Genomic DNA, 56744 nt, shown 5'->3' on the forward strand with positions numbered 1-56744 from the left:
ATTGTAAACTATATTGACTATTACAACAACAAACGAATTAAGGTAAAACTAAAAGGACTTAGTCCTGTGCAATACAGGACTAAATCCTTAACTTAAATTATTTGTCTAACTTTTTGGGGTCAGTACATTTTTAGGAGGTCGTTTTTTTTATCTTCAATTGATCATTGAAACTTGAAATTTAAACCCTATTTTTGTATAGTAAGGGAGAAATAAGAAAGGAAAGCGATGAAAGAAGTAACAGGTCTCCTCGTTATGGATGTAGATGGAACTTTGATCCAACAAGAAGGAATTGATTTACTAGCTCAAGAAGCTGGCGTAGGACAAAAAGTAGCAGAGATTACGGCACAAGCAATGAATGGAGAGTTGGATTTTAAAGCATCTTTACAGGCGCGTGTCGCTTTATTGAAGGGATTAGAGGCCTCTATCTTTCCGAAAATTGTAGAGCAGATGGACGTCACACCGGGAGCTAAGGTCTTAATCACGGAACTTCATCAAAGAGGTTACAAGGTTGGCCTTGTTTCAGGGGGATTTCATGAAGTCATCGATCCTATCGCGAAGTCTTTAGGAATTGATCTAGTTCGTGCTAATCGTTTGCAGACTTTTGATGGCCGTCTGACAGGGAAAGTGCTCGGAGAGATTGTGACCCCTGAAAGAAAAAAAGACTTCCTCCTGACATGGGCGAGAGAAAATCATATTCCACGAAGTCAGACGATTGCTATGGGAGATGGTGCCAATGATCTTCCCATGATTGAAACAGCCGTAATCGGGATTGCCTTTATGGCAAAGCCGATCGTTGCCGAACGAGCTCCATACCGTATTAAGACGAGGGATCTAAGCCTTGTTCTTGAAATTCTAGACCAGCATAGAAAGGAAACAGTATGCATATCCTACTAGCACCGGATTCATTTAAAGAATCCTTATCCGCCAAACAAGTAGCAGAAGCCTTAAAAAAAGGATTTCAAGAGGCTCTACCAGATGCAACTTTTGACCTCCTTCCCATAGGGGATGGTGGCGAAGGAACCATGGATACACTCGCTGGCGTTCTGAATTTAACCAAGAAGCATACTCAGGTAACAGGACCATTTGGGAAGCCTGTTTCAATGGCTTATTACCGAAAAGATGAGATGGCATTTTTTGAGATGGCCTCTCTTGTTGGCTTAGGCTCTATCCCAGCTGAAAAACGCAATCCACTAGAACTAGAGACACGAGGAATTGGTGAACTGATTTTGCAATTGGTTGACCAAGGGGTTAAAACGATCTGTGTAGGAATTGGTGGTTCTGCAACGAATGATGGTGGGATTGGGATGGCTGCTGGACTTGGGGTAGCCTTCTATGATGATCAAGGCCATCTGCTTCGTCCTGTCGGGGCTTCGATCGGTCGTGTGGCTAGAATAGATACCAGTGCGGTTCCAAAAGCTTTACAAGACATCGAGCTCCAAGTCTTAACGGATGTAACCAATCCTCTCTGTGGCAGTCAAGGAGCGACCTATATCTTTGGTGGGCAAAAGGGATTGAATCCCCTTCTGTTTCCAGCTGTTGATCAGGCTATGCAGGATTTTTACCAGCTAGCTGATGCACGAATTTTGTCTATGCCTAGCGCCGGAGCTGGAGGTGGCATGGCTGCTGGCTTGGTCGCTTTTGCGGGAGGTCAGATTTCCTCAGGAATTGAAAAAAGTCTCGATTTGATTGACTTTAATCACAAAGTACAAAAAGCTGATCTGGTCGTTGTTGGGGAAGGTAGGATGGATCTCCAATCCCTTTCTGGGAAGGCACCTGTCGGGGTGGCCAAACGAACACCAGAGAAGATCCCAGTGATAGCTATTTGTGGTAGCTTAGCGGAGGATTTGCCTGCTTTTCCTAGTCATCACATTGAAGCTGCCTTCTCTATCGTACCTGTTCCTTGTGAGGTAGCAGATGCACTCGCTCATGCTGAAAGGAATCTGATTTCCTGTGCTCGAAATATTGGGAACCTTTTAAAAATAAAAGCAAACTAAAAAACCAATTGAAAAGGAAATTCCTTTTCAATTGGTTCTTTCTTTAGCCAAAGAGGCGTTTCCAAAATGATTTTTTTTCAGGTGCTGTGCTCTCTTCTTTCTTTTCAAACAAATTTGGATACTGGAGGCTGATATCGGTTGGAGAAATTCCAGATGGATGATCCGTATGGATGATGAGACCAAAGGGAGAGTGGCGACAGTCATCTGAAACAATGCTTGCCACAAGACCAAGATCCTTTGTTTTTTTCAAATATTGAAGTTGGCTGCTTTCATCCAAGGCAGGCGAAATTTTGACCAATACAGGTTCAAAGCGTTCTGAAATGTTCGTAAGAATTGAAGAATAGTGCTCCAAATAGAGATTGTCCCTTGCCTCCTCCAAGGTACATGATGCAATCACACGCTCCTCATATGTCTCCAAAAATCGACGCTGTTCATCAGGATTGAACCGAGTAGGACCAGCAGCTTTTTCTAAAATCGTTTTATTAATATCTGTCATAAGTTTAGTATAGCATAAAGCGTAGCAGAAGAGTAGAGGAATGCTAAAAAATTAAATAAGGAAGGGAAATGGAAGAAAATAAGAAAGTGGAACCGTTTTCTCGTTAAAAACTTCTCAATTTTTGTAGAATTCCTTGTTTTTTCTTGAAAAAATAGCCTAATTACGATATGATAGAGGAGTAAAAAATATAACTCAATAAGGAGAGTAAGAAATGTCAATTATTACTGATGTTTACGCTCGCGAAGTCCTAGACTCACGCGGTAACCCAACACTTGAAGTAGAAGTTTATACTGAATCAGGTGCTTTCGGACGTGGTATGGTTCCATCAGGAGCTTCTACTGGTGAACATGAAGCAGTAGAACTTCGCGACGGTGACAAATCTCGTTACGGTGGTCTTGGAACTCAAAAAGCTGTTGACAATGTAAACAACATCATTGCTGAAGCAATCATCGGCTACGATGTACGTGACCAACAAGCTATTGACCGTGCAATGATCGCTCTTGACGGTACTCCTAACAAAGGTAAATTGGGAGCAAACGCAATCCTTGGTGTGTCTATCGCTGTAGCTCGTGCTGCTGCTGACTACCTTGAAATCCCACTTTACAGCTACCTTGGTGGATTCAACACTAAAGTTCTTCCAACTCCAATGATGAACATCATCAATGGTGGATCTCACTCAGATGCTCCAATCGCTTTCCAAGAATTCATGATCGTACCTGCTGGTGCACCTACATTCAAAGAAGCTCTTCGTTGGGGTGCTGAAATCTTCCACGCACTTAAGAAAATCCTTAAAGGTCGTGGTCTTGAAACAGCCGTTGGTGACGAAGGTGGATTCGCTCCTCGTTTCGACGGAACTGAAGATGGTGTAGAAACTATCATCGCTGCTATTGAAGCTGCTGGTTATGTTCCAGGTAAAGACGTATTTATCGGATTTGACTGTGCCTCATCAGAATTCTACGATAAAGAACGTAAAGTATACGACTACACTAAATTCGAAGGTGAAGGCGCTGCTGTTCGTACTGCTGAAGAACAAATCGCTTACCTTGAAGGATTGGTTGACAAATACCCTATCATCACTATCGAAGATGGTATGGATGAAAACGACTGGGAAGGTTGGAAAGCTCTTACTGAACGTCTTGGCGGTAAAGTTCAATTGGTTGGTGACGACTTCTTCGTAACAAACACTGATTACCTTTCACGTGGTATCAAAGAAGGATGTGCTAACTCAATCCTTATCAAAGTTAACCAAATCGGTACTCTAACTGAAACATTCGACGCTATCGAAATGGCTAAAGAAGCTGGTTACACTGCCGTTGTATCACACCGTTCAGGTGAAACTGAAGATTCAACAATCGCTGACATCGCAGTTGCAACAAACGCAGGACAAATCAAGACTGGTTCACTTTCACGTACAGACCGTATCGCTAAATACAACCAATTGCTTCGCATCGAAGATCAACTTGGTGAAGTAGCTGAATACCGTGGATTGAAATCATTCTACAACCTTAAGAAATAATCTAGTTTACTAGACTAAAAAGATCCTTGAGTTTTCTCAAGGATCTTTTTTTGCTTGGGGTAAACAAAAATGAGGCTGGGACAAAAGTCCTGGCCTCTCAATTATTTTTGGATTGTAGGGCAAGACGCAGTGGTTGAGTGGGCTCTACTACGCTGATTTCATCAGCTTTTACAGCCCTACTCAACTGTGCGGAGGTGGGACGACGAAATCGAATTCTAACGAATTACCGATTTCTGTCCCACTCTCATCGTCTTATTAGAACAAGCCTTTGATTTTGTCCAAGGCACCGCTGACCATTTCATTTCCAGATACAAGCCCTTTGGCTTGTTCAAGGTAGTCACCGAGGTTGTCTTTGTTGTCATCAACAAATTTCTTTGCAGCGTCGAAGTCTTTCTTTTCGATCATTTCTTTAACTTGGTTAAATAAGTCCAATGGATTCATGTTAGGGTCTCCTAAAATATAAGTTGTGAAGTCAGGCTCACGCCTTTTTCTCATCTATTTAATCATTTTTTTAGAGGTTTGACAACTAAAACGACTTAATGAAAAACCGTACAAACGGCCTCTGGAACATAGAAGTCGTCAGATAGAAGGGTCAATTTTCCGCTAGCAGGATCCCTCTTGAAGACGGTGGCATTAGGTGAATCTTGATGGGCTGCGATTAGGTGGTTTTGATCAGGACTAAGCGTGAAATCACGTGGATTGAGCCCTTGACTTGGAACAATTTCAATGAGTTCTAGGCTACCATCAGCCACAACTTTGAAGACAGCAATGGAATTGTGAGCACGGTTAGATGCATAGAGGAATTTTCCATCAGCTGAGAGCTTGATCGCAGAAGCCCATTTTTGACCATCGTAGTCTGATGGAAGTGTGGAAACAGTTTGGAAGTGTTCGAATTCACCCATACCGTCATAAAAGAGCACATCGATCGTAGCATTTAATTCATTGATGAGATAAGCAGTCTTATAGTGAGGATGAAAGACCAAGTGACGAGGTCCTGCCCCTGGAGCTGTTTGATATTGATTGATCAGGGTTAGGTTTCCTTCCTCACTGACATCATAAACATGCAAACTATCTGTTCCTAGGTCACACGTGATCAGGTACTGATCTGGTGTAAGGTCTGCATAGTGGGTATGTGGACTTGCTTGATTGGCGTGAGGACCACTTCCTTGGTGGGTGTCTTGATCGACAAAGGACAAACGCCCATCTGCCTCTAGCTTATATACGAGAACTTGGCCTTTGTGATAGTTGGCTCCATAGACCAGTTGACGCTTGTCATCGACAGAGACATAGCAAAGTGGAGCCCCCTCTTCAACAACGTGATTGAGCGGCTGAAAATCAGCTGTAAAGCTTGCGATTCCTCCTTTTCCCTCTTCAGCTCCGACACTGTAGAGGTTGCCTTTTTCAGAAAAAGCGATATAGGTTGGATTGGGCTCAGCTGCCACTAGTTCAAGATGGCTCAATGTGCCTGTTTCAGGATCAAATTGTGCCTTGTAAATTCCTTTGGATTCTTTTTTGGTATAGGTACCGAAATAAATGGTTTGAGACATAGGTCACCTCGTATGATTTGTTAGGTTTATTATATCAAAGGTCCTATTGGAAGGCAATTGCTAGTTGAAAAGGCGAGGGCCTTTCTTTCTTATTTTGCTAGTTTTTTCGTAACTTCAAGCTCAAAAAATGCTAAAATAGAAACAGATTGAAATGAAAAGGAGTTCTCTGTGGATAATAAAGAAAAACAGTTTAGTTTGTCCTGGTTTTTTAGATGGTTTTTAGACAACAAGGCCATTACCGTATTTTTAGTTACCTTGCTGTTGGGCTTGAACCTTTTGGTTTTGAGTAAAATCACCTTTATTTTTATTCCTATTTTTGAGTTTGCAGGAGCCGTCATGCTGCCTGTTATTATCTCTGGTTTGCTCTATTACCTGCTCAACCCTATTGTTGACTTTCTTGAAAGAAAAGGACTCAAGCGGATTTTTGCGATTTCCTTAGTCTTTTTCTTGATTGCAGTGCTTTTAATTTGGGGTCTAGCTGTAGTGATTCCATCCGTCCAACGACAAGTGGTGAGTTTCTTTCATAACTTGCCAACTTATTTGGAAAAGGCCAATGCAACCATCGATGATTTTCTAGATAATCGCGTCTCCTCTGATATCAAACCCCAGTTAGATGAGATCACTAAGGAACTGTCTGCAAACATTACTTCTTGGGCCAGTTCGATCTCTGGGCGGGCTGTCAATTGGGTCAGCAACTTGATCGGAGTGGCTTCGCAAGTTATTGTTGCCTTGATCATCATGCCTTTTATTGTCTTTTATCTTCTTCGAGATGGAAAAAATTTAAAGGGCCACATTGTTCGCTTTTTACCGACTAAGATTCGTAAATCGGCTGAACAGGTTCTCTCAGATGTCAATACCCAACTCTCCAACTACGTTCGAGGGCAAATTACGGTAGCCATTGTCGTCGCCATTATGTTCATCATCTTCTTTAAGATCATTGGCTTGCGCTATGCGGTGACACTAGGGATCTCTGCAGGGATCTTGAATTTGATCCCATACTTGGGTAGTTTCTTAGCCATGTTACCTGCCTTAGTATTGGGCTTGGTAGCAGGGCCAGAGATGTTTATCAAGGTCTTGATTGTATTTGCAATGGAGCAAACCATTGAAGGACGTTTTGTATCACCCTTGGTTTTGGGGAGCCAGTTAAATATCCATCCAATTACCATTTTATTTGTGCTCTTGACGTCAGGATCTATGTTTGGAATCTGGGGAGTTTTCCTTGGAATTCCAGTCTATGCATCTGCTAAGGTGGTGATCGGAGCTATCTTTGAATGGTATAAGGTCGTCAGTGGTTTGTATGAAGAACATAATGAAGTAGAAGAGGAAACACACAGTGAGTCATAGTCAACAAATGGTAGAGGCTCTCGATCGGCAGGAGCTAGAAGAAGCAGAAGTTCAATTTCAACAGGCTTTGTTAGAAGATAGTGAAGCACAATTATTGGATTTAGGTCAATATCTTGAAAGTATCGGTTTTTACCCTCAGGCAAAGGAGATCTATGAACAGATTGCAGAAACCTATCCAGAAGTGTATCTAAGTTTGGCAACTATACTTGCAGAGGAAGGTCAAATGGAAGAGGCCTTTGCTTATTTAGAAGAAATTGAGCCAGACTCTAACTGGTATGTGGCCAGTCTCTTGGTTAAGGCTGATCTCTATCAGATGGAAGGCCTAGCAGATGTGGCGCGTGAAAAATTAGTTGAAGCAGCCCGTCTGTCTGATGATCCCATCATTCAATTAGGGCTAGCTGAAATTGATCTGGAATTGGAACGCTACCAAGAGGCTATCCAAGAGTATGCCCAGTTGGACAATCGGGAGATTTTGGAAGCAACAGGAATTTCCACCTATCAACGGATTGGTTTTGCCTATGCCAATCTTGGTAAGTTTGAAGCAGCTGTTCCTTTCTTAGAGAAAGCTCTGGAGATTGAGTTTGATGACCAGATTGCTTACGAATTAGCGACCTTATTGTCTGACCAAGAAGAATTCCAAAAAGCCCTGATCTACTACAAACAAATTGATACCTTGTCGCCTGATTTTGAGGGCTATGAGTATGGTTATGCTTTAGCTTTACAGGCTGAAAATGACCGTGAAAAAGCGCTTGAGATTGCTAAACAAGGGATCCAGAAGAATCCCTTTGATGCCCAATTGAAGCTTCTTGCTTCTCGGCTTTCTTATGAACTTCACCAGCCTGAACAGGCAGAAGCTTATCTATTAGAGGCTAAAGAAGTGGCAGATGATCTCGAAGAGATTGCTCTTCGTCTGACTACCCTTTATTTGGAACAGGAACGCTTTGACCAAGTCTTGGCTTGGCAAAATGAAGAAGTCGAAACAGTTGTTACCCGGTGGAACATTGCCCGTGCCTTGGCTGCTTTGGAGAAAACAGAAGAGGCCGTCTCAGCCTACCAAGAGCTTTATGAGGATTTAAAAGACAACCCAGAGTTCCTCGAAGCCTATGTTTATTTGTTGCGTGAGGCTGGAGATGTGACGAAGGCGCGTGAAGTGGCTAACCAGTATTTGGCGATCGTACCAGACGATGTGCAGATGCAAACCCTCTATGATAGCCTCTAATCAAAACCATATCGTGAAGATTCGGAATAGTTTGTGGTATACTGGTAGAAGATAGAATGAGGAGAGAAAAACATGGAACCAGTGAAACTTTTTCAATACAATACCTTAGGTGCCCTAATGGCGGGTCTGTACGGGGGTTCATTTACGATTGGAGAACTCTTGGAACACGGAGATCTAGGAGTTGGGACGCTTGATTCTATTGATGGAGAGTTGATCGTATTAGATGGTAAGGCATATCAGGCCAAGGGATCAGGGGATCATCCTGAAATAGTCGAAGTTTCTCTGGATGCCAAGGTTCCTTATGCAGCAGTCGTCCCTCACCAAGCAGAAGTCATTTTCCGCCAACGCTTTGAAATGACGGACGAGGAATTAGAAGCCCGTATTGAATCGTATTACGATGGGGAAAATCTTTTCCGCTCCATTAAGATTCGTGGTGACTTTGCCAAGATGCATGTCCGTATGATTCCAAAATCCACACCAGAGATGAAGTTTGCAGAGGTTGCAACCCATCAGCCAGAGTATACACGGGAAAATGTCACTGGAACCATCGTCGGTTTTTGGACACCAGAAATTTTCCATGGCGTGAGTGTGGCTGGTTATCATTTGCACTTTATTTCAGATGACCACACCTTTGGTGGCCATGTCATGGATTTTGTCATCACAGAAGGGATTGTAGAGGTGGGGGCCATCGATCAGCTGGATCAACGTTTCCCAGTTCAAGACCGTCAGTACCTCTTTGCCAAATTCAATGTTGATGAGGTCAAAGAAGACATTAATAAAGCAGAATAAAAAGAGGCTGGGACAAAAGTCCTAGCCTCTCAATTATTTTTGGATTGTCGAGCAAGACGCAGTGGTTGAGTGGGCTCTACTACGCTGATTTCATCAGCTTTTACAGCCTTACTCAACTGTGCGGAGGTGGGACGACGAAATCGAATTCTAATGAATTACCGATTTCTGTCCCACTCTCTTTTATTTTTGAAATCAGTCCGTTAGTTTCATGGCTTTGATTTTTTCTTCTTCTGGGGTGACCCGCAGAGTCTTCTGGCCGGTGTAGGTGACAAAGCCTGGTTTTCCACCTGTTGGTTTATTGAGTTTCTTGGCTTCGATCATATCTACTTGGACCAAGTTTGAGAGACGGGCCTTGGAATAGTAGGCGGCCAACTCTGCAGCATCGGTCTTCACTTCATCCGATGGATCGAGATTGCCAGTAATGACGACGTGGCTTCCTGGAATATCTTTGGCATGGAACCAGAGTTCGTCTTTTTTAGCGATCTTAAAGGTCAGTTCATCGTTTTGCAGATTATTGCGACCCACTAAAATGATGGTTTTTCCATCACTAGCCAGGTATTTTTCTGGTTTTTTACGTTTATGAATTTTTTCACGGTTGCGCCGTTTGATAAAGCCGGTCTGGATTAGCTCTTCTCGAATTTCTGCCACCTCAGCTAGACTCGCTTGAGAAAGGGTTGTTTCAACCGTTTCAAGATAAGAAATGGTTTCCTTGGTTTCTTGAATGAGGATGGTCAAATGTTTGACGGCTTCTTTTAACTTCTGGTAGCGTTTAAAGTAGCGTTGGGCATTTTGATTGGGGGTCAGGGCCTTGTTGAGTTGGATGGTGATCGGTTCATTGGTATAGTAATTATCCAAAACAACCTGGTCTTGGTCGTTTGGTACCTGATGGAGGAAGGTTGTCAGCAATTCTCCTTTTTGGCGGAATTCTTCCGCATTGTCGGTCGCCGCTAACTCCGCTTCTTGTTTGGCTAATTTTTTTCGGTTCTTTTCAAGATCGTTTTCGACCTTGCGGATCAATTCACTAGCCTGTTGTTGCACCCGATCGCGCTCAGCCTTGTCTCGGTAATAGTCATCTAGCAGATCGGAAAGTGTCTCAAAGGTTTGACTAGTGGCATCTTCAAAGGGAATAGCCGAGAAGGATTTGGTCGTTAGGCGTGGCTCAGTTGGAGCTTGGAAAAAGGCACGGAAGGTTTTTAATTTTTCATCCGTCTCAAGTCGCTTGGCCAATTCTTGAGACGTATCTCGCCCCAAACCTTGGAAACATTTTTGAAGGTTCTTTGGGCTTAACTCTTCTTTGTGAAGAAGGGCAAAAAGGGCTTCATCTCCAATTGTAAAAGGATTAACCGCGTCTGTTTTCGGAGGCGCTACATGGGTCGATCCAGGGAGAATGGTCCGGTAGCTATTTTGTGAGAAGCCGACATGTTTAATGGCTTCGATGATTTTATTGCTGGTGCGGTCCAGGAGAATAATATTACTGTGCTTGCCCATGATTTCGATCATGAGGCTGACAGAAATGGCATCTCCAATTTCGTTTTTATTGGAGACACGGATTTCAAGAATCCGGTCGTTTTCCATTTGCTCAATCCCTTCAATGACAGCGCCTTGAAGATATTTGCGCATGACCATAATAAAGGTATTGGGAAAGGCAGGATTTTCAAAGTTGGTCTGGGTCCGTTGAATCCGTCCAAAGACAGAATGGGCAGAGAGCAAGAGTTTTTGGTTTTTCCGATTGCCTCGGATTTGGAGCACCAATTCTTGCTCGAAGGGTTGGTTAATTTTTTGAATGCGACCACTCAAGAGTTCGGCCTTCAATTCTTCCACCATATGGTGTAAAAAAAATCCATCAAAAGACATGGGATTCCTCATCATTCTAGCGTTTATTCTAGTAAATTATATCAAAATTAGAGCGGAAATCCCAGAAAGAAGCAAGAGGATGTAAAATAGAAAATGCGAACGTTTCCAAAAAAATACAGAAAAAGTATTGACATTTTTGAAAGAAAACTTTAAAATGTAAGAAATTAGAAAAGTAGTAAATGAAAGTTTCAAGAGAGCCCACGGTTGCTGAGAGTGGGTAGCGGCAGTTTATGAAATTGGACTAATGATGAGATGAATTTGAAACAATAAAAATTCGGTTGGCACACCTTATCGTGCAACTTGTTGCTAGACAAGACAGAGATATGGGGGAGACTATCCTTTTCCCATAAGTGAGGTGGCACCGCGATGACACGTCCTCACATAGCTTTTGCTATGTGTGGGCGTGTTTTTTGTTTTAGATGAGAAGGGAGAAAAGATATGAAGAAACGATGGCGTCGCAGTCTTTAGATGATGGAAAAAAAGAAGAAAATGAAAAATAGAAGAGGTATTAAAAATGAAAAATAAACGTTTAATGGGAATTATTGGTTTGATTGCAGCAGCAGTCATTGGGACAGCGATCTATTCAGCTACAGCAGGCAAAGACAACAAGGCAGCAAGTAGCAATGAAAAGGCTAAAGTTGGGGTCTTGCAGTTGGTCAGCCACCCTTCGCTTGATTTGATTTACAAGGGAATTCAAGATGGTTTGGCTGAAGAAGGTTATGACAAAGATAAAGTGGACATTGATTTCCTTAATGCTGAAGGCGACCAAAACAAAGTTGCAACCATGAGTAAACAATTGGTAGACAAGGATAACCAAGTCTTGATTGGAATTGCAACCCCATCTGCTCAAGGATTGGCTAGTGCAACAAAAGACAAACCCATCGTTATGGGAGCTGTCACTGATCCGGTCGGCGCAAACTTGGTCAAAGATTTGAAAAAACCAGGTGGCAATATCACTGGGGTATCTGACCACAATCCAACTGAGCAACAGTTGAAATTAATCAAAGAATTGACTCCGAACGTGAAAACAATTGGGATCCTGTACTCAACCAGTGAAGATAATTCCAAATCTCAAGTAGAAGAATTTACAAAATTAGCTGAAAAAGCAGGCTACAAGGTGGTTCCTTATTCTGTACCTTCTACAAATGAAATTGCTTCGACCGTGTCTGTAATGTCAGGCAAAGTCGATGCCATCTGGGTTCCAATCGACAATACCATCGCTTCAGCCTTCTCAACAGTTGTCGAAGCAAACAAAACAGCTAAAAAACCAATCTTCCCAAGTGCGACAGCTATGGTAGAAGCTGGCGGTTTAGGCTCAGTCGTTGTCGACCAACATGATCTTGGAGTGGCAACTGGTAAAATGGCTGCGAAAATCTTGAAAGGTCAAAAACCAGCGGATACACCTGTTGAAATCTTTAGCCAAGGAAAATCTGTCATCAATAAAAAAGTCGCAGATGAATTGGGCATTACTATTCCAGAATCTGTCTTGAAAGATGCTGGACAAGTCATTAAATAAAAAGGAAACGAATCACAAGAATAGCAGGGGAATTTGGCTTTGGCAGGTCTTAAAATCGTGACCTTTAAAAATGTCTACTAGTGCTCACAACTAACTATGTTACTCATGGTAGAGGAGAAAGATATGGAAGTTAAGATAACAGATCTTCATCCGACCCAACTATATTTATCAGAAAAGAAGTTACATGATATCCAGATGCTTGATCAGTCGGCAGAAATCATCAATGTGGACCCAATTAGTGTTCTTGCATTTGGAGATCGTTTGTTGATTACAGACGGGCATCACAGGGCTTATCAGGCTTTATTGGCAGGTCGGGATACGATTTCTGCTGAGTTTGATAGAGATGGTGGCGATGCCTTGTATGCTCTCTATGCGCAAGCTTGCGAGGAAAGAAAGATAGACTCTGTTTTGGATTTAAAACATCGTATCTTACCTCAAGATGAGTATGAAGCAAAATGGTATAACTGGTGTGATGGTTTTAACCAAGCAGCAACTCTTCTAATGAAAAGGAAAGCAGATGAAACAGACAATGCAAATAGATAATGCACTGCATCTTCTTTCTTTTTCTAGTGAATTAGTCTCATCTAACTTGTTTTTTAACTAAAAATCTGATAAACTAAATGGTAATTGAATAGAAATCTGCAAGACTAGTACCTCAAGGGAAGTGTGACAGGGAGAAGAGCCGTGACTGAAAGCTCTTTGCATGGAAGTTGGGTGAATTCACTTGCGCAAGGATTTAGAAATTAAGGTCTGGTTTACAGATAAAAAACGGATGGTACCGCGTGTCAACGCTCCGATTAGGAGAAGTCACGCGGTTTTTTCTATGTCTGTAAATGGACCATGATGGAGGAAATATGTCAACGATTGAAGAACAACTAAAAGCGCTTCGAGAAGAAACGCTGTCAGCCTTGAAGCAGATCTCTGCTGAAAATGAAAAAGAGATGCAAGAACTACGGGTCTCTGTTCTTGGTAAAAAAGGATCTCTGACGGAAATTCTTAAAGGGATGAAGGATGTCTCTGCTGAGATGCGTCCGGTTATTGGAAAACACGTCAATGAAGCCCGTGATGTCTTGACGGCTGCCTTCGAAGAAACTGCCAAACTCTTGGAAGAAAAGAAAGTCCAAGCTAAACTAGCGAGCGAAAGCATCGATGTGACCCTTCCAGGTCGTCCAGTTGCTAGTGGTTACCGTCATATTTTGACCCAAACTAGTGAAGAAATCGAAGATATCTTTATCGGGATGGGGTATCAAGTCGTAGACGGCTTTGAAGTAGAGCAAGATTACTATAACTTTGAACGGATGAATCTGCCTAAAGATCACCCAGCGCGGGATATGCAGGATACCTTCTATATCACAGAAGAAATCTTGCTTCGGACCCATACCTCACCTGTACAGGCGCGGGCTATGGATGCGCATGACTTTAGCAAGGGACCATTGAAGATGATCTCTCCAGGGCGGGTTTTCCGTCGGGATACGGATGATGCGACCCACAGCCACCAATTCCATCAAATCGAAGGCTTGGTCGTTGGGAAAAGCATTTCTATGGCAGACCTTCAAGGAACGCTTCAATTGATCGTGCAAAAGATGTTTGGTGCAGAACGTCAAATCCGTTTGCGTCCTTCTTACTTCCCATTCACTGAGCCATCGGTTGAAGTGGACGTTTCTTGCTTCAAGTGTGGTGGAGCGGGATGTAACGTATGTAAGAAAACTGGTTGGATTGAAATCATGGGAGCCGGTATGGTTCACCCACGCGTCCTTGAGATGAGTGGTATTGACCCAACAGTTTATTCAGGATTTGCCTTTGGACTTGGTCAAGAGCGTGTGGCCATGCTTCGTTATGGAATCAATGATATCCGTGGCTTCTATCAAGGAGATGTTCGCTTCTCAGAACAGTTTAAATAATCATGTTAGTTAGAGTAAAAATCGATCAATTAGAGACCTTACGTGACCTAGAAGTGGAAACCTATCGGGATACCTTTGGTCCCTATATTGTTGAGGAAGATTTGGAAGATTACTTCTCTACTGTGCTCTCTTTGGAGCAAATCGAGAAGGATCTGCTAGATCCAGAATCTGAAACCTATTTTGTCCTCAATGAAGATCAAAAAATCTGTGGTTTTCTCAAGATCAACTGGGGTCAGGCGCAGACCGAGCCAGTAGAGATGGATAAGTCCTTTGAGATCCAACGGATCTATGTCAAGAAGGAATGTCAAGGGGCTGGTTTCGGCAAGGAAATGTTTACCTTTGCGCTGGATCAAGCCAAGAGTCGTGGCTTTGAGTGGGCTTGGCTAGGTGTATGGGAACGCAACTTTAAGGCGCAAGATTTTTACTACCGCTTTGGATTTGAACGATTTAGTGAACACCAGTATATCACCGGAGATACCGTGGATACAGACTGGTTGTTGCGCAAGCATTTGAAGGAGAATCCGCAAGCTTAATTGTGGGTCCAAATTGAGAGAAAGGAATTGAGAAGATCTCACCTAGTGGGATCTTACGATCAGAATAATGTTAGTATCATATAAATGGTTAAAACAATTGGTGGACGTGGATGTGCCATCAGAAGAGTTGGCTGAAAAAATGTCAACTACAGGGATCGAAGTAGAAGGTGTGGAATCGCCTGCTGATGGTCTCTCAAAAATTGTCGTCGGAGAAGTCTTGTCTTGTGAAGATGTGCCAGAGACACACCTTCATGTCTGCCAAGTTAATGTGGGTGAAGAAGAAGCGCGTCAAATCGTCTGTGGAGCACCAAATGTGCGAGCAGGCATCAAGGTGATGGTGGCTCTTCCAGGTGCTCGCATCGCAGATAACTACAAGATTAAAAAAGGGAAAATCCGTGGTTTGGAATCCCTTGGGATGATCTGTTCACTTGGTGAGTTGGGCATTTCTGACTCCGTTGTACCGAAAGAATTTGCAGATGGGATCCAAATCTTGCCAGAGGATGCTGTTCCAGGAGAAGAAGTCTTCTCTTACCTAGACTTGGATGATGAAATTATCGAACTTTCCATCACTCCAAACCGTGCAGACGCTCTTTCGATGCGTGGGGTAGCTTACGAAGTAGCAGCTATCTATGACAAGGCAGTCAACTTCAAAGAATTTACCTTGACCGAAACAGACCAAGCTGCAGCAGATGCTCTTTCTGTCAGCATTGACACAGACAAGGCTCCTTATTATGCAGCTCGTATCTTGGACAATGTGACCATCGCACCAAGTCCACAATGGTTGCAAAACCTCCTCATGAATGAAGGCATCCGTCCCATCAATAATGTGGTTGACGTGACCAACTATATCTTGCTTTACTTTGGTCAGCCCATGCATGCCTTTGACTTGGATACCTTTGAAGGAAATGATATCCGAGTACGTGAAGCGCGTGCAGGTGAGAAATTAGTGACCTTGGATGGGGAAGAGCGTGAGTTGGAAACAAGTGACCTCGTGATTACGGTTGCTGACAAACCTGTTGCCCTTGCAGGTGTCATGGGGGGAGAGGCTACAGAAATCTCTGAAAAGTCTACTCGTGTAGTTCTTGAAGCGGCTGTTTTCAATGGCAAATCGATCCGTAAGACTAGTGGTCGCCTCAACCTACGCTCTGAATCATCTTCTCGCTTTGAAAAAGGCATCAATGTGGCAACTGTTAATGAAGCCCTTGATGCCGCAGCAAGTATGATTGCTGAATTGGCTGGTGCAACCGTACGTAAGGGCATCGTTTCAGCAGGCCAGTTAGACACTTCTGATGTAGAAGTTTCTTCTACTCTTGCAGACGTTAACCGTGTCCTTGGAACAGAACTTTCCTACGCGGATGTCGAAGATGTCTTCCGTCGTCTTGGTTTTGGCCTTTCTGGAAATGCAGAAAGCTTCACAGTCAGCGTTCCTCGTCGCCGTTGGGACATCACTATCGAAGCGGACCTCTTTGAAGAAATTGCTCGAATTTATGGTTATGACAAATTACCAGCAACCCTTCCAAAAGATGACGGGACAGCAGGTGAATTGACAGCGACTCAAAAATTGCGTCGCCAAGTTCGGACTATCGCTGAAGGGGCTGGATTGACTGAAATCATTACTTATGCACTGACAACTCCTGAAAAAGCAGTGGAGTTCACGACTGCACCAAGCAACTTAACGGAGCTCATGTGGCCAATGACTGTGGATCGTTCGGTCCTCCGTCAAAATATGATCTCAGGAATCTTGGATACTGTAGCTTATAATGTCGCTCGTAAGAACAAAGATTTGGCCCTCTATGAGATCGGAAAAGTCTTTGAACAGACAGGTAATCCAAAAGAAGACTTGCCAAACGAAATCAATAGCTTTGCCTTTGCTTTGACTGGCTTAGTTGCTGAAAAAGACTTCCAAACTCCAGCTGTTCCAGTTGACTTCTTCTATGCCAAGGGAATCTTGGAAGTCCTCTTTACTCGCTTGGGTCTTGAAGTGACTTATACAGCAACACAGGAAATCAAGAGTCTCCACCCAGGACGTACAGCCTTGCTCTCACTTGGTGACCAGGTGATTGGGGTCTTGGGACAAGTCCACCCTGTAACAGCTAAGGCTTATGACATTCCAGAAACCTATGTGGCAGAATTGAACTTATCTGCTATTGAAGCAGCTCTTCAACCAGCCGCAGCCTTTGTGGAAATCACCAAATTCCCAGCTGTGAGCCGTGATATCGCCCTTCTCCTCAAAGCAGAAGTGACCCACCAAGAAGTGGTTGATGCGATTCAAGCTGCTGGCGTGAAACGCTTAACAGATATCAAACTCTTTGACGTTTTCTCAGGTGAAAAACTAGGACTTGGCATGAAGTCTATGGCCTACAGCTTGACCTTCCAAAATCCAGAAGATAGCTTGACAGATGAAGAAGTCGCACGCTACATGGAAAAAATCCAAGCTTCACTTGAAGAAAAAGTCAATGCAGAAGTGCGTTAAGATGTAGTTCAAGACAGTTGAGACATGTTCTCAGCTGTTTTTGTTTTGTATTTTAAAAATTACAATCTTCTTACAAGTTTGTGAAAAGATTTACAAATGTTATAGGATGGTTTATAATAGAAGAATAAACATTTAGTAGATTTACTGAAAAAAGGAAGGAGAATGGGGATGCTAAATATGAGAAAACCTATCCTATCACTTGTTGGTTTGTTAGCAGTGGCTAGCCTAATCGGATGTCAGGAGGCAAGTCGAAAGAAAGAAGATTCAAAGGAACTAAGTCAAGAACAAATCATTGACAAGGGGCTGGAAGCTTTTGAACACTTGAAAAATGGCAAAATCCATATGGAAGATGAAGTAGTAAAGGTTGTAAATGAGCCGGAAGAGGGAGAGGAGAAAAATGCCACTGTTAAGACAAGCTTTGATGGTTCATTTGAATTGAGGCCGGATTATGTCCGTGGAATTTATACTTCAGCAGAGGGTACACAAGAAATATATTGGCAATCTTCGGTTCCCTTTTATAAAAAAGCAGGTGATTCAATATGGAGGACTGGATATAGTATTCGTGAATATGATGCAGGTATAGGAATCTTCCAAGATGCAATTCGATACTATCAAAAGAATAAAAAGAAAATGACGGTTACGGAAAAAAAGGATGCTTATGTACTTTATTATCAAACAGATGATGTAAAAAATATGATTAGTATCAGTAGACCAATTTTCCTAGGAGGAACTACAGCTTTTTATGGGTTTGCCGACACAAAGGTAAAAGGATATTTCAAGGTTGCTCTTTCAGTTTCTAAGGATAGTTTTAAACCCTTATCAATCACATATACCTCTCATGGCGAAACTGCAAAGAAAACCATGGATTTAACGAGTAAGATCACCTATTCTAACCAAAACACTGGTGTGAGGGTAGAAGAACCTGAAGATTTTGAACAAAATACTGAACATTTCGATTTAAACAATGAAAAAGGATCATAATCATGCAAAATAAAAGAAAAAAATTTCTGATGATATGTGCGATAGCTCTTTGCTTGCCCCTTGTTGCCTGTCAACAGAAAACAACTTCAAGTCTAAAGGAAGAGCAAGCAAGAGCTGTAGCAAGTAAGCATCCACAACAGGGGCCGTCAAAAACAAATGAGGGAGAAGCAAGCTCTGTAGTAGACCAATATATCCAGAGTTTGCGAGAAGCAAAGAGTACAGAATATTCTAGTGGATTCTATAGAAAGTATATTGCGGGTTCTATTTCTAAGCCAGCAGACCAATCCCGCAATGAAATTGTGTATCGTGAAGGTAAAATTCAATTTGATACTCTGACATTGCGTGAAATATACGCTACAGGAAAGAATGACGAGGAGGATCCTGAAAAAGTCAAAGAAAATGAACTTAGAATTGGAAAACCATTTGTAGTTCCAAGTGAATATGTCGTTTATTCACCTGGGAGAGGGACGGTATACTTGGGAGAGTATTCACAGGATCTTTTTCAAAAGGGACCTTGGAAATGGAAATGGAAAAAAGCAACTGATTACAAAGAACCTGAGATTGGTAGAAGTGATGTTTATCTGAAACTCTACGAGGCTTATAAGGATAAATTTAGTATGACTGAAGATAATGGTTATCTATATCTAAAATATAAAGGTGATGCTAAAAAGAATATTCCTTTATTCAATGAGTTAATCCAGACGATGATTGAAAGTAAGTTGTACTCAAATGAAAATAATGATATTCAATCAATCAAACTAGAAATCGAGCTTGTCGCTAAGAAGGAAAAGTCAGAAACTAAAGTTGAAGTGACTCCAAGCGAAGCAAGAATTGTTATTTATACGAAAATAAAGGATTCTAAAAAAGACCAAAGTATTACTAATGAGGACCATTTTGAGTTTGGATACCGTGATTTTAATAAGGTACAGGAAATAAAGCCACCTCATCAATTGGATATGAATGCGATTCAAGAGTAATGAGTAAATAAAAACCATTGGTTCAATTGACCAATGGTTTTTTGCTTTTCTGATTTCTGGTACACACCCATTCTTTACTAATGCCGATGCGATTGATGCATCTCGTCTTTGATGGGACAGGAACACTCGCAGTCTCCGCAGGATCCTTTTCCCTTGAGATAATGGCGAAATCCTAGAAAGGCGAGCCCAAATAAAATGATGGCAATGATAATGGTTGACATGAAAACCTCCTAGATATGAGTGGTGGATAAGTTTTTTAAGCTGATGAGTTGATCATTACTTTGCTGTGGCTTGTGGAAGATGCAGGGAACAAGGATGATGAAAATGATCTGAGCTAGCCCAGTCCTACTAGTTTAGACTTCATCGAGATTAAACACGTGTAAGATTATCTTGTAGTAACCAAAGTTATATTTCTTACTATTGAAATCTTTTCAGATTCATAGCAGGGAGAAAAGGATCGTCAAAAGGTGCGCAAATGCGGGCCTTTTATTTCTTACCTCAAAATATCTATGTCAACCATCCTGCTATTTTTGACAAATATTTTTATTTTTTTGACAAAAATACTTGTCAAAAAGAAAAAGAAGTGTTACAATGTTTTTAGTTGAAAGAAGGAGAGGTTTTCTTATGGGAGCCATATGGATTCTATTTATCCCTTTTCTGGTTATCATTTATGCAAGCTCAGAAAAGAAGATAAAAAGGTTGAACAAACGCATTAGACGATTAGAAAAACAAGTGAAAGGAAATCAAGACATGTCTAGACTTCTAGAAGAATTGAAAGGCCAAACGGTCACTGTTACTGTAGATGGTTTTGGAGCCGAGTATGAAATTTTGGATATTGATGAAGATTGGGTCAAACTGACTCGTGTGAATAATAAACAACAAAGAGAAACCAAATTAGTTCGCATCGAAGATATTCAAGATGTTCAGCTATAGGAGGCGAAAGCCATGATCTTAAAAAATCGATTGAAAGAGCTGAGGGCGCGTGATGGGCTCAACCAATCAGAACTAGCCAAGCTAGCAGGGGTCTCGCGCCAGTCTATCAGTCTCTTGGAGCGGGGTGAATACACCCCTTCGGTTATCATTGCCATCACCATCGCCCAGATTTTCAAGGAACCTGTGGAAAATGTCTTTAGTCTAGTGGAGGAAGAGGAATAACAATGAAAAAGCAACAACAAGAACGAACCCCTCGTTACCGTTTTTGGAGAAATGTAGGTATCATTACAGTTTCCGGCTTGATCGGAGGAGTTATCGGATTTTTGACAGAAATGTTTGGATACGAAAAGCCCCTAGAAATCCAATCCTTCTTTAGTAAAGAAGTACTCCTTTTGGGCTCAGCAGTTTTATTCTTAGTCGCATTTATACTCACGATAACCTTACTGATGTGCGCGAGAAAAGTCCATCAAAAGATGCTCCAAATAGAAGACGATGATGAAGCCTATCACTATGACATTCAAAAGAAAAAACTATATGGCTTAGCGACCATTTTTAAAGGCATCATGATCTTGCCCTACTTTTTATTCGTCATTTTTTATAGTCAATTGGTCGACTTAGATAGACCTGGCGCTGGGGACATGGCTTTTATCTTTGGAGACTTTACCATGCTCTATCTCTTTCTTGTCTTGATTGCCCTATTTTTCCTATCGGATATCTTCTTTCGCAAGACCTTCCATCTGATTTATGGAAAACCGATTCCCCGCAATGCCAATGCCAAGGAAGTGCGTGAATTTATGATGAGTATGATGGATGAAGCAGAAAAGCAGATTAGCTACGAGGAAAACTATGAAATTATCATTAAGTTAAGCAATTATATCTTACCGATTTCCTTAATTGCGATATTCTTAGTTGGCATTGCTTTCCATACAGATATCTTGTTAGCATTAGTAGTGGTATCACTGATTTATCTCTATATCTTGGTCTCACAATACAAGATTACCAAACGTTATTATAAAGAGTAAAGGAGTCATCCATGTTAGAAATTAGAAATTTAGAAAAAAGCTTTGGGAATAAGCAGGTTCTCTTCGGAGTAGATCTGACAGCTCAACAAGGGCATATCCTTGGCTTAGTTGGGAAAAATGGTGCCGGGAAAACAACTATTTTCCACAGCATCCTGCGCTTTTTGGACTACAGCGGCGAGATTCGCCTAGGTGGCAAACCCATTACACAAGAGACTTACAAGGAAATTGGCTATTTGCCTGAAGAGCGCAGTCTTATGCCAAAACTTACGATTTTTGAGCAGGTCCGCTATTTGGCTGCTTTGAAAGGAATGAGTACCGCCGAGGTCAAGGAAAAATTACCGACCTGGATGGAAAAACTCCAAGTGAAGGGGAAATTGACCGATAAAATCAAGAGTCTCTCAAAAGGGAACCAACAGAAGGTGCAATTGATCATCACCTTGATCCATGAGCCTAAATTGATCATTTTAGATGAACCCTTTAGCGGCTTGGATCCAGTCAATACAGAAGTGCTCAAGCAGGTCATCTTTGAAGAAAAAGAGCGTGGGGCGACCATTATCTTTTCTGACCACGTCATGACCAATGTCGAAGAGTTGTGTGATGATATCCTAATGATCCGTGATGGTTCGGTTGTCCTTTCAGGGCCAGTCCAAGAGGTCCGGAATAGCTATGGCAAGACCCGACTCTTTGTCTCTAACGACTTTAGCAAAGAAGAGCTAGAAGCTCTGCCACACGTGACCAAGGTCAGCATGACCAAGCAAGGGACTTGGAAGTTGATCTTGGATGATGCATCAGCTGGTCCAGAATTATTTGACCGCTTGACCAAGGGCCACTACCTTGCGACCTTTGACCACCAAGCCCCAACTATTGATGAGATCTTTAAACTTGAATCAGGAGTAGAAGTATGAAACAGATGTTTGTCGTAATGAAAGAAACCTATATCAGACAAGTGAAATCATGGAGTTTCCTCTTCATGGTCTTCGGTCCCTTCCTCTTTTTAGGATTGAGCATTGGAATCGGTTATCTGACAGGTTCTTCTACAGATGCCAAAAACCAGGTGGCCTTGGTGACAGAAGTTCCAGCTGTCAAAGAAAGTCTCAAAGGAACTGATGGCTTGACCTTGGACTACAAGGATGAAGCTGCAGCTAAAAAAGCCATCAAGGATGAGAAAGCAGCTGCTTACCTAACAGTCGATGAAAAAGATGGCCAGCTAGAAGCCACTTATGTAGGCGACCAAGCCATGAAAACAGATTTGAAATCGCTTGTCGCTGCGAAATTAAGCCAAGTCCAACAAGGAATCAATCTAGCGCGTGCCAATCTAAGCAAAGAGCAACTGACGGCCTTGTCTCAACAGGTTTCTCTCAAAGAAAAAATTGATGAGAAAAAAGAAGGCTTGAAAATGGTGCAAACCATGGTTGCAGGTGGTCTAGGAATGTTGCTTTATATGATTTTGATCTTCTACTCGAGTATCACAGCCCAAGAAGTGGCCAGTGAAAAGGGAACCAAGATCATGGAAGTGGTCTTCTCTAGTATCAAAGCAACCGACTATTTCTTCGCGCGCATGCTCGGACTCTTCGGTGTGATCTTTACCCATATTTTTGTCTATGTGATTGGTTTAGTAGCTGTTTGGATCTTTAGAGCAGATATCCCAGTTGTCAAGGATATTCTCGCTCCAAACTCTCCGATTACCCAACACCTAGCAGAGTCAATCTCGCTCAATACCGTCTTCTTCATTATCCTTGGGATCTTTATGTATGTGGTGCTCTCTGCCTTCTTAGGCTCAACAGTTGCACGACCTGAAGATTCAGGAAAAGCGATTTCGCCACTAATGATGTTAGTTATCTTTAGCTTCCTTGGGGTAACCACCTTGGGAAGTGCCGGTGATGTCTTCTTATTGAAGATCGGTTCCTACATTCCTTTCATCTCAACCTTCTTCATGCCTTTCCGTACCATCAATGGCTATGCGACTGGTCTTGAATCTTGGGCTTCATTGGGAATTGCGGTCCTCTTTACCATCGTGGGAACAGTGCTTATTGCTCGAATCTACGCGAGCCTGATCCTCCAGACCGATGACCTCGGACCATGGAAGACCATCAAACGTGCTCTCAGCTATCGCTAATCAAACAAGCCCTCAGTTATTGCTGAGGGCTTTTTGAATGGAGGTTACAATTTTTTGAAAGATTTGTCTCTAACTATTAATAAATTACAGAAAATTTAGTATGTTTTTTCATGGAAGAAAGAGTATTTTTCTTCAAATTATGATATGATGGAGGGGAATAATAAGATTTGAGGGTGAATATATGGATAAACTCCAAATAAAATCCAGCCCAATTGATGCGCAAGCGGCTATTGGTGAGTTGACTGGTGTTGATGTATCACAAAATGAGAATAAACAAGTAGAGTTTAGTTATTCTGCTGGTATTGCAGGTATGGAGAAGGGAAAAGAAGTAAATAATCACTTACTTCAAGCTGTGGGTAAATTTAGTGAAGCTGTTCTAATTCAAGCTAATAAATTTCCTCAAATTGCCGCTGTGCTTGAAAAACGTGATGTAGAACAGGCTCAAAGATGGGAAAGCTAACCATGATGGAGGATGTTAATAAAAATAAGCGAGATAAACTATTCCAAGAAATTGTGAAAACAGAGCGACAAGAAGATCTTATTTTAAATTTAAGTCTTGAGTATCAACAAAGTTTAGATGAATTTTTAGAAGATCTTTCGTTGATCACACGAGAAGCAGAAGAAAAGTTGTCTATTTCATCTCAAAATATCTTATTTTTTCAAGAAAAGAATGAAATGGATTTAATTGCAAGAAATTTTGTGGTTAGACAGATGGATGGTGTCAGTGAAGAGTTTCGGAATGTTTTAAAAAACTTAGACATTCAGAGAGAAAAATTGATAAGAGAAAGGAATAGTTTGCCGTGGGAGTGAGATACAGTTCATCAGAATCTGCTGCTTTGATTGAAGCTATGAGCAGTAATATTCAAATTGCTACTCAGATTACAGAAAAACTTACTAGTGGAAGTGATCATTTAATTGCAGAAATCGAAGCAGGAATACTTCAAGGTGCTGCATATGAGGCAGGGAAAAATTTATTTGGGAATATTATTATCCCATGTATCAAAAAATTACAAGAAGCGATCGACGATATTCAGATTGAATTAAATTCATACAAAAACGCAGATGCAGTTGTATCAAAATATGGAGAATTAGATTTAGATGATTTGAAGACACAAAAACAGAGTTGGGAAAAACAGCTTTCAAAGTATCAAGATCTGATCAGAAAGAATGAGGATTTTTTCAATCGTGTAGGAGCATTTCTTACTGCAAATCTGGATCAAAATTTATCAGAAAATAGAGTACTTCATGAATTGGCTGATAAAACACGGATGCAAATCAAAGATCTTGAAGAAAAAATTGAAAAATTAGAGTGGTTTGTTGAGCAAGTCAATCAGTATTTTTCAGACAGCCTTGAAATTCTTAATTTAGCGATTGAAGGAGCAGGACAACTAAGTCAAATTATAGTTGATAGCAACGGAAATTACTATGCGGATGGTGTAGACATGACTTGGTTTGACAAAATGAAACAAACAAAAGTTGTTTCCTACGCTAAAAGAGACTATCAGGATGCCTTAACAAGGACTTTAAATCAAGCGTCGAGAGATATGTTATTATCAGATGATGGTGATACCTATTATCGGGAAGAGTTAAAAAAACGCTTAAAAGGACATGATCGGTCACAGTGGAAAAAAATAATTGATGATTATAACCATACTCTAAAAATTGACAATGAAGGGAATTTAATTGAAATTTTTGATAATAGTGCTTATAAAGATCGACATTATCAAAAAGATGATAACTTTTCTGTTCTAAAAAATGGGAAGTATGATAGTGCTTCTACGAGATTGATCAACGAAAAATATCAAGAACTTCTTCAAGAAAATTTTGAAGCTAATTCTGCTGAATTTTGGGGTGGAGTTAGTCAGATGTTATCAGGTTTACTACTTGACTTTGCTAGCGTAGCAGCAGAAACTGGAGGTTTAGCTTTAGCTCCTGAGACAGGTGGGGCAAGCTTTATTGCTGGAACAACTGCAGCAGAGGTTGCTTTAGATGCAGGCAACGCACTCATATTTAGTGGGGTAGTATCTGTAGGATCCGCTATTAGTAAAACAGGTAGCGCAAACGCTGAAATTCAAGTTAATTATTCTAGCAACTACGATAGCTGGCAGGCAAATAAACCGACGAGTAAGACTTTTGGGAAAAAGGTTTCTGGACGAGTTAAAGGTAAAAAAGTCGATAATATTCGAGTTGATGCGGAGCCAGATAGTGGGAAAATCCAAGTTCAATCGGGAAGTGGGAAATCGGGTTATGGCCTCGACATAGATATCGAGGTTTCAAGGATTTCAAGTAGGCAGGATATTGTAGACTGGGTAAGCAAACATTCTGAACTAAAAGGACTTGGAAAAGGAGCTAAAGAAGAAGTTATCAAAAATATGTGGAAAGCTTTTAAATACTTAACGCAATAAGGAGTGAACAATGAAATTATATTTAAAAGGCGATTATACAAAAAGAGTACCTTATGGTTATTTAGAACTAGCTGGCAAAATGTGGTTTCCAGAAGAAAAGCAAGTATCTTACTCAAATGCAGGAGACAATGATGCATTACAAGAAGATTTTTCTGTAAATTTATCCCTGAGGAAAGGCACTGCCGATAAGAGATGGTCTAGTGTCCCCCTAAAGGAAGGGGTACGAAGACTCTTTTCACATCTTGACGAATGTATTGAGATAGAGTTTGAAAATGCATTCGCTACGGATTATAATGAAAAGGGAGACTATCTCCGTATTTTAACCAGCCATCTAGAAGTTTTAACAGTTGATAAACGCGCCATGTACATTATGGCGCTTGAGATTGCAAAGGTGATTGACGGGCAAATTAGCGAGGATAATAAGAAGACATGGCTAACAGTCGAGGAGTTTAGGAAAAAGCACGAGGCTATTCTATCTCTAACTTTTGAAGAAGCAAATGAACGAAGTTTGACTGAAATTCAAATGATGGATGTGGTAGATGACCCTCTTTGGGAGGAAGAAGCCACTCGTCGAAAAGAATATATACTAGCACATGGAGGCGATATCTCAGATTTATGAGACTATATATTAAAGGTGATTATACAAAAAGATACCATTTGGCTACAGAGAACTCGCATGGAAGATGTGGTTTAAAGAAAGAAATGGTCAAGAAATAAGTTTCTCAAATGTCGGAGATGATGAGATGCTACAAAATGACTTCTATCTATCTTTACGGTTAGATAAGTGGGGAGCAAGTGGCTCTCGTTGGAAAGATGTTAAGGCAAAAGGTGATAGTGCAATCAATTCTCAAAAATATGAAAATATTGATTTGGATTATGAAGGAAGTTATGAAAGCGACGGTAGAGAAAAGGATGAATATCTAAGGATCGCTTCGAATTATCTAGATGTATTAACGGTTGATAAACGAGCTATGTATATTATGGCACTCGAAATTGCGACTGCCATTGATGGGCAAATTAGTGAAGATGATAAGAAAACATGGCTAAGAATCGATGAGTTTAAGGAAAAGCACCAAGATATCTTATCTCTGACCTTTGATGAAGCAAATGAAATGAGTCTGGAGGAAATTCAGACGATTGATGCTATTGATGATCCCATCTGGGAAGAATTAGATCGAAAACGTGAGGAATACATCAAAATCCATGGCGAACGTGTTTATGACGATGAGGACGACGAGGACGATGAATGAGACTCTATATCAAAGGTGATTACACCAAAACTGATTTTTATGATGAGTTTAAAGAAATAGCTCAAAAGATGTGGTTTAAAGAACGAAAAGGAATTCCTCTCGATTTTTCCTATGCTTGGGATGAATATTTACATTTAAATTTACGATTGGATAAATTTAAGCATAATGACGAACGATGGGAGAGTGCAAATTTTAATAAAAATATAAACCCTTGGAAGACATTTGAATATGAGAATTTGACATTGGATCTAGAAAATTCTTATGAAAGCGATGGGCGTGAGAAAGGTGATTATTTGCGAATTATTTCCACTCATCTAGATATTTTAACGGTTGACAAGCGTGCGATGTATATTATGGCGATTGAAATAGCCTCTGCTATTGATGGTCAAATCAGTGAAGACGACAAAGAAACTTGGCTGAGTATTGAAGAATTCAAAATGAGACATGCAAATCTGCTACAATTGAGCTACGATGAGGCGGTTGATATTAGTTTGGAGGAACTTGAGGTCATGGAGGCGGTGGATGAACCACTTTGGGATGATTTACACAAGGGATGGGAAGAGTACATCGCTATCCATGGCGAACGTGTTTATGACGATGAGGAAGAAGATTGAGAATTTATATTAAAGGTGACTATACAAAAGAAATCCCGTTTGATTACTTAAAACTAGCAAAGAGAATGTGGTTTGGGGAAAAAGATGGAATAGAACCTGACTTGTCGTATGCAGGGTATCTAGATTTACCAATCGAGAAACTTTCTATACACTTAAAATTAAATAAGTGGATGCATGATAATAGATGGAGTAATGTTCAGATTAAGGAAGGGATAAAATATGATTTTTTATCCCATAAATATGAAGATATAGAGCTAGACTACGAAGATGCTATGATGTCGGACTTTCGTGAGAAAGGTGAATGTTTAAGAATCGCTACTAAGCACCTTGAACTCCTAACCGTTGATAAACGTGCTTTCTATATTATGGCGTAGAAATTGCGACTGCCATTGAGGGTCAAATCAGCGAAGATGACAAAGAGAGCTGGTTAAGTGTGGAGGAATTTAAAAATCGGCATGAAAATATTCTTTCGATGAGTTATGAACAGGCTAATAAGCTGAGTCTGGAGGAAATTCCATTTATGGATGATGTGAGAGACCCGGTTTGGGAAGAAGATGACCGCAGAAATGAAGAATACATCCGAATCCATGGAGAAGTGGAGTTGGATGACGAGGACGACGAGTGAAACTATATCTTAAAGGTAACTACGAAACTAACATCTATCAAGCCTGTATGGAATATCCTTGGAAAATGTGGTTCAAGGAACGTAAGGGAGTGCAGGTTGAGTTTTCTTATGCACGTGATGATGACTTCTATTTTAGTGTTAGTTTGGATAAATTTTCTTCAAATGATGAGCGTTGGGGAATGGCTGATTTTAGAGTAGGCAACGATCCCTGGGCGACTTTTAAGCGTGAAAATTTAAATTTAAATTTTGAATATTCTTATGAAAGTGATGGACGAGAAAAAGGAGACTATCTACGAATCATCACGACTCATAAAGATATTCTAACGGTTGATAAGCGAGCTCTTTATATCATGGCGATTGAGGTGGCGTCTGCCATTGACGGTCAAATCAGCGAAGATGATAAGGAAACATGGCTGAGCATTGAAGAATTTAAAACAAAACATGCAGATTTGTTGCATTTGACCTACAATGAAGCGGTTGACATTAGCTTGAAAGAGATAGAAGTAATGAAAGCTGTTGATGAGCCACTCTGGGAAGAATTGGATCGAAAGCGTGAAGAATACATCCGAATCCATGGAGAAGTGGAGTTGGATGACGACGAATGAGGCATTCTACTTCAATCTGTAAGCCTTCAGTTGTTTCTGAGAGCTTTTTGATTTCACATTGACTTTTGCAAGCCTTTTCACTACAATAGAACTACAGAAAAGGAGGCGGACATGAACTATATTGAGTTTTCTGAAAATGAGCGTCTGTCCACGATTGTCCTTGGGATGATGCGGATCAGTGAGATGAGTGAAGATGAGGTGGAGGCCTTGGTGGAGGTGGCCTTGTCGATTGGGATCAACACCTTTGACCTGGCGGATATCTATGGCGATGGCCAGTGTGAGGTCCTGCTGGGGAAGGTCCTCAAGCGCCGTCCGGATCTTCGGGACCAGATGTGGATCCAGTCCAAGTGCGGGATTCGCAAAGACGGCTTTACCTATTTTGATTTTTCCAAGGACTATATTTTGGGCTCTGTCGATGGCATTCTCGAGCGTCTGCAGATCGAGCGTTTAGATAGTCTCCTCCTTCACCGACCGGATGCCCTCATGGAGCCGGAAGAAGTGGCAGCAGCTTTTGATCAGTTGGAGCAAGCGGGCAAGGTTCGTCATTTTGGGGTGTCCAATCAAAATCCCATGATGATGGAATTGCTTAAGACGGCTGTCAAACAACCTCTCAAGGTCAACCAGCTGCAGTTGAGTGCCGCCTTTACACCGAGCTTTGAAGCTGGTTTTCATGTCAACATGGAAGGGCCAAAAGCAGCTGTGCGAGATGGCAGTGTCTTTGAGTATTGTCGTTTAACTGATACGGTGATTCAAGCCTGGTCTGTCCTCCAGCATGGCTATTTCAAGGGGAATTTTGTGGGCAAGGAAGAGTTTGCGGCCCTCAATCACGTACTCAATGACTTGGCGAAAAAATACCAAGTCACTCCGACAGCCATTGCCCTTGCTTGGGTCCTCCGCTATCCGGGTAAGATGCAGGCTGTCATCGGAACGACCAAACCCCAGCATATCCTTGAAGCGGGGAAAGCAGCAACAGTCACTCTAACGCGCAAGGAATGGTACCAAATCTACTTGGCGGCGGGAAATGATTTGCCTTAGAATCTTGTTAGTAGACCAGACTTCACTTGTATCAGTGGGCTGGTCTTTTGTTTTATACTTTACGAATTTTTCTTGACAAGTCTTACTTTGTTATGGTATTCTTTATGCAACAAGTGTTGCGCAACGTTCGTTGCGTGAAAGGAGTCTTATGCCACCCAAGGTTAAATTTAGTAAAGAGGCTATCATTGGGACAGCTTTACAATTGGTGAGAGAAGAGGGCCTGGCTAGTTTGACGGCTCGAGCATTAGCAGAGAAACTGGGAGCCACGCCAAGGGTCATTTTTGGGCAATTTGCTAATATGTCTGAGTTACAAGCAGAGGTTATTGTTGCTGCGGAAATGGTCGTGGTGGAGTATATTCGCAAGGCCTTAGAAGATGAAAAGCCTTTTCGATCTGTCGGGGTTGCTTATATCCTGTTTGCCTCAAAAGAGCCCCAACTCTTTCAATTGCTTTTCCAAAATCCTAGCAAAGATCCGATTCGTCGCTTTCAAGATTTTCTTCCCATGAAGGATCATAGTTACCAATTGGTTCTGGATTCGATTGTTGCAGACTATCCATTGACTTTAGAGGAGGCTAGTCGCTTGTACCAGCATCTATTCATTTACTCACACGGAATGGCCTCTATGGTTGCTTCTGGTATTTATCAGTTCAGCATGGAAGAAGTGATTGGTTTATTGACAGAAGTTTGTCAATCTCTCATCAAAGAAATGGTAGGAAAGAAATGATTCAACTAGAAAATGTTCACAAAAGTTACGGTCAAACCAAGGTTTTAAAAGGGATTGATTTGCAGATTCAAGACCAGGATGATGTGGTTGTCCTAGGTCCTTCTGGATCAGGAAAGTCAACCCTCTTAAACGTGTTATCCGGATTAGAAAAGGTAGACGAGGGGCATATCCTCATTCAAGGGCAGAATTTTTCTCAACTCACGGATGCTCAATTGACAGCCTTTAGACGTGAGAAGATTGCCTTTATTTTCCAGCAGTATTATCTATTGCCGAATCTAACGGTTAGACAGAATGTAAAGATGGGAGCTGATCTGGCAAACAATCATGATTTTTTGCAGATCATCGAGGATTTGGGCCTTGGCGATAAGCTGGACAAGTATCCGAGTGAATTGTCTGGTGGGGAACAGCAGAGAGTCTCCATTGCTCGGGCCTTGGCTAAAAAACCAGAGATTCTCTTCTTAGATGAGCCGACGGGGGCCCTGGACGAAGAAACAGGGCGCAAGATTCTCGACTATATTTGGAAATTAAAGGAAAAGTTGGGCTTTACCTTAATCATGGTGACACACAACCAAAATATTGCGGATATGGCCAGAACCATCATTCGTGTCAATAGTGGCAAGATTACCCAAGTGGTGACCAACGATCAGCCTCAGACTGCCTATGAGATTGGATGGTAAGCTATGTTTTCAGTAAAAGATATTCGAAAATTAGTTGTCGTCAGTATCATTGGGGCTTGTGCGGTCTTTGTGGCCAATCTCTTCTTGAATTTTTACCTGGACATCGAGCAGTTGGAGATTTCGAAAACCAATCCGATGATTCAGACCTACTATGATGCCCAGGTTTCGCTTTCCTGGATGGTGGCCATGGTCAGTGGGGTTGTCTTGTCCTTGACGTCGATCCTTCTCATGTGCTTTTATATCAAACAATTTGTCGATGACCACAAGGAACAATTAGGGATTTTAAAGGCTTTGGGCTATAGCAATGGCCAGTTGGCGAAACGATTTTGGGCTTTTGGACTCAGTTTTGGAGTTGGAGCGCTTCTTGGCTATTTCGCTTCTTTTCTAATGATGGGACATTTTTATGACTTTCGCAATGAGAAGGGGATTTTGCCAGACATTACCATTCATTTTCACTGGCAGCTCTTAGTTGCTTTAGTGATACTGCCAACGACTTTCTTTATGGTTCTTGCGATTGGCTACGCTAGAAGACAACTCCAAACGCCGGCTCTTCGCTTATTGAAAAAATCTCCAACACCGATTAAGGTCAAAAGGAGAAAAAGGGCTTCTAAGAAAGAGAAATCCTTCCTAAAAGAGCTGTCTTCGTCGCTGATTTGGGGGAGAAAATCGATCCTGTTTTTTGTGGTCTTTGGCTCTATGTGTTTTGCGGCCATGGTTCAATTATCCTTTGGCCTAAGGGACTACACAGATGACATCATCCAAACGATGATGATTATGATTGGTTTGATTCTTTCTTTCTCGATTCTCTTTTTGTCATTGGGGATTGTCGTCTCAGAAAGTCGGGAAACCTTGGCTCTTATGAAGGCATTTGGCTACACCGATCGTGAATGCCAAGCTCATATTCTCGCTCCCTATCGTTTTTGGGCTTATCTAGGATTTGTTCTTGGGACGGTTTACCAATATGGCATCATGGAAATTTTGATCGGTGTGATCAAAGATACGGTTCCTGAAAAGATTGAGCATCACTTTGATGGGAATGTGTGCTTTTGGACCTTGATTGGCTTTGCTGTGGTTTATGAAAGCCTCTTTTATCTATCCAACAGAAAACTCCAAAAACAAACGATTAAAGAAGTGCTCTTAGCTGAATGATCAGAAAAGGTTGGCTTCCCAGCCTTTTACTTGTGCAAGTCATTGACAAGAGAAGGCTTTTTCGCTATTCTAGAGGAATAATAGAAATGAAAGGGAGACATCATGAAACGGAGCTACTGGCAGGACCTGAAGGAGGCCTTTTACTTGATCTGGCGCAATAAATGGTCTTTTATCGCGATTGGGATTTTGCTACAATTTGTGGTTGGGGTTGGGGCTGCGGCCTTGAGCTGGGTCTTTCAACTGGCTGTTTTACTTTCGGGTCAGGCCAATATTGATAAGAACAACCTTGTCTCTGTCATGAGCCATCCCTTGAGCTTTCTGGCTCTTTTGATTTTTATCATGGTCTTTGCCTTCTTGTTTATGCTGGAGATGCAGACCATGATTTCAGTCATTTATCTGTCGCGTACCGATCAGCACTTGTCCTTTAAAAAGGTACTGCGCCAATCATTTGGTCGCTTGAAGGATCTAGCGGGGAGAAATCTGCTTTATTTTCTGCTTTATCTCCTCTTGACCCTGCCTCTTGCAGGTTTCTTTATTGGATCGACCCTAACGGATGGTGTTTATATTCCTACCTTTATCACAGAAGAGTTCGAAAAGACCACGATCGGATCGATCGGGCTCTTAGTGGTGGGGCTGATCCTTTTCTATCTCAATCTTCGCTTGATCTATACGGTTCCCAACCTTGTGGTAGAGGAGTTACCATTTGGTCGTGCCTTGAAAAAAAGTTGGAGCATGACCAAAAAAGGTGGCTTTCGTCTCTTATGGAGAATGCTGTCCTTTGAGTTTCTCTTAACTTTTCTTGGGATTCTACTGGTCCTGGGTCTGGTTTTTGCCTTGACGGTGATCGATAAAGAGGGCCAGTATTTCTGGGTGGAGACGGCCTTTTTGGTCCTGATTCGGATCTTCCTGTTCATTTTCACAGTCTTGACAAAGGTGGGATCGCTCGGCATCATCTTGGATTCTGCATGGGAAGTACCGAGTCGATCTGTCATGCGCTCGAAAGGCAGTCGAAAGATGAAGGGGCTCTTTGCTCTGACAGTGGTCTTTCTCATGGTCCAATCGGGGATCTCAGCCTTTGAACTTGCAACCCTAAAGGTGAATGATCGGATTAAGCTCATCGCCCATCGTGGTGATGTCTCTAAAGGGGTAGAAAATTCCCTGGAAGCCTTAGAAGCAGCAGCCAAGGAGAAGGCAGCTTATGCGGAGATGGATATCATTTTTACCAAGGACCATCAATTTGTCGTCATGCATGACTACAATCTCAAACGCCTGGCTGGGGTGGACAAGGATGTGAAAGACATGACCCTAGCTGAGGTGCAAGGCCTCAAGATTCAACAGGATGGCCACACGAGTCATATCCCTTCGTTTGAGGAATATGTCAAACGGGCCAAAGAATTGAAGATGAAGCTTTTGGTTGAGCTCAAGCCTCATGGTGGAGAACCTGCCAATTATGTGGATCTCTTCGTGCAGAAGATGCGGGACTTAGGGGTTGAAAAGGATTATCCAGCCATGTCTTTGGATCTGTCGGTGATCGAAAAGGTCGAGAAGAAAGCACCTGAGATCAAGACCGGCTATATCATTCCCATTCAATTTGGTCGCTTTGAAAAAGACTCGGTCGACTTCTTTGCGATTGAAGACTTTTCTTATCAGGAGGATTTGGTAACTCAAGCTCATGAGATGAAAAAAGAGCTCTATGTCTGGACCATCAACGATCAGAAAAAGTTGACCAAGTATTTGCAAGAACCCATCGATGGCTTGATTACGGATAAATTGACAGAGGCTCAAAAACTGAAAAAGGATTTGAAAGAAAATAAGTCTTACTTTGATCGTCTCTTAAATCTCGTCGATATGTCTGAGGAAGAGTAAGGCAGGAAAGGCCTAGAGGTCCCTCAAAATAGGGGCCTTTTTAGCTGACTTTGATCTTGCTTTTTTTGCGAAATTAGTCTACAATGGTACTTAATCAATATACATGCGTAATCCCTAGGGTCTTTCCCTCGGGGAATTTTGTGTGTTTTGACCTGTTTTCGATGAGGACATGTTCTGTGTTTTCTCTAGGTAAAAGTATGAAACTTATTGGAGGTAATGATGATTCGATCCTTAATTTCCGAGGTCAAGGAATTCAAGAAGCCCTCGATTTTGGCTTCCTTGTTCATGGTCTTTGAAGTCATGTTTGAGATTTCGATTCCCTTTGTCATGGCGAGTCTTTTGGACCAAGGTGTTCAACAAAGAAACATGAACAATATTTTGTTTTACGGTGGGCTCATGCTGGTCTGTGCCTTTCTCTCCCTCTTTTGTGGGATGCAGTCTGCCCGTTATGGCGCCTATGCATCGGCTGGTTTTGCCAAAAACCTTCGTCGGGCTATTTTCAAAAAGGTTCAAACCTTCTCATTTGAGAATATTGATCAGTTCTCATCAGGTGGGTTAGTCACTCGGATGATGACGGACGTAACCAATGTGCAAAATGCCTATCAAATGGTCATTCGGATCTGTGTACGGGCACCGCTCAATTTGATCTTTGCCATTGTGGCTTGTTTCTTGATCAATCCAGAAATGGCCATGATCTTTGTCTATGTGACCATCTTTTTGGCAGCTGTCTTAAGCATCATCATGAAGATTGTGTATCCGCTCTTCACAGAAGTATTTGAAGCTTATGACAATCTCAACAACAGTATCCAAGAAAACATCACCAATATGCGGGTGGTCAAGTCTTACGTTAAGGAAGCAGATGAAACCGTTAAATTCAAGAAGGCTTCACGTTTGATTTATAACATGTTTATGAAGGCTATCCGTGTCGTTGTCTTGAGTAGCCCAGCTATGATGCTTTCCATGTATGCTTCTTTCCTTTTGATCTCTTGGATCGGGGCTCATCTGATCGTTGGTGGTCAACTCTCTACTGGGAATTTGACCTCTATGTTTAGCTACACCATGACCATTCTCATGTCGCTCATGATGTTTATGATGATCTTTGTCATGCTGTCGATTTCTATGGCCTCTGTCGAGCGGATCAATGAAGTCTTAACGACCAAAACGACGATTGACTCTCCAGAAAATGGGATCAAAGAAGTCGCTGATGGATCCATCAACTTTGAGGATGTGACCTTTGCTTATACCGATGAAAATGGCGACAAGACCCATGTCTTACAAGGGATTAATCTTTCCATTCGTTCAGGGGAAGTGATTGGTATCTTGGGTGGAACAGGATCAGGGAAATCAAGCTTGGTTCAGTTGATTCCTCGTCTCTATGATGTTGAGTCTGGTCGAGTGACAGTAGCAGGCCACGATGTCAAAGAATACGATCTTGATTCCCTTCGTAAGCAAGTAGCCATGGTTCTTCAGACCAATGTCCTTTTCTCTGGTACGATTAAAGAAAATATGCGCTGGGGAAATAAAGATGCGACGGATGAAGAGATCATCGCAGCTTGTAAGATTGCCCAAGCCGATGAATTTATTCAAGATTTCAAAGAGGGTTATGACACTATGATTGAGCGTGGGGGATCCAATGTCTCTGGTGGTCAACGCCAGCGTCTCTGTATCGCGCGTGCCCTTCTCATGAATCCGAAGATCTTGATCTTGGATGATTCGACTTCGGCAGTCGATACCAAGACAGATAGTTTGATCCGTCAAGGATTGGCAACTAGCTTGAAAGACACTACCAAAATCATCATTGGTCAACGGATTTCCTCTATTCAAGATGCAGATCGCATTATCGTGATGAATGATGGCCAAATCGATGCGATCGGTCGTCACGAGGAATTGCTTGCGACCAATGCCATCTACCAAGAAGTATATGAAATGCAAACACAAGGGAAAGGAGAAGCAGATGAAAACTAAGAAAAAAGCAAATCTAGGCTCTATCCTTCGCCTGCTCGACTTCCTTTGGAAAAACTACAAGGTATCCTTGATTGTTTCCTTTATCTTAATCATTCTATCGTCTCTTGCTACGGTCAATGTAACAGCTTCGATTCAGTCCTTGGTCGATGTCTATGTGGAGCCCATGCTGACAAGCAACAGCCATGATTTTGGACCGCTCTTGTCCTTCTTAACACGAGTTGGTTTGATCTGTTTGATCGGGGTACTTGCCAATTATGGCTTTACCCTGATCATGGCGACTGTTTCACAAGACTCACTTAGAAGTCTTCGAAATCAGTTGTTTGCTCGCATGCAAAAACTGCCCGTTCGTTACTTTGATACCCACCAACACGGGGACATCATGTCTATCTATACCAATGATATTGATGCTCTTCGCCAAGCGATTGAAGAATCCATTCCTCAACTCTTATCCTCAGCGATTACCATCCTTGGGGTAACGATTACCATGCTGACGGTTAGTCCACTCTTGTTCTTGATTGTTCTCTTCACGGTTATCGTCATGGTCTTTATCATCAAGGATGTTTCTGGCAAGTCAGGTCGTTACTTCGGGGCCCAACAAAAGAACTTGGGGATTGAGAACGGCTTTATTGAAGAAATGATGTCTGGTCAAAAAGTGGTCAAGGCCTTTGTGCATGAAAGAGAAAGCATTGAGGATTTTGACCGGATCAATGACCAACTCTTTGAGTCTTCCTACCAAGCCAACCGCTATGCCAATGTCCTCATGCCGATTCTTGGGAACTTGGGCAATGTTTCCTTTGTTCTAACAGCCTTGATCGGTGGGCTCTTTGCGCTAAACGGCATCGGTGGTTTAACCATTGGTGGTCTCATGGCCTTTCTGCAATTGAACCGTTCCTTCACAGGTCCCATTGCTCAGGTCTCTCAACAATTGAACTTTGTCCTGATGGCTTTGGCTGGTGGAGATCGTGTCTTTGATCTCTTGGATGAAGAAGAAGAGGTCGACCTTGGAAAAGTGACGTTGGTCAATTATGAACTGGTCGATGGAGAAATGGTTGAAACCGATCAGAAAACCAACAAGTGGGCTTGGAAACACCCTCGTCCAAATGGAGATTACCAGCTTGTCAAGATGGTCGGAAATGTGGTCTTTGATAATGTTGATTTCTCCTATGATGGGAAGAAACAAATCCTTCATGGCATCAATTTGTACGCGGATAAGGGTCAAAAAGTGGCCTTTGTCGGAGCGACTGGTGCAGGAAAGACAACCATTACCAACTTGATCAACCGATTCTATGACATCCAGTCAGGAATGATCACCTATGATGGAATCGATATTAAATTGATTGAGAAAGATTCTCTTCGTCGTTCCCTCGGAATCGTTCTTCAAGATACCCACTTATTCACTGGTACGATTGCGGAAAACATCGCTTACGGTCGTGCTGATGCAACACGGGAAGAAATCCTTGAAGCAGCTCGAATTGCTAATGTGGATTCCTTTGTCAAGCACTTGGATCAGGGCTATGAGACAGTCTTGACGGATGATGGGGCTGGCCTATCAAATGGTCAACGACAATTGATCGCCATTGCCCGTGCAGCCCTTGCCAATGCGCCTGTCTTGATTCTGGACGAAGCGACGTCTTCTATCGACTCGCGGACAGAGAAGATGGTGCAAGAAGGGATGGACCGCTTGATGGAAGGTCGGACAGTCTTTGTTATCGCCCACCGTCTATCGACGATTGTCAATTCCGATGTGATTATGGTAATGGACCACGGACGCATCATCGAGCGAGGCAACCATGCTTCCTTGATGGCAGAACGTGGCACCTATTACCGCCTCTACACCGGTGGACTTGAAATTGATTAATAATAAAAAAGCTTGAGCGTTGGCTCAGGCTTTTTGCTTATTTCTCAAGTAATTCTTGAATCAAGTCTTCCATGGCAGCTGGTTCTGTTTTGGAGGAGAAGCGTTGGGCGACATGGCCTTGTCGGTCGATGACAAATTTTGCGAAGTTCCATTCGATGCGTTTGCCCAGTGGCCCAGCTGCTTGGCTTTTGAGCCAGTCATATAGAGGAAGGGCTTCTTTACCATTAACCTTGGCTTTAGCGAATCGTGGGAAGGTGGTCTGGTAGTTGAGGCTGCAGAAGCTATTGATTTCTTCTGCCGTTCCTGGTGCCTGTCCCATGAATTGGTTACAGGGAATGTCTAGAATTTCAAGCCCCTTTTCCTGGTAGCGCTGGTAGAGATCTTGCAGTCCTTGGTATTGCGGGGTCAAGCCACAGCCTGTTGCTGTATTGACTACGATGAGGACCTTACCTTGGTAGTGAGAAAGGGGAATCTCCTCCCCATTCTGGTTTTCTAAAGAAAAATCATAAATGCTGGTCATAGGTGGTATCCTTTCTGTCTCTTCAACTTTTATTGTAGCATAAATCTCCTAATATTGGGCCTAGAGGAGCATGACTTCTTGCTTTAGTCCCTCCTGTGAAAATGATATAATAAGAAGATAACAAGCTCTCAAGAAAATGCCAAAAGGAGAACGGATCGGATGAAATTACTCTATACGGATGTTCGGACCCCCTTGACCCAGGTCCTGACACAAGAAGCCGTAGGGTTAGTAGAAGATGGCAAGCGTGTGTTTTACATTGCACCCAACTCTCTTTCCTTTGAAAAAGAAGCCAAGGTCTTGTCCTATTTAGAAGGTCAGGCTTCTTTTGCCATTACCGTCACGCGCTTTGCCCAAATGGCCCGTTATTTCATCCTGAATCAGGTCTTTGAGGAGCAACCCTTGGATGATATCGGTCTCGGCATGTTATTTTTTAAAGCTCTTTCCCAGATGAAGGAGCAGGATCTCAAAGTTTACGGGGCCCTGCGTAAGGATCCTCAGTTTATCCAGCAACTGGTCCAGCTCTATCATGAATTGCAGACGGCCCAGATGGATTTTACCGATTTAGAGTTGCTCGAGGAAGCTGAAAAAAGAGAGGACCTCTTGGCGATTTTTGAAGCGGTCTCTGAGATGCTGGTCCAGCACCGGTATGAATCCCAGTCCAAGATGGCCTTTTTCCTCAATCAGGTCGAAGAAGGGCACTTGGAAGAGCAATTACAGGATGTAGCGATCGTTGTCGATGGCTTCACGCGTTTTTCTGCGGAAGAAGAGGCCTTGATCAGTCTCCTTCACCGAAAAGGAGTGGAGATTGTCATCGGAGTCTATGCCAGTGAAAAAGCCTATCGGGCAAGCTTTAGAGAGGGAAATCTTTACCAAGCCAGTGTTGACTTTCTCCTCCAGCTGGCAAAGACTTTTGAGGTACAGCCTCAGTATTGTGGGCAAGCGATCGAAGACTCCTTTAGTCGTATTACCCGCATGCTAGAAGCGCGCTACGATTTTTCACAAGTGGAAAATGAGCTGGAGGACCAAGATCGAACAGCTGTCCAACTCTGGCAAACCAATACGCAAAAAGAAGAGTTGGAATTTGTTGCTAAATCCATCCGTCAGCGTCTTCATGATGGGGCCCGCTATCGGGATATTCGGGTCTTGTTAGGCGATGTAGAAGCTTATCAACTACAGCTCAAGACCATTTTTGACCAGTATCAGATCCCCTTTTATTTGGGACGAAGTGAAGCCATGGTCCACCATCCCTTGATTCAGGTCATTGAATCGCTAGGGCGGATCAAGCAGTTCAATTACCAGACAGAAGACGTCATCAATCTGTTGAAAACGGGTCTGTACAGTGATCTGACGCAAGAAGAAGTCGATGCTTTTGAGCAATACCTTCGCTTTGCAGAAGTAAAGGGTGCTACAAAATTTCACAAGCCTTTTACTAGCAATCGTCAGGGTAAGTTTAATTTGGAAGAGCTCAATACTCTCCGAGAACGCGTCGTCGAACCTCTAGTTCCTTTCTTTTCACAGCGCAAACAAAAGGTGACCCATCTCTTAACCGCCTTTACAGAGTTTCTGCAAGAGGCCCAGCTTTCTCAGAATCTACAAGCTTTGATAAAGGATCTAGCCTTGGAGGAGCAGGAGCGCTATGACCAGGTCTGGAAGGCCTTTCTCCATGTTTTAGAGGAGTTGAACCTGGTCTTTGAGGACCAAGAGCTGACCGGAGATGACTTTTTGGCCCTCCTCTTATCGGGGATGCAATTGTCTCAATACCGGACAATTCCTGCTACGGTCGATGTGGTGACGGTTCAGTCCTATGACTTGATTGAACCCTTGACAGCGCCGTATGTCTACGCGATCGGGCTGACCCAGGAGCGTTTTCCAAAGATTGCTCAGAACACCTCTCTACTCAGTGAAGAAGAGCGCCAGCAGCTCAATGAGGCCACCCAAGAAGGAGCAGAGCTCCAGGTGGTGACCAGTGAAAATCTCAAGAAGAATCGCTTTGTGGCGGTTTCGCTCCTCAATGCGGCGACCAATCAACTGGTCCTATCGGCCCCTAGCTTGGTCAATGAAATGGAAGATAGTGTCTCTCCTTACCTTGTCGAATTGACTAAGAAACCTATTGCCATCGAGTGGACGACCAAACAAACCCAAGCCTCGAGTGATGATATCGGGACCTACCGGGCCCTCCTAGCGCGCGTGATCGAACTCCATCAAGAAGAAATTACGAGTGAGTTGTCTCCTGAAGAAGCCAGCTTTTGGGATGTGGCGGTACGGGTCTTGCGCAAGAAATTAGCCGCTGAAGGCATCCAGATTCCTCAGATTTCAACGGAATTAAAGAGCCGTCAGCTTCAGTCGGATACGCTTCAAGCGCTCTATCCAGAGGGAAAAGCCTTGACCTTATCCGCTTCTGCCTTGAATGAATACTACAAGCACCAGTATGCCTTTTATCTGCGCTATGTCTTGGGCTTACAAGAGGATGAAACGATCCGGCCAGACGCCCGCAGTCATGGGAATTTCTTGCATCGGATCTTTGAACGAGTATTAAAAGATGGCTCCGATCAAGCGTTTGATCGGCGTTTAAACGAGGCGATTCGAGAAACCAGCCAAGAAGCAGAGTTCCAACAATTGTATGGAGAAAATGGAGAGACCGAGTTTATTCGCAACTTGCTTCTTGATACCGCGAAAACGACGGGGCGGGTCCTCGCCCAGCAAAATGGGATCGAGACCATCGGTGAGGAGACCCTCTTTGGCGGAAGTACCCACACCTCTTATCCATTGTCCGATGGCCGTCTCCTGCAGCTACGTGGCAAGGTGGACCGCATTGATCAATTGAGGGATCGGGGAGCCCTCGGAGTCGTGGACTACAAGTCCAGTCTGACGCAGTTCCACTATGACAAGTTCTTTAATGGCCTGAATTCTCAATTGCCGACCTATCTTTCTGCGATTCAGGATTTGAAGGAATACCAAGAGGAGCAGGGGATTTTTGGAGCCATGTATTTGGAAATGGGAGATCCTGTGGTGGATCTGAAAAAGACCAAGACAGTAGAGGATGCCATCAACCAAACCATGAAAAGTCAACAGTACAAGGGGCTCTTTATGGCAGATCAGGCGCCTTATCTGGGCGAGGCCTATGATAAGAACAAGGCTATGATGCTGAGTAAGGAAGAGCTGGACTTGCTCCTCTTGTACAACGCTTATCTCTATAAAACAGCAGCAGAAGGGATCCTCAAGGGGCAATTTGCCATCAATCCCTATAGTGAAAATGGGCGCAATATCGCACCATTCGTGGAGCAGTTTAAATCCATCACAGGATTTGAAGCGGATCGTCACCTAGGTCAGGCACGGTTCTTGACCAAACTAGACCAAAAAGGAATACGCGGTGAAAAGGTGAAAGCCGCTTGGATCGAGAAGATGAAGGAGGTCTTGAACAAATGATCAAACAAGCATTTTTGACAAGAGAAGAAATCAAGGCCCTCCAGGTCCAAGAGGCAGCTTCTACCAAAGAGCAAAAGCGGACGCCAGAACAGATCGATGCCATCTATAGTTCGGGGACCAATATCCTGGTGTCGGCCTCTGCTGGATCAGGAAAGACCTTTGTCATGGTGCAGCGGATACTGGATCAGATGCAGCGTGGCATTTCGATTAAGGAGCTCTTTATCTCGACCTTTACGGTCAAGGCAGCAGGGGAGCTCAAGGAGCGTTTGGAAAGTGAACTTGGAAAAGCCCTGCAAGCGAGTGATGATCCAGAGCTCAAGCAACACCTGGCCCGTCAAATCGCAGATGTCGCCACCAGCGATATCGGAACCATGGATTCCTTTACCCAAAAGGTCCTAACGCGCTATGGCTATTTGCTTGGGTTGGCGCCTCAGTTTCGCATTTTACAAAATGCTAGTGAGCAGCGCCTCTTACAAAATGAAGTCTTTCAAGCTGTTTTTGACCGCTATTACCAGGGGGAAAATCAAGAGGCCTTTGTGCAGATGGTCAAGAATTTCACGGGACAGCGCAAAAATTTATCCTTGTTTAAAGAACAGATCTACCAGATCTATGACTTTCTTCAGTCGACCAGTGATCCGGAGAAATGGCTGGAAGAGCATTTCCTAAAAGGTTATGAGGAGACCGATTTTGACCAGGTTGAAGGCGATCTGATGGAGAGCATCCAGCAGGCCCTTTATGAAGCAGAAAGTTTTTTTGCCTTTCATTTGTCCAATGAGGGCCAAGTATTTGGCAAGGCCAAATATTTGGAAGCTGTGCAGGAAGTGCTCGATCAGATTGGAAGCCTGACAGGTCGCACCAATAAAGAACAACTGACTTCGGTCCTAAAGGCAGTCGTGGCGATTAGTCGGGCTTCAAATGGGGGAGCCTTGACCAATAGAGCCCGTAAGGAAGAGCTAAAAGACCTAGTCACAGCCTATAACCAGGATAAAACCATACATATCAATCGCCTCAGAGACTTGGAAAATCAGCTCTATCAGCTGGAATTTCAACAATCCTTCCACCAAGAAGAAGGCCCCATGCTCTCCTTGCTCCGGAACTTTATCAGAGACTTCGCTCGCGCTTATCTGGAGCGAAAAATCCAAGAAAAAGCTTATGAATTTGGGGATATCAGTCATTTTGCCATTCAAATTTTAGAGCAATTCCCAGAGGTGAGACAAGCCTATCAAGAGCGCTATCATGAGGTCATGGTCGATGAGTACCAGGATACCAACCATACCCAAGAGCGGATGTTGGACTTGCTGTCAAATGGTCACAATCGCTTCATGGTGGGGGATATCAAGCAATCCATTTACCGCTTCCGTCAGGCAGATCCACAGATTTTCAATGACAAATTTAAGGCTTACCAAGAAGAAGGGGCGAAAGGGAGGTTGATCCTCCTCAAGGAAAATTTCCGGAGTCATGTGGAGGTATTGGACGCGACCAATGATGTCTTTCGCCATTTGATGGACGAAGAGGTAGGAGAGATTGACTACAATCAAACCCACTATCTGGTCGCAGGAAGCGACAAGCAACGGATGGCCTTGCCACAACATCGGGCAGAATTTTTGCTCTATGATGGCTCCCAAGATCAGGAAGAAAAGACCGAAGACGAGGAAGCTTCCCTTGGAGTCGAGACGATTTCCAAGGGAGAAATTCTCCTGGTCATCAAAGAAATTTTACGTCTCCATCGGGTAGAAAAAGTGCCCTTTAAAGAGATCACGCTCTTAACGGCGACTCGAACGCGAAATGATGCGATTCTGGAAGCTTTTGACCAGTACCAGATCCCGATTGTGGCAGATAGCGGACAGGCGCATTATCTTGAGTCACTGGAAGTGATGGTTATGTTGGATACCTTGCGGACCATTAACAATCCCTTGCATGATTATCCCTTGGTAGCCCTTATGAAATCCCCTATGTTTGACTTTGATGAAGATGAGTTGGCACGGATTTCCTTGCAGACCCTTCCAGAACAAAAGCAAATGGCCTTCTACCACAAGGTCCAGTTAGCCCTTGAAAAGACTGCAGAGCATGCAAATCTGATTGATGCCAAGCTCACAGCTAAAATCGAGAACTTCCTCAAAGTTTTATCTACTTGGAGAGCTGCTGCCAAGACCCGTTCGCTCTATGATTTGCTGTGGAAAATCTATGAGGATCGCTATTACTATGACTATGTCGGCGCCCTTCCAAATGGGGCCCAGCGCCAGGCCAATCTCTATGCCTTGACGCTTCGGGCCAATGATTATGAGAAGGCCAGCTTTAAGGGCTTGTCGCGCTTCATTGCCATGATTGACAAGGTGATCGAAAATGAACACGATTTGGCCAGTGTCCCTCTTGCAGCACCAAAAGATGCCGTCCAGCTCATGACCGTCCATAAGAGTAAGGGACTGGAATTCAAGTATGTCTTTATTCTCAATATGGATAAAGCCTTTAACCGTAAGGATCAATCGGGGCCGATTATCCTCAGTCGTCAAAAAGGGATTGGCTTTAAATATGTAGCGAACCTGCCGGTTGAGACAGAGAATCCAGCTGCTCCAGAAACCATTCGCCTGCAGATCGAAACGCCTTGCTACCAACGCAATGTGGAAGAAACAAAATTGGCCACAATTTCTGAGCAGATGCGTCTTCTTTATGTCGCTATGACGCGGGCCGAGCTCAAGCTCTATCTGGTTGGAAAAGGCCGTGAGGACAAACTGCGCGATACCGATTGGGGGACCAGTCGTAATGGCAAATTGGATCCGGAAAAACGAAAAGAATGGACCTCTTATCAGGACTGGCTCTTTGCCATTCAAGATGTGTTTACCAAGAATACTCTGGCCTATGACACGCGTTTTGTGACAGACGAAGACCTGACACCAGACCAGCTGGAACCGCTAGAGAAGGAGAAGGATTCCCGCCTGGATCAGCTCAAGGATGTCCGTCAGTCCGAGGATATTCGTCGGGCCTTGGATATCTTGGAAAATGTTGATCGGATCAATCAGCTCTATGCTCCGGCCATTCATTTGCCAAGTGTCCGTACCCCTAGTCAGATCAAGAAATTCTACGAGCCAGTCATGGATGCCAATGGCGTCCAGATTATGGATGCAAAGACTGTGACGCCTGACTTTGAGCTTCCAACTTTTGGTCAAGAAAAAGCCGTGACAGGAGCCCAAGTCGGTAGTGCTGTCCATGAACTCATGCAGCGCATGCCGCTTGAAGAAGAAATCACGTTGGATACACTGCGTCAAGCCTTGGAGCAAGTTCAAGCAGAGCCAGCGGTCAAAGCCCGCATCAAGCTAGAGGCCATCCTTGCTTTCTATGAGACACCTTTGGGGGCCTTGCTTCAAAAAGAAGCCCCACGAGTCCGTCGCGAAGCTCCCTTTGCCATGCTGAAGAAAGATCCAGCCAGTGGAGAGGACTTCGTCGTGCGGGGGATCTTGGATGGTTACTTGGTGCTAGAAGATCGGATCCTGCTCTTTGACTACAAGACAGATCACTACAAGGTTCCTAGCCAATTGGTCGTACGTTACCGGGATCAGCTCGATCTCTATGCAGAAGCTCTTCGTCGTTCTTATGGCAAAGAGCAAGTAGAAAAATACCTGGTGCTTCTAGGTGGCCCCCATCTAGAAGTGGTGAAAGTGGAGTAAATCATGGCAATTGCACAGGAAAACATCGAACGGATCCAAAGAATGGAAGGTTATTTGAATGACTATGCCAAAACTTTGGAAGAAACCAAAAAAGCAGTGGATCAGCTAAGAGAGCATCAAGAAAGCTATATCCAACTGCGCGATTATTATAGTAGTCAGGCCTATTTTGATGATTTAGACTTGTCCAATCAGGCTGACTTTCCAGAAGATCTACCATGTGGTGTCTTGTCCGAAGATGTCGTCTATGATTTATTAGACGAGCATTTTCAGATGGGAGTCGAACTCTTGGAGATCGCAACGAAGATGATCAAAGAACGGTGAATTCATTCTTTATATTTTATCTTTCCTTAGGTGACGGCGGACGCTAGCGAACTTCTACGAAGTTCCATAGCTAATTATTGAGCCTAGGGTCTCAATAATTCCGAGTACCTGAAACAGCTCCTGTTTCAGGTACTTTTGTCACTGCGGAAAGAAAAATATGTAAATGATGACATAGAGAATTGTGGGATTACTTGACTAATTCATTGGATATTTCTGCTGACTTATTAAAATGTAAAAGCAACTAACAGATACAAAAAAAGCCCCGGTTTCCCGGAGCTTTTTCTTTTGATTAGTGTGAGACACGGCGACGTGCTGCTTTTTTGCGGTTTTCTTCGATGAAAGCTGCTTTCTTTTCTTCTGGCTCGATTACTTTTTTCTTGAATGTGTAAACTGCACCTGCGACAGCAGCAACTGTACCAGCAACACCAGTAACAAAACCTTTACCAAATCCTTTAGCCATGAGAATTTCTCCTTTTCTGAACTTTAAATATTTATGTTATAATATATGGTAACGAAAAAACGTGAATTTTGCAAGGAAAAACGATGAAAACCAAGATAATTGTGATTGTGGGACCGACTGCTGTTGGAAAAACGGCTCTTGCGATCGATTTGGCGCAAGCCCTCAATGGTGAAATCATCAGTGGCGATAGTCAGCAAGTCTATCGCAAGCTGGATATTGGAACAGCCAAGGCGACACCAGAAGAGCAAGCTGCAGCTCCCCATCATTTGATCGATGTGCGGGAGGTGACCGAGTCTTACTCGGCTTTTGATTTTGTAAGAGAAGCCAAGCAGGCTATCGAGGATATCACAGTTCGAGGCAAGCTCCCCATCATTGCAGGTGGGACGGGCCTTTACATCCAAAGTCTTCTTGAAGGCTATCATCTTGGTGGTGAAGTTCCCCATGAAGAGATTCTGGCCTATCGGGCTCAATTAGACTTGCTGTCGGATGAAGACTTGTACCAAAGGGTGACGGAGCAAGGACTTGTGATTCCTCAGATCAATCGCCGTCGGGCCATGCGGGCTCTTGAAATTGCGCATTTTGGCCAAGACCTAGCAAACGAAGAGACGGACTTTGAACCCTATCTGATCTGTCTAGATGATGACCGGTCCTTGATCTATGATCGCATCAATCATCGAGTAGATCGCATGCTAGAGGAGGGCTTACTAGAGGAAGCCCGTTGGCTCTATGACCATTATCCAGATGTGCAAGCCAGTAAAGGGATTGGCTACAAGGAACTCTTTCCCTACTTTAAGGGGGAGCAAAGCCTTGATGAAGCCAGTGAGATCCTCAAGCGCAACACCCGGCGTTTTGCCAAACGGCAGCTGACCTGGTTTCGAAATCGGATGGAAGTGACCTTTTACGCCATTTCTGGCCCCCACTTCAAGGAGCAGGTTCTTGCAGATGTAAAGGAGTTTTTACAATATGATTGAAACAGAAAAGAAACAAGAACGCATCCTATTGGTCGGTGTGGAACTACAAGGCATGGACAATTTTGATATGTCGATGGAGGAGTTGGCGAGCCTGGCTAAAACAGCTGGTGGAGATGTTAGGGGCTCCTACACACAAAAGCGGGAGAAATACGATACCAAGACCTTTGTCGGCTCAGGAAAACTAGAAGAAATCGCTCAAATGGTCGAAGCAGATGAGATTACGACCGTGGTGGTCAATAACCGCTTGACCCCGCGTCAAAATGTCAACTTAGAAGAAATCCTTGGGGTTAAGGTCATTGACCGGATGCAGTTGATTTTAGATATCTTTGCCATGCGGGCTAGGAGTCATGAAGGGAAGTTGCAGGTACACTTGGCCCAGCTCAAATACCTCTTGCCACGTCTTGTCGGTCAAGGGATCATGCTCAGCCGTCAAGCTGGGGGAATTGGTTCTCGTGGACCAGGGGAAAGTCAGTTGGAGTTGAATCGCCGGAGCGTTCGCAATCAAATCACCGACATCGAGCGCCAGCTCAAGGCAGTTGAAAAGAACCGAGAAACCCTTCGTGAAAAACGCTTGGAATCACCTGTTTTCAAGATTGGTCTGATCGGCTATACCAATGCAGGAAAGTCGACTATTATGAATCAGTTGACCAGTAAGAGCCAGTATGAAGCCGATGAACTCTTTGCGACCTTAGACGCCACAACCAAGAGCATCCACCTAACAGGCAATCTGCAAGTGACGCTGACCGATACGGTTGGCTTTATCCAAGATCTACCAACAGAGTTGGTTTCGAGCTTTAAGTCAACCTTGGAAGAAAGTAAGAATGTGGACCTTCTGGTCCATGTCATCGATGCGTCTGATCCCAATCATGAAGAGCATGAAAAGACGGTGCTTTCGATCATGAAGGACCTGGATATGTTGGAGATCCCTCGTTTGACTCTTTACAACAAAGCAGATAAAGTAGCAGACTTTACTCCAACCCAGACACCTTTTAGCTTGATTTCAGCGCGCTCTGAGACAGCCCGTGAGGATCTCCAGGCTTTGCTTCTAGAAAAACTGAGTGAACTCTTTGTTCCCTTTACCATTCGCGTTCCTTTTTCAAAATCTTATCGGACACATGATCTAGAAACAGTTGCGATCATTGACCAGCGCGAATTTGAAGAGGATGTCGAGGTCATTAAAGGCTATATCGCAGAGAAAAATAAGTGGAAGTTGGAAGAATTTTATGACGGATTACGTTGATTTAGCAATAAAATATGGAGGCTATACCAGCCTCGATCGGGTCTACCTGACCAATCTTTTAAGCACAATCCCTGAGGAATTGCGTCTCCGTGTGATTACGCCTCCCCCAAGTGTGATCAACGCCTATTTCGCAGAGCTCTATCAAAAGAAGAGCCCCAAGGAGGCCATGGATTATTTCTTGGACTTGAGTCGGGTATTTGACTTATTCACAGTTCAGCAAAGCTTTGATGAACGAAAGCCATTTATCCGCCTCAATTTATCAGGTAAATCTTATGGCTTGGCCTACGCAAATGAAGAGCTAGCCTGTGTCTTTGCTGAAGATCCAGCAGAGGATATCAACCCTGCCATTTTATTCGAAATTGCAGAGATCTTTCCACATTGTTTGGTCTTTGAAAAAGATGATAAGATCTGCTTGCAAGAGGCTGAACCAGAAGTGGTCACTAAAACAGAAGCCCTCTCAGCCCTGACTGATTTGATGACCTTGGAAGATGGACGCTTGAAACTGTCAGGATATAACCAAGAAGAGCTTCTCGAGCTAGCGCAAGCCTACCCAGGCGACCTTTCTTTCCGTTCAGAGAACCGGACGGCCATGATTTATATAGATAGAAAGTAGACAATGGACATTCAATTTTTAGGAACGGGAGCTGGGCAACCCTCAAAAGCCCGTAATGTATCGAGCCTAGCGCTCAAATTGCTGGACGAGATCAATGAAGTCTGGCTCTTTGATTGTGGCGAAGCGACACAGAATCAAATTTTAGAAACGACTATTCGTCCGCGAAAGGTTAGCAAGATCTTTATCACTCACCTACACGGAGACCATATTTTTGGTTTGCCAGGTTTCCTCTCTAGTCGGGCCTTTCAGGCCAATGAAGAGCAGACGGATCTAGATATCTATGGACCAGTAGGAATCAAATCCTTTGTGATGACTAGTCTTCGCGTATCAGGCTCTCGGCTACCTTACCGCATCCATTTTCATGAATTCGATGAACATTCTCTAGGTAAGATTTTAGAAACCGATAAATTCACGGTTTATGCGGAAGCTTTGGACCACACCATTTTCTGTGTGGGTTACCGGATCATGCAGAAGGACTTGGAAGGGACGCTCGACGCAGACAAGCTGAAGGCAGTGGGCGTTCCATTTGGTCCGCTCTTTGGCCAGGTCAAAAATGGACAAGATGTCACCCTTGAAGATGGGACTAAGATCATTGCAGCGGATTATATTTCAGCCCCTCGGCCTGGTAAGATTATCACGATCCTTGGAGATACCAGAAAGACTGATGCCAGCGTCCGCCTTGGAGTCAATGCGGATGTCCTCGTCCATGAGTCTACCTATGGCAAGGGCGATGAGAAGATTGCTAAGAAACACGGTCACTCGACCAATATGCAGGCAGCAGAAGTGGCGCGTGAAGCTGGAGCCAAGCGCCTTCTTTTGAACCACATCAGTGCTCGCTTCTTATCAAAAGACATCAGCCAATTGCGCAAGGATGCGTCCAGCATTTTTGAAAATGTCTATGTCGTCAAAGATTTGGAAGAAGTGGAGATCTAAGATGCGCACCATTCTCATAACAGGAGCAAGTGGAGGCTTGGCCCAAGAAATGGTCAAGCTCCTCCCTGAAGATCGGCTGATTCTCCTAGGTAGAAATCAAGAAAAACTGGAACAACTCTATGCTAGTCATCCTCAAGCTGAATGCATCGGGATCGATATCACTGATTCCTCAGCCGTCCAAGATTTGGTAGAAGAGCTCTATCAGCGCTATGGACAGATTGATATCTTGGTCAACAACGCAGGCTATGGGATTTTTGAAGAGTTTGACCAGATTACCAATGAGCAAATTCATGCCATGTTTGAAGTCAATACCTTTGCCCTCATGCAGCTCTCACGCTTGATGGGTGCGCACATGAAGGAAGCAGGCAAGGGGCACATCGTCAACATCGTCAGCATGGCGGGTCTCGTCGCAACTGCCAAATCCAGCCTTTATTCGGCCACCAAGTTTGCGGCCATTGGTTTCTCCAATGCCCTGCGCTTGGAACTGATGCCCTTTGGTGTCCATGTGACGACGGTCAATCCAGGCCCCATTCGGACCACTTTCTTTGATCAGGCAGACCCAGACGGAAGCTATGTGAAAGCTGTGGATCGCTACATTTTGGAACCGGACTTTGTAGCCAAGAAGATTGTGAAGAACTTTGGAAAACCAAAACGTGAGCTCAATCTTCCTTGGCTTTTGAACCTGACCCACAAGCTCTATACCCTTTTCCCACGAATCTCGGACAAGCTAGCGAGCAAGATGTTCAATTTCAAATAGGAGGAGATCGATGGCCGCAAATATTCAAGCCTATTTAGAGAACCTCCGGCAACCCTGGGGACAGATCTATTATGATATCCTTTTTGCCCAATTACAGGACATCAAGGGAAAACGGGTGCTTGATTTCGGGAGTGGTTTTGGCTTTGTAGCCAACCACCTGGCACAAAACAATGAGGTCCTTGCTGTGGAACCTAATGAGGAAATGGTGGCTTTGCGGGCCCAGGACCATCCTTACCAGCAACTCGTCGGAAGTCTGGACCAGTTAGCAAGTCTTGAAGATGCTAGCTTTGATGTCATTCTCTGCCACAATGTCTTGGAGTATGTAGAGGATCGCAAGGTGATTCTAAAGGCATTCACTCGTCTCTTGAAACCAGGAGGCCTGCTCTCTATCGTCAAGCATAATGAGGTTGGCCGCGTTCTGCAGACAGTCGTCTTTGAAAATGATACTCAAAAGGCGCTTGATCTCTTAGCAGGTCAGGACTTGGAAACTCACTCCATGGGCTTGGCTCAGGCCTATGATCTCGGTGCAGCAGTAGAAGACTTAGCCCTTGAAGTCAAGGATTACCAAGGAATTCGAGTCTTTTATGCCTTGCAGGACAACCGCTTCAAAGGCCAAGAAGGCTGGCGAGAGTCTATGCTTGAGATGGAGCTGGCCGTTTGTCAAGAGTCCCCTTACCGAGATATCGCCTTCTTCCAGCACTATACCTTAAAAAGGAGTTAAGATGTTACATTATAAAAAAGAAATTCCAGCGATGGAAGACCTACTCGCACTCTACAGCTCGGTTGGCTGGACCAATTATACCAAGAACCCAGCTATGTTAGAAGAAGCCGTCAAAGCCAGTCTCTGGCAGTTGGCCGTCTATGATGAGAAAGAGCTCGTCGCCTACATTCGCTTGGTAGGAGATGGCCACTCTGTCCTTTTGGTACAGGACCTTTTGGTACGACCAGATCACCAGCGCCAAGGCATTGGAAGGAAACTCTTAACAGAGGCTTTAGCGACCTTCCCAAATGTCTATCAACGGCTCCTCGTCACAGAACGTAGCGAGAAGAATCTAGCCTTTTACCAGTCACTAGGCTTTGTTGAACTTTCAGAGCAAGCCTGTACAGGGATGATATATATGAAATAAAGAGAGTGGGACAGAAATCGGTAATTCGTTAGAATTCGATTTCGTCGTCCCACCTCCGCACAGTTGAGTAGGGCTGTAAAAGCTGATGAAATCAGCGTAGTAGAGCCCACTCAACCACTGCGTCTTGCTTGACAATCCAAAAATAATTGAGAGGCTAGGACTTTTGTCCCAGCCTCTTATCTATTTGACTGACAAAAGGGGAGTTTGATGGTAAAATGAGGAAGAGATCAGGAGGAGATGGAATGAAGAAGAAAATAAAATGGGGCCTTGTCTTATGTTCGGTACTTATACCAGTATGTTTGAGTGCCTGCAAACAAGGAACTGTAGAAAAACAAGGTTCTTCGAATAAAGAAGTACAGAAGAAAATCGATCGAAAAAACATTCATTTTGATAAGACAGGACCAGCTGCATCATTTGATTGGAATGCTAAGAGTGGTAATAAATACAGAACATTTGATCATGATCCTTCATATATGAGATCAGCTCCGAGTGACGGGATTTCTAAATATAGTCTGCAACAAAATGAAGCTCCTCTCGATGAAGAGGGAAAAGTTCAAAAAGCTTTGCAAGTAGTTGAAGCAATTTACATTGACCAAGATGAAATGGACACAGTAGTCAAGGCTAGTGGAGTAATGAGTCAGGAAGAAATGTATAACCAGATCTGGAAGGACTATATTGTTCCTAAAATAGAAGAAAGTAATAGGACCTTTGATTCAAATACTTATTTTGAGTATCTAGGAGAAAAATATCCGCTCAAAATCTATGGTCCCATGTATTTAAAATTAATGACCAATGCTCTCCCCACTGAAAGGAGTTACGAATTAAAGGGATATGCAGTTAAGGGGAATAAGGTAGTCCTAAAAATTCAAACACCAGTCTATAGTCCAAATCAATTACCAAGAGGAAAAGGGTACAGATCTAGTGTTGATCCCAATAATCCAAATGAGATCATGTATGCTTGGTTAGATGAACTACACCAGAACTATGCTGAAAAAGACAACCGAGGAGACCATCTTTCTTATATAATGCTTTCTACCATCTTACAACATTTAGTTAAGGAAAATTTTAATGCGCGTTTTTCAACCGGTAGTATGAGTGGTAGTACGGAAATGACGATCGAAATGGAGGTGACCAACCAAGGTCAAGTCCAAATTGATACTAAAAATTTGGCACTCTTGTTACAAATTCATCAACAAATGCAGAAAGCTAATCAATCTGGAGGTGGAAATGATAATAGTATCTTTTGGCCCATCATTACTGATAGCGTCACCGATGAAGGAAAGGTAAGTGAAAAGCTAAAAGATTTTAACCCACAAAATCCAGTCAAAAAATATGCAATTGGAGAGCCAGTCGTTTTCGGAAATGGAATAGTCGTAACGTTGGATAGTGTACGTGAAGAACCGAACCTAGATATTCAAGACGATCAGGAATTTGTTGATAAAAATAAAAATCAACACAAAATCATTGTTCAGTTTACCATTTCAAATCCAACTCATCTAACCGTTGCAAATGCCCCTGATTATAGCAATGTCGAACTCTATGACGGCCATGGAACAGAATCTCATATGTTAACGAGTACGTTAAATTATGATCAACCACATGTTTTTGAAGCAGGAGAATCTGGTATATATAAAATTAACTATTTAACAGATGGGGATGGACCATTTACGATCGTTTATGGTGATGCAAAATGGGTCATTCCAAAATAAAGAAGAATCCTAATTTTTAGTCAACTTATTGTAAAAGTTAATTAGTTTAAGAAATGATAAGAAGTTTCAGTTATCAATGAATTATTAAAAAATTTATTCATATGCGGTTGGAAAAGTCGGAAGACTTTTAAAGAAAACTGACGAACAAATAAGGTAAAAGAAGCGTACAGAAAGTAGAAAAGAGAGAATGAAGAAGGTTTTTAAATCAATCAAGTTTTGGATATTTGTATTACTCGTTATCTTGGCAGGAGGCTGGTTCATCCAGTATGAAATTCATAAGCATGAGATTTCACAGTTTGTAGATTGGAAACCTCGTCCAAATATTGTTGATTCCCAATTTATTGCAGGTGGGAAAGCAGTAGCTATTCAATGGGAGAATAAAAAAGAAGTGGATGAGGCGCTGGAAGCATATTCGTACAATCCAAATGTTGATGTTATATGGTTTATAGACGGTGGAAATAGCGAACGGTATATTGCACAAGAAAGTTACAAATTGAAATCACGACCAGGAACCGGTAGTTATGATTCTAGTAAGAAAATTCATTATTTATCTACAAATAAAGCACAAAAGGGAGAGTACTGGCTCATTGATGTCTATGATACCAAGGACAAGCGCTTAGTGAAGAAAACGTATGATGTTTTTAAGATAGTACGAGATATGAATAAAAATTATATCCCTTTATATGTTTCAGTTTCTTCTATAATGTTGGATACAGATGATGGAGAAACATACATTCCGATTAATATTCTTGTTGATAAGAAAGATAAATACATTGTAGAACCTGGAGATATCCATGTCGAAACAGACTATAATGTGCAAATTGGGTTGATGAATGTTAAAAGTGGAAAGATCACCTGGAAAACCTCATCAGGCAAAGATTATAAACAAGTTCAAAAAGAAAGTCGAGAAAGCTACAAAGACTTGCATCCATTTGAATACAATTTTGAAGGAGGACAATTGCAGCTCCAACATTCACGTTTGTTATTTACAGATCGTAGTGATTATACTAAGGACATCCCATTGAAAACACTCTATCCGAAAGTATATTCGATTTTTCGCAAAGGGAATGATCCAACTACTGTAAAATGGGGTGAAGAATATACAAAAGGGGAGAATGCCTATCTATACTTTCTTGGACCAGAAGATCTCAACTTTGATATTTCATTTTTGGAACTGCTTTATAAAGTTCCAGAGGGTCGTTCAGGTGGATGGTATGATGTCCTACAGTATCATAAGATACCAGCAGAGCTTTCAAAAGATGGGCAAGAACATCATGTGAATAACAAAAAGGAGTTTTTCCAATATTTTAAAAAGGAATTAAATCAAAGTAACGATGCTACAGAGTTCTCATTGCTGAGACGCTTATATGAAGTACAGAACTACGTGGTCTCTAGAGATTTTGGTCAGTCCTTCGGTAACCTTACCATACCAGCTGAGTATACTAAAGATGGGAAGGTTCATGTCGTTCAAAATGATGAAGAATTCTTCAAATATATGGATTTAGAGAAAATTCCTAATAAAAAGATGAAAGAAGATATTAAAAAAATGTTCCCATACGATGTAAAAAATTAATGGATTAGGTTGAATTTGGCAAGGAGGTTAGGCTATGAAGCCCAATTATTTCAAACTATTCGCAGGAATCCCACTTATTCTATGTTGCCTGTTTCTTTCCAGTTGCAAGATCATGAAACCGAGTGATTATAAAAAGGCGAAAGAAGTTGTCAGCAGTGAGCTTGCTAAGGTTGGTCTGCATGGGGATATTAAAATTAATCGTCTTTCCTGGCAGGCTTTAGAAATTCCAGGTTATAAAGTTGATTTTACTTATTCGGAGAAAACCTATGACGGTCAAACCGTACCTCTTGAGGTGCATGCTTTCTTACAAAATGACTGGTCTGATCCCTATGGACAAACCACTCCAAGTTATAAAGAAGTTTTTACAGAGCAGAAGACTGTACAGAAAAAAGAGGCCCAACTACTGGATAAGCTTAAAAAGCAGGATCTAGGCCTGACTCTCTCTTATTTTCATTTTCTTCCCAATGTTGATTCTTCTTATCAAAAGGAGGCTGCAGAAGAATTGGAAGAGCTGGCGGCTCAAAATAGGCAAGAAGGAAAGAACGATTTCGCGGGTTATTACCAGATTCCCTACGCCACTCTTATTCAAAAGGGGCTGGTTCGTATGATGATCTCAGTAGAAGACGACCAAGAGATCCAGGAAAAGGATTTAAAAGCTGCCGCTAAAAAGTTGGATGCCAGTGATCTTCCAGATGGTGATTATGATTTCTATTACCTGGATTTCAAGAATAAAGATCATGAATCCATCTCTTATCATTTCAACGTTAAGGATGGACAGGTTGTGAAATTGGATCAGTAAAAAAGATAAAATAGGAAAACGACAGTTCAGGACAAAGGTCCCTGAGCTGTTTTTGTTATCTATTAAAGAAACACAGGATAAAAAAAGAGAACCCTGCGGTTCTCTCTTATTTGTTTCAACTTCTATGAATGAGAGTAGAAGTTTCTTCGTTAGGGGGTTGATAGAAGTATGGACTGTTCCTAATGATACTATTAGTTATCAGTCAATTTCCGTTTGATTCCAACAGCACCTGCTAAGACAAGAATTCCTGAGAAGACAAGTCCAGATGCAACAACTTCACCTGTATTTGGAAGAAGCGGTTTGCGACGTCCACCATTGTTTCCACCATTTGAACCAGGCGCATTTGGTGTCGTTGTGGTACCAGAATGACTAGGTTTATTTGGATTTTCTGTTGTAGTTGAAGAAGTCTTAGGTTCTACAGTTGTAGTCGTAGTTGTTGTTTCTTCCTCACTACTATTGTGGTTTTCTGGCTCTTCTGGTGTTGTAGTTGAAGTAGTCGTAGGTTCATCGGTAGTCGTTACTGTAGTCTTAGGCTCTTCAGTTGTAGTTGAAGTAGTCTTAGGCTCTTCAGTTGTAGTTGAAGTAGTCTTAGGCTCTTCAGTTGTAGTTGAAGTAGTCTTAGGCTCTTCAGTTGTAGTTGAAGTAGTCT

General features: G+C 42.8%; 53 protein-coding genes, 2 pseudogenes and 1 other annotated feature. Of the genes and pseudogenes, 47 read left to right on the forward strand and 8 right to left on the reverse strand.

Annotation, left to right across the window (positions count from 1 at the left end):
* The 3 genes from QM870_RS09410 to QM870_RS09420 all read left to right on the forward strand — a co-directional run.
* A partial coding sequence (locus QM870_RS09410) for an IS3 family transposase (protein ID WP_301362722.1) occupies positions 1-96 on the forward strand: 96 nt, incomplete at its 5' end.
* Positions 97-225: 129 nt separating this feature from the next.
* Positions 226-894, forward strand: a complete 669-nt coding sequence (gene serB, locus QM870_RS09415; RefSeq protein WP_414369379.1) for a phosphoserine phosphatase SerB — start codon at positions 226-228, stop codon at positions 892-894.
* Positions 879-1994 (forward strand): glycerate kinase, encoded by a 1116-nt coding sequence (locus QM870_RS09420; protein WP_049483376.1) that lies wholly within the window; start codon positions 879-881, stop codon positions 1992-1994. The genes serB and QM870_RS09420 overlap by 16 nt, the downstream gene beginning before the upstream one ends.
* 43 nt (positions 1995-2037) lie before the next feature.
* On the opposite strand, the gene QM870_RS09425 is transcribed toward QM870_RS09420, so the two are convergent.
* Complete coding sequence (locus QM870_RS09425; protein WP_045759659.1) at positions 2038-2490, reverse strand: DUF1694 domain-containing protein; 453 nt, start codon at positions 2488-2490, stop codon at positions 2038-2040.
* A 211-nt stretch (positions 2491-2701) separates the two neighbouring features.
* On the opposite strand from QM870_RS09425, the gene eno reads away from it, so the two are divergent.
* Positions 2702-4006, forward strand: coding sequence for a surface-displayed alpha-enolase (gene eno, locus QM870_RS09430; protein ID WP_129299119.1), 1305 nt, complete (start codon positions 2702-2704; stop codon positions 4004-4006).
* A 255-nt stretch (positions 4007-4261) separates the two neighbouring features.
* Here eno and QM870_RS09435 read toward each other — a convergent pair whose 3' ends face one another.
* Positions 4262-4447 (reverse strand): hypothetical protein, encoded by a 186-nt coding sequence (locus tag QM870_RS09435; RefSeq protein WP_003002861.1) that lies wholly within the window; start codon positions 4445-4447, stop codon positions 4262-4264.
* A 95-nt stretch (positions 4448-4542) separates the two neighbouring features.
* Positions 4543-5553 carry a lactonase family protein gene (locus QM870_RS09440; RefSeq protein WP_414369381.1) on the reverse strand — a complete coding sequence of 337 codons (1011 nt, stop codon included), beginning with the start codon at positions 5551-5553 and terminating at the stop codon, positions 4543-4545.
* Between the two features lie 168 nt (positions 5554-5721).
* Here QM870_RS09440 and QM870_RS09445 point away from each other — a divergent pair, with 168 nt between their 5' ends.
* The 3 genes from QM870_RS09445 (at position 5722) to budA (ending at position 8905) form a co-directional block, all read left to right on the forward strand.
* Entirely contained in the window at positions 5722-6897 is a 1176-nt protein-coding gene (locus QM870_RS09445) for an AI-2E family transporter (RefSeq protein ID WP_070665395.1), read from the forward strand.
* On the forward strand, positions 6887-8116 hold the full coding sequence (locus QM870_RS09450; RefSeq protein ID WP_414369384.1) for a tetratricopeptide repeat protein: 1230 nt from the start codon (positions 6887-6889) through the stop codon (positions 8114-8116). Before QM870_RS09445 ends, QM870_RS09450 begins: the two co-directional genes overlap by 11 nt.
* Positions 8117-8188: 72 nt before the next feature.
* Positions 8189-8905 (forward strand): acetolactate decarboxylase, encoded by a 717-nt coding sequence (gene budA, locus QM870_RS09455; RefSeq protein WP_195529119.1) that lies wholly within the window; start codon positions 8189-8191, stop codon positions 8903-8905.
* A 192-nt stretch (positions 8906-9097) separates the two neighbouring features.
* On the opposite strand, the gene QM870_RS09460 is transcribed toward budA, so the two are convergent.
* Entirely contained in the window at positions 9098-10759 is a 1662-nt protein-coding gene (locus QM870_RS09460) for an Rqc2 family fibronectin-binding protein (RefSeq protein WP_414369386.1), read from the reverse strand.
* A 150-nt stretch (positions 10760-10909) separates the two neighbouring features.
* Positions 10910-11141 (forward strand) — a binding site (T-box leader).
* Between the two features lie 132 nt (positions 11142-11273).
* Between QM870_RS09460 and trpX the strand changes: the two genes are divergently transcribed.
* From trpX to QM870_RS09495, 7 genes are all read left to right on the forward strand, one after another.
* The gene (gene trpX / locus QM870_RS09465) at positions 11274-12275 is read left to right on the forward strand and encodes a tryptophan ABC transporter substrate-binding protein (RefSeq protein WP_024055230.1); all 1002 of its coding nucleotides are present in this window, start codon (positions 11274-11276) and stop codon (positions 12273-12275) included.
* 123 nt (positions 12276-12398) lie between these two features.
* Positions 12399-12818, forward strand: coding sequence for a chromosome partitioning protein ParB (locus tag QM870_RS09470; protein WP_414369388.1), 420 nt, complete (start codon positions 12399-12401; stop codon positions 12816-12818).
* 311 nt (positions 12819-13129) lie between these two features.
* Entirely contained in the window at positions 13130-14176 is a 1047-nt protein-coding gene (gene pheS, locus QM870_RS09475; RefSeq protein ID WP_118095617.1) for a phenylalanine--tRNA ligase subunit alpha, read from the forward strand.
* Positions 14177-14178: 2 nt separating this feature from the next.
* Positions 14179-14709, forward strand: coding sequence for a GNAT family N-acetyltransferase (locus tag QM870_RS09480; protein ID WP_414369389.1), 531 nt, complete (start codon positions 14179-14181; stop codon positions 14707-14709).
* A gap of 67 nt (positions 14710-14776) precedes the next feature.
* The gene (pheT, locus tag QM870_RS09485; protein WP_414369390.1) at positions 14777-17182 is read left to right on the forward strand and encodes a phenylalanine--tRNA ligase subunit beta; all 2406 of its coding nucleotides are present in this window, start codon (positions 14777-14779) and stop codon (positions 17180-17182) included.
* A 168-nt stretch (positions 17183-17350) separates the two neighbouring features.
* Positions 17351-18163, forward strand: coding sequence for a hypothetical protein (locus QM870_RS09490; RefSeq protein WP_201088052.1), 813 nt, complete (start codon positions 17351-17353; stop codon positions 18161-18163).
* A 2-nt stretch (positions 18164-18165) separates the two neighbouring features.
* Positions 18166-19140 carry a hypothetical protein gene (locus tag QM870_RS09495; RefSeq protein WP_201088051.1) on the forward strand — a complete coding sequence of 325 codons (975 nt, stop codon included), beginning with the start codon at positions 18166-18168 and terminating at the stop codon, positions 19138-19140.
* A 77-nt stretch (positions 19141-19217) separates the two neighbouring features.
* On the opposite strand, the gene QM870_RS09500 is transcribed toward QM870_RS09495, so the two are convergent.
* Positions 19218-19361 carry a FeoB-associated Cys-rich membrane protein gene (locus QM870_RS09500; protein WP_080980940.1) on the reverse strand — a complete coding sequence of 48 codons (144 nt, stop codon included), beginning with the start codon at positions 19359-19361 and terminating at the stop codon, positions 19218-19220.
* Between the two features lie 403 nt (positions 19362-19764).
* Between QM870_RS09500 and QM870_RS09505 the strand changes: the two genes are divergently transcribed.
* The 20 genes and pseudogenes from QM870_RS09505 (at position 19765) to QM870_RS09600 (ending at position 37984) form a co-directional block, all read left to right on the forward strand.
* Positions 19765-20073 carry a hypothetical protein gene (locus QM870_RS09505; RefSeq protein ID WP_049491061.1) on the forward strand — a complete coding sequence of 103 codons (309 nt, stop codon included), beginning with the start codon at positions 19765-19767 and terminating at the stop codon, positions 20071-20073.
* Positions 20074-20085: 12 nt separating this feature from the next.
* Positions 20086-20295 (forward strand): helix-turn-helix transcriptional regulator, encoded by a 210-nt coding sequence (locus QM870_RS09510; protein WP_023918610.1) that lies wholly within the window; start codon positions 20086-20088, stop codon positions 20293-20295.
* 2 nt (positions 20296-20297) lie between these two features.
* Positions 20298-21095 carry a DUF3169 family protein gene (locus QM870_RS09515; RefSeq protein WP_049491060.1) on the forward strand — a complete coding sequence of 266 codons (798 nt, stop codon included), beginning with the start codon at positions 20298-20300 and terminating at the stop codon, positions 21093-21095.
* Between the two features lie 11 nt (positions 21096-21106).
* Complete coding sequence (locus tag QM870_RS09520) at positions 21107-22000, forward strand: ABC transporter ATP-binding protein (protein ID WP_214259848.1); 894 nt, start codon at positions 21107-21109, stop codon at positions 21998-22000.
* Complete coding sequence (locus tag QM870_RS09525) at positions 21997-23211, forward strand: ABC transporter permease (RefSeq protein ID WP_371586079.1); 1215 nt, start codon at positions 21997-21999, stop codon at positions 23209-23211. The genes QM870_RS09520 and QM870_RS09525 overlap by 4 nt, the downstream gene beginning before the upstream one ends.
* Positions 23212-23392: 181 nt before the next feature.
* Entirely contained in the window at positions 23393-23671 is a 279-nt protein-coding gene (locus QM870_RS09530; protein WP_049475332.1) for a hypothetical protein, read from the forward strand.
* A complete protein-coding gene (locus QM870_RS09535) occupies positions 23659-24021 on the forward strand; it encodes a hypothetical protein (RefSeq protein WP_070674397.1) in 363 nt (120 codons plus the stop codon). The genes QM870_RS09530 and QM870_RS09535 overlap by 13 nt, the downstream gene beginning before the upstream one ends.
* A complete protein-coding gene (locus tag QM870_RS09540) occupies positions 24012-25616 on the forward strand; it encodes a virulence protein (protein ID WP_070674400.1) in 1605 nt (534 codons plus the stop codon). The genes QM870_RS09535 and QM870_RS09540 overlap by 10 nt, the downstream gene beginning before the upstream one ends.
* Before the next feature lie 10 nt (positions 25617-25626).
* On the forward strand, positions 25627-26235 hold the full coding sequence (locus QM870_RS09545; protein ID WP_003007944.1) for a hypothetical protein: 609 nt from the start codon (positions 25627-25629) through the stop codon (positions 26233-26235).
* Positions 26232-26866, forward strand: a pseudogene (locus tag QM870_RS09550) (hypothetical protein). The gene QM870_RS09545 and the pseudogene QM870_RS09550 overlap by 4 nt, the downstream one beginning before the upstream one ends.
* On the forward strand, positions 26863-27480 hold the full coding sequence (locus tag QM870_RS09555; RefSeq protein ID WP_414369394.1) for a hypothetical protein: 618 nt from the start codon (positions 26863-26865) through the stop codon (positions 27478-27480). Before QM870_RS09550 ends, QM870_RS09555 begins: the two are co-directional and overlap by 4 nt.
* A pseudogene (locus QM870_RS09560) lies at positions 27477-28105 on the forward strand (hypothetical protein). Before QM870_RS09555 ends, QM870_RS09560 begins: the two are co-directional and overlap by 4 nt.
* Positions 28102-28710 carry a hypothetical protein gene (locus QM870_RS09565; RefSeq protein WP_414369396.1) on the forward strand — a complete coding sequence of 203 codons (609 nt, stop codon included), beginning with the start codon at positions 28102-28104 and terminating at the stop codon, positions 28708-28710. Before QM870_RS09560 ends, QM870_RS09565 begins: the two are co-directional and overlap by 4 nt.
* Before the next feature lie 111 nt (positions 28711-28821).
* The gene (locus QM870_RS09570) at positions 28822-29745 is read left to right on the forward strand and encodes an aldo/keto reductase (RefSeq protein WP_414369397.1); all 924 of its coding nucleotides are present in this window, start codon (positions 28822-28824) and stop codon (positions 29743-29745) included.
* A gap of 148 nt (positions 29746-29893) precedes the next feature.
* On the forward strand, positions 29894-30469 hold the full coding sequence (locus QM870_RS09575; protein ID WP_414369398.1) for a TetR/AcrR family transcriptional regulator: 576 nt from the start codon (positions 29894-29896) through the stop codon (positions 30467-30469).
* Positions 30466-31146 (forward strand): ABC transporter ATP-binding protein, encoded by a 681-nt coding sequence (locus QM870_RS09580; protein ID WP_414369400.1) that lies wholly within the window; start codon positions 30466-30468, stop codon positions 31144-31146. Before QM870_RS09575 ends, QM870_RS09580 begins: the two co-directional genes overlap by 4 nt.
* Positions 31147-31149: 3 nt before the next feature.
* Entirely contained in the window at positions 31150-32295 is a 1146-nt protein-coding gene (locus tag QM870_RS09585) for an FtsX-like permease family protein (RefSeq protein ID WP_414369402.1), read from the forward strand.
* 102 nt (positions 32296-32397) lie between these two features.
* Positions 32398-34161 carry a glycerophosphoryl diester phosphodiesterase membrane domain-containing protein gene (locus tag QM870_RS09590; protein WP_414369403.1) on the forward strand — a complete coding sequence of 588 codons (1764 nt, stop codon included), beginning with the start codon at positions 32398-32400 and terminating at the stop codon, positions 34159-34161.
* Between the two features lie 219 nt (positions 34162-34380).
* On the forward strand, positions 34381-36126 hold the full coding sequence (locus QM870_RS09595) for an ABC transporter ATP-binding protein (RefSeq protein ID WP_414369405.1): 1746 nt from the start codon (positions 34381-34383) through the stop codon (positions 36124-36126).
* Complete coding sequence (locus QM870_RS09600; RefSeq protein WP_414369407.1) at positions 36116-37984, forward strand: ABC transporter ATP-binding protein; 1869 nt, start codon at positions 36116-36118, stop codon at positions 37982-37984. The genes QM870_RS09595 and QM870_RS09600 overlap by 11 nt, the downstream gene beginning before the upstream one ends.
* Before the next feature lie 37 nt (positions 37985-38021).
* Here QM870_RS09600 and QM870_RS09605 read toward each other — a convergent pair whose 3' ends face one another.
* On the reverse strand, positions 38022-38504 hold the full coding sequence (locus tag QM870_RS09605; RefSeq protein ID WP_049506114.1) for a glutathione peroxidase: 483 nt from the start codon (positions 38502-38504) through the stop codon (positions 38022-38024).
* Positions 38505-38663: 159 nt separating this feature from the next.
* On the opposite strand from QM870_RS09605, the gene rexB reads away from it, so the two are divergent.
* The 3 genes from rexB to QM870_RS09620 are packed head-to-tail and all read left to right on the forward strand — an operon-like array spanning position 38664 to position 45913.
* The gene (gene rexB, locus QM870_RS09610; RefSeq protein ID WP_414369409.1) at positions 38664-41930 is read left to right on the forward strand and encodes an ATP-dependent nuclease subunit B; all 3267 of its coding nucleotides are present in this window, start codon (positions 38664-38666) and stop codon (positions 41928-41930) included.
* On the forward strand, positions 41927-45592 hold the full coding sequence (gene addA, locus QM870_RS09615; RefSeq protein WP_272144588.1) for a helicase-exonuclease AddAB subunit AddA: 3666 nt from the start codon (positions 41927-41929) through the stop codon (positions 45590-45592). Before rexB ends, addA begins: the two co-directional genes overlap by 4 nt.
* Before the next feature lie 3 nt (positions 45593-45595).
* Positions 45596-45913, forward strand: coding sequence for a DUF4298 domain-containing protein (locus tag QM870_RS09620; protein WP_155199780.1), 318 nt, complete (start codon positions 45596-45598; stop codon positions 45911-45913).
* A 289-nt stretch (positions 45914-46202) separates the two neighbouring features.
* Here the strand turns inward: QM870_RS09620 and QM870_RS09625 are convergent, their stop codons facing one another.
* Positions 46203-46373, reverse strand: a complete 171-nt coding sequence (locus QM870_RS09625) for a DUF3042 family protein (protein WP_003014881.1) — start codon at positions 46371-46373, stop codon at positions 46203-46205.
* A gap of 83 nt (positions 46374-46456) precedes the next feature.
* Between QM870_RS09625 and miaA the strand changes: the two genes are divergently transcribed.
* The 10 genes from miaA (at position 46457) to QM870_RS09675 (ending at position 56095) form a co-directional block, all read left to right on the forward strand.
* The gene (gene miaA, locus QM870_RS09630; protein ID WP_414369410.1) at positions 46457-47344 is read left to right on the forward strand and encodes a tRNA (adenosine(37)-N6)-dimethylallyltransferase MiaA; all 888 of its coding nucleotides are present in this window, start codon (positions 46457-46459) and stop codon (positions 47342-47344) included.
* Complete coding sequence (hflX, locus tag QM870_RS09635) at positions 47337-48584, forward strand: GTPase HflX (protein ID WP_414369412.1); 1248 nt, start codon at positions 47337-47339, stop codon at positions 48582-48584. Before miaA ends, hflX begins: the two co-directional genes overlap by 8 nt.
* Positions 48568-49197 carry a cystathionine beta-lyase gene (locus QM870_RS09640; protein ID WP_313790473.1) on the forward strand — a complete coding sequence of 210 codons (630 nt, stop codon included), beginning with the start codon at positions 48568-48570 and terminating at the stop codon, positions 49195-49197. Before hflX ends, QM870_RS09640 begins: the two co-directional genes overlap by 17 nt.
* A 3-nt stretch (positions 49198-49200) precedes the next feature.
* The gene (gene rnz / locus QM870_RS09645; protein ID WP_118095363.1) at positions 49201-50130 is read left to right on the forward strand and encodes a ribonuclease Z; all 930 of its coding nucleotides are present in this window, start codon (positions 49201-49203) and stop codon (positions 50128-50130) included.
* A 1-nt stretch (position 50131) separates the two neighbouring features.
* Positions 50132-50887: an SDR family NAD(P)-dependent oxidoreductase gene (locus QM870_RS09650; RefSeq protein ID WP_118095362.1), complete on the forward strand. Its 756-nt coding sequence runs from the start codon at positions 50132-50134 to the stop codon at positions 50885-50887.
* 10 nt (positions 50888-50897) lie between these two features.
* The gene (locus QM870_RS09655; RefSeq protein ID WP_118095361.1) at positions 50898-51608 is read left to right on the forward strand and encodes a class I SAM-dependent methyltransferase; all 711 of its coding nucleotides are present in this window, start codon (positions 50898-50900) and stop codon (positions 51606-51608) included.
* Between the two features lies 1 nt (position 51609).
* Positions 51610-52014: a GNAT family N-acetyltransferase gene (locus tag QM870_RS09660; RefSeq protein ID WP_049491465.1), complete on the forward strand. Its 405-nt coding sequence runs from the start codon at positions 51610-51612 to the stop codon at positions 52012-52014.
* Positions 52015-52256: 242 nt separating this feature from the next.
* Complete coding sequence (locus tag QM870_RS09665; RefSeq protein WP_272144574.1) at positions 52257-53723, forward strand: hypothetical protein; 1467 nt, start codon at positions 52257-52259, stop codon at positions 53721-53723.
* Positions 53724-53910: 187 nt separating this feature from the next.
* Positions 53911-55296 carry a hypothetical protein gene (locus tag QM870_RS09670; protein WP_414369414.1) on the forward strand — a complete coding sequence of 462 codons (1386 nt, stop codon included), beginning with the start codon at positions 53911-53913 and terminating at the stop codon, positions 55294-55296.
* Positions 55297-55330: 34 nt separating this feature from the next.
* Positions 55331-56095 (forward strand): hypothetical protein, encoded by a 765-nt coding sequence (locus tag QM870_RS09675; protein WP_303469665.1) that lies wholly within the window; start codon positions 55331-55333, stop codon positions 56093-56095.
* A gap of 191 nt (positions 56096-56286) precedes the next feature.
* Here QM870_RS09675 and QM870_RS09680 read toward each other — a convergent pair.
* The coding region (locus tag QM870_RS09680) for an LPXTG cell wall anchor domain-containing protein (protein ID WP_414369416.1) at positions 56287-56744 on the reverse strand (458 nt) is incomplete at its 5' end.

It is taken from the genome of Streptococcus parasanguinis (assembly GCF_047463195.1).
Taxonomy (GTDB): Bacteria; Bacillota; Bacilli; order Lactobacillales; family Streptococcaceae; genus Streptococcus; species Streptococcus parasanguinis_R.

Bases quoted from the DNA above. Each gene is read 5' to 3' on its own strand.
- miaA (WP_414369410.1), top strand. From the start codon at position 46,457: ATGAAAACCAAGATAATTGTGATTGTGGGACCGACTGCTGTTGGAAAA.
- QM870_RS09420 (WP_049483376.1), top strand. From the start codon at position 879: ATGCATATCCTACTAGCACCGGATTCATTTAAAGAATCCTTATCCGCC.
- trpX (WP_024055230.1), top strand. From the start codon at position 11,274: ATGAAAAATAAACGTTTAATGGGAATTATTGGTTTGATTGCAGCAGCA.
- QM870_RS09620 (WP_155199780.1), top strand. From the start codon at position 45,596: ATGGCAATTGCACAGGAAAACATCGAACGGATCCAAAGAATGGAAGGT.
- QM870_RS09665 (WP_272144574.1), top strand. From the start codon at position 52,257: ATGAAGAAGAAAATAAAATGGGGCCTTGTCTTATGTTCGGTACTTATA.
- QM870_RS09505 (WP_049491061.1), top strand. From the start codon at position 19,765: ATGGGAGCCATATGGATTCTATTTATCCCTTTTCTGGTTATCATTTAT.
- QM870_RS09600 (WP_414369407.1), top strand. From the start codon at position 36,116: ATGAAAACTAAGAAAAAAGCAAATCTAGGCTCTATCCTTCGCCTGCTC.
- budA (WP_195529119.1), top strand. From the start codon at position 8,189: ATGGAACCAGTGAAACTTTTTCAATACAATACCTTAGGTGCCCTAATG.
- QM870_RS09595 (WP_414369405.1), top strand. From the start codon at position 34,381: ATGATTCGATCCTTAATTTCCGAGGTCAAGGAATTCAAGAAGCCCTCG.
- QM870_RS09555 (WP_414369394.1), top strand. From the start codon at position 26,863: ATGAGACTCTATATCAAAGGTGATTACACCAAAACTGATTTTTATGAT.
- QM870_RS09490 (WP_201088052.1), top strand. From the start codon at position 17,351: ATGCTAAATATGAGAAAACCTATCCTATCACTTGTTGGTTTGTTAGCA.
- QM870_RS09650 (WP_118095362.1), top strand. From the start codon at position 50,132: ATGCGCACCATTCTCATAACAGGAGCAAGTGGAGGCTTGGCCCAAGAA.
- pheS (WP_118095617.1), top strand. From the start codon at position 13,130: ATGTCAACGATTGAAGAACAACTAAAAGCGCTTCGAGAAGAAACGCTG.
- QM870_RS09530 (WP_049475332.1), top strand. From the start codon at position 23,393: ATGGATAAACTCCAAATAAAATCCAGCCCAATTGATGCGCAAGCGGCT.
- QM870_RS09500 (WP_080980940.1), bottom strand. From the start codon at position 19,361: ATGTCAACCATTATCATTGCCATCATTTTATTTGGGCTCGCCTTTCTA.
- QM870_RS09470 (WP_414369388.1), top strand. From the start codon at position 12,399: ATGGAAGTTAAGATAACAGATCTTCATCCGACCCAACTATATTTATCA.
- QM870_RS09515 (WP_049491060.1), top strand. From the start codon at position 20,298: ATGAAAAAGCAACAACAAGAACGAACCCCTCGTTACCGTTTTTGGAGA.
- QM870_RS09625 (WP_003014881.1), bottom strand. From the start codon at position 46,373: ATGGCTAAAGGATTTGGTAAAGGTTTTGTTACTGGTGTTGCTGGTACA.
- QM870_RS09435 (WP_003002861.1), bottom strand. From the start codon at position 4,447: ATGAATCCATTGGACTTATTTAACCAAGTTAAAGAAATGATCGAAAAG.
- QM870_RS09670 (WP_414369414.1), top strand. From the start codon at position 53,911: ATGAAGAAGGTTTTTAAATCAATCAAGTTTTGGATATTTGTATTACTC.
- QM870_RS09545 (WP_003007944.1), top strand. From the start codon at position 25,627: ATGAAATTATATTTAAAAGGCGATTATACAAAAAGAGTACCTTATGGT.
- QM870_RS09510 (WP_023918610.1), top strand. From the start codon at position 20,086: ATGATCTTAAAAAATCGATTGAAAGAGCTGAGGGCGCGTGATGGGCTC.
- QM870_RS09480 (WP_414369389.1), top strand. From the start codon at position 14,179: ATGTTAGTTAGAGTAAAAATCGATCAATTAGAGACCTTACGTGACCTA.
- QM870_RS09575 (WP_414369398.1), top strand. From the start codon at position 29,894: ATGCCACCCAAGGTTAAATTTAGTAAAGAGGCTATCATTGGGACAGCT.
- QM870_RS09580 (WP_414369400.1), top strand. From the start codon at position 30,466: ATGATTCAACTAGAAAATGTTCACAAAAGTTACGGTCAAACCAAGGTT.
- pheT (WP_414369390.1), top strand. From the start codon at position 14,777: ATGTTAGTATCATATAAATGGTTAAAACAATTGGTGGACGTGGATGTG.
- QM870_RS09440 (WP_414369381.1), bottom strand. From the start codon at position 5,553: ATGTCTCAAACCATTTATTTCGGTACCTATACCAAAAAAGAATCCAAA.
- hflX (WP_414369412.1), top strand. From the start codon at position 47,337: ATGATTGAAACAGAAAAGAAACAAGAACGCATCCTATTGGTCGGTGTG.
- QM870_RS09585 (WP_414369402.1), top strand. From the start codon at position 31,150: ATGTTTTCAGTAAAAGATATTCGAAAATTAGTTGTCGTCAGTATCATT.
- eno (WP_129299119.1), top strand. From the start codon at position 2,702: ATGTCAATTATTACTGATGTTTACGCTCGCGAAGTCCTAGACTCACGC.
- rnz (WP_118095363.1), top strand. From the start codon at position 49,201: ATGGACATTCAATTTTTAGGAACGGGAGCTGGGCAACCCTCAAAAGCC.
- QM870_RS09460 (WP_414369386.1), bottom strand. From the start codon at position 10,759: ATGTCTTTTGATGGATTTTTTTTACACCATATGGTGGAAGAATTGAAG.
- QM870_RS09495 (WP_201088051.1), top strand. From the start codon at position 18,166: ATGCAAAATAAAAGAAAAAAATTTCTGATGATATGTGCGATAGCTCTT.
- QM870_RS09535 (WP_070674397.1), top strand. From the start codon at position 23,659: ATGGGAAAGCTAACCATGATGGAGGATGTTAATAAAAATAAGCGAGAT.
- QM870_RS09425 (WP_045759659.1), bottom strand. From the start codon at position 2,490: ATGACAGATATTAATAAAACGATTTTAGAAAAAGCTGCTGGTCCTACT.
- QM870_RS09570 (WP_414369397.1), top strand. From the start codon at position 28,822: ATGAACTATATTGAGTTTTCTGAAAATGAGCGTCTGTCCACGATTGTC.
- rexB (WP_414369409.1), top strand. From the start codon at position 38,664: ATGAAATTACTCTATACGGATGTTCGGACCCCCTTGACCCAGGTCCTG.
- QM870_RS09590 (WP_414369403.1), top strand. From the start codon at position 32,398: ATGAAACGGAGCTACTGGCAGGACCTGAAGGAGGCCTTTTACTTGATC.
- QM870_RS09520 (WP_214259848.1), top strand. From the start codon at position 21,107: ATGTTAGAAATTAGAAATTTAGAAAAAAGCTTTGGGAATAAGCAGGTT.
- addA (WP_272144588.1), top strand. From the start codon at position 41,927: ATGATCAAACAAGCATTTTTGACAAGAGAAGAAATCAAGGCCCTCCAG.
- QM870_RS09525 (WP_371586079.1), top strand. From the start codon at position 21,997: ATGAAACAGATGTTTGTCGTAATGAAAGAAACCTATATCAGACAAGTG.
- QM870_RS09660 (WP_049491465.1), top strand. From the start codon at position 51,610: ATGTTACATTATAAAAAAGAAATTCCAGCGATGGAAGACCTACTCGCA.
- serB (WP_414369379.1), top strand. From the start codon at position 226: ATGAAAGAAGTAACAGGTCTCCTCGTTATGGATGTAGATGGAACTTTG.
- QM870_RS09640 (WP_313790473.1), top strand. From the start codon at position 48,568: ATGACGGATTACGTTGATTTAGCAATAAAATATGGAGGCTATACCAGC.
- QM870_RS09605 (WP_049506114.1), bottom strand. From the start codon at position 38,504: ATGACCAGCATTTATGATTTTTCTTTAGAAAACCAGAATGGGGAGGAG.
- QM870_RS09675 (WP_303469665.1), top strand. From the start codon at position 55,331: ATGAAGCCCAATTATTTCAAACTATTCGCAGGAATCCCACTTATTCTA.
- QM870_RS09655 (WP_118095361.1), top strand. From the start codon at position 50,898: ATGGCCGCAAATATTCAAGCCTATTTAGAGAACCTCCGGCAACCCTGG.